We start from the raw sequence: 57,671 nt of genomic DNA on the forward strand, positions 1-57,671 counted from the left end.
CATTTAAGGAAATTAGATGGTAAGCTAAACGATTAGCTTTAGAGTTTAACTCATAGTAAGTAAGTTGTTTGTTTTCAAAGACAACAGCTATTTTATTTGGAGTAGATTTAGCTTGTATTTCAAATAACTGGTGAATACAAAGATCAGGATATGCTTTTGCTGTAGCATTCCAGCTATTAAGAATTATTTCGCGTTCATCGTCTGATAGCAAAGACTCTTTTTCATAATGCCTTTGAGGGTCTGCAACCATGCTATTTAAAGCTGTTAGATAATAGCCACCTATTAAGTCAATTTGTTCTTTAGTTAATACAGCTAGGTTACAATTAAGCCTTAAAATTAAATCTGTAGAATTTGTTGTTTGTATAAAATGCGCCCACATAGCAAAATTAGTTTGCTCAAATACATTTTCAGAAAGAACTTCAATCCCAGTCATTGCAGAGAGCTTTTCATAAACATGGAAATTGATAAAGTCAAAAAATGTGTCAAATAATGCTTCACCACTATTTAAGCTTTGGATGTTAGCAAGTGGGTAAATACGGTGTGGCATAATTTCACGCTCAAGAGCAAAAACTTCTTTAATAAGTTTAAGCCAATTTCCACCAGTAAGATTTTTGCGTATTGGGACTGTGTTTAAGAATAATCCTAATACTTGTTCGCTATCTTGTTTTTCTGGTCTTCCATTGGTGACAATGCCTGTAATAACATCTGTTTGCCCGGTAAGTGTGCTAATAACTTTTAAGTGTGCTGCTAGTAATACTGATCGTAGTGCAACTGTTGCAGTTTGTGCTAACTTCCTTAAATTTTTGCTAAGGTCTTGAGAAATTGCTAAGTCTAGTGCATAAAGACGAGGTGTTTGATCTTTATTAGAAAACCAACGAGGTAATCTAACAACATTACTATCAGCCAATAAATTAGTCCAAAATTCTTTGGTTTCTTTTGATTCTAATGTTGCTTGTTCAAGAGCAATAAAGTCACGATAATCTGATTCTAGAGCTTTAAGAATTAACTCTTCACCATTTAAGAGAGAATTGTAGAGTTGAAAAAGCTCTGTTAACATGCTTGCAATGCTCCAACCATCAAGGATTGCATGATGAAAGCTTAAGCTAAGATAAAAAGTATCATCTGTTAAACAGTGTATTTGAAAACGTAGTAATGGGGCTTGTTTCCAATCAAACCCACGAGTTTTTTCTGTTTCTAACCACTCATTTATTTGTTTATCTTGTTCATCCTTGGAAAGTGTGCGGATATTCACAATTGTTAGCGGAGCAAATGCTGTCTTTTGTACTAGTTGTAATGGTCTGCTGTAATCGCTAAAAGAAAACGTTGTTCGTAAAATTGTATGACGTTTTATAAGAGAGGCTATAGCTTGGTTTAATTTGTCTACATCAAGATATGTTTTTAGTACAAAACTAAAAATATCATGGTAGATTGCAGAGTCTACATTATACTCACTATGGAAAAGCATTCCTGCTTGTAAAATACTAACAGGGTAAGCATCATCTAGGTTATTTGGTAATAAAGCTTTGTCATGTTCAGAAATAAGGCTAAATGCTGTTGTAATAGGAATGTCAGATAAATTTGTACTAGATATTTTAGCTTCTTTTGCTAACTCTCTTATGGTTTGTGCTTGAAAAAGTTGTTTTAATGTAAGATTCAATCCATAATTCCTTGCTTGTGACAATACTTGCACACTGCGTATAGAATCACCTCCTAAAGCAAAGAAATTATCATCTATACCAACTTGTTTTATTCCTAAAACTTCTATCCAAATGGCAGTTAAGATTTCTTCTTCAGATGTAGTTGCAGCAACAAAAACATTTTCTAATATGGGTCTATCTTCACTAGGAGCAGGTAAAGCCTTACGGTCAATTTTTCCATTAGGACTAAGCGGCATAGATTGCAGATAGACAACCGCAGATGGAACCATATATTCAGGCAGAAATTCTTTAACAAAAGTTTGAAGCTGATTAATAGAAGGAACTTCAACAAGTTGAGCTACAACATAGGCTACTAAGCGTTTGTCTTTGTTATGATCTTGATGTGCTACTACTACAACTTCTTTTACTGATGGATGTTGAGCTAAGACAGTTTCTATTTCTCCTAACTCAATACGAAAACCACGAATCTTAACTTGATGATCAATTCGGCCTAAATACTCAATAGAACCATCTTCTAACCAACGAGCTAAATCACCGGTTCTATACATTCTTTCTCCTAAAAAGAAAGGATTAGGAATAAATTTTTCATCTGTTAAATCAGGGCGGTTCCAATAATGACTTGCAAGCCCTATCCCTGCTATGTAAAGCTCTGCCGCCACTCCTATTGGCACTGGCTGAAGATGGTTATCTAATATATGTATTTGAGTATTTGCTATAGGATAACCTATAGGGACTATTTTTCTTTGACTTTGTTTTTGACAATGCCAATAAGTGACATCAATTGCGGCTTCTGTCGGGCCATAGAGGTTATGAAGTGTCGTTGTATTTAATTTTTGATAAAAACGTTCTTGTAGGTCAAACGGTAAAGCTTCACCGCTACACATTACTTGTCTTATGCTTATGCAATCTTCTACACCTGGCTCTTCTAAAAACACCTGTAACATAGAAGGCACAAAATGCAATGTTGTTACTTGTTGTTGTTTAATTAGTTGGACAAGATAACGACTATCTTTGTGACCTTCAGCTTTAGCAATAACTAAACTTGCTCCTGTCATTAACGGCCAGAAAAATTCCCATACACTTACATCAAAGCTAAAAGGTGTTTTTTGTAATACTTTGTCATAAGAAGTAAGTTGATATTGTTCTTGCATCCATAACAAACGGTTACAAATACCTTTATGAGTATTTACAGCCCCTTTTGGCTTACCTGTAGAGCCTGAAGTATAAATCATATAGGCTGGGCTATTTTCTGCTACATTGCTTGTTGGGTTATCAGTGCTAAAGCCAGATATACTTTCCCAGTCAGAATCTAAACAAATGATCTTACTGGATTTACTAGGCAGCTTGCTTAGTAAATGTTCTTGGGTAAGAAGAATAGCTGCTCCAGCATCTTCTAGCATAAAAGAGATTCTATCTTTGGGGTAGCTAGGATCAATTGGAACATAAGCTGCTCCTGCTTTAATAATTCCTAAAAGCCCTATTACTAGCTCAAATGAGCGTTCTACACTTATTGATACTAAAGTTTCTTCTTTTACAAAGTTTGCTTGTAAAAAGTGAGCAAGCTGATTAGCTTTTTTATTAAGTTGATTATAGGTAAGTGTGTCTTCTTCATATTCTAAATCTATAGCATCAGGATCAATTGCTACTTGGTTTTCTATTAATTTTTGTATGATAAGTATAGTTTTGTAATCTCTACTTGTGTTATTAAAATTAAGAATGGAAGATTTTTCTTTCTTAGAAAGTATCTCTAAGTTTGAAATAGCTGTTTTAGGCTCTTTTACTATTGACTCAAGCAATGTATAAAAGTTATCGGCCAGCCGTTCAATAGTGGATGTTTCAAAAAGATCTGTATTATATTCAAAAATGGCTAATAAACCTGATTCTGTTTCTATTGTTTCAAGCAGTAAATCAAATTTGGCTGTTTTATTATCAACCACTTCTGTAGAAAGACTTATATCTTGAAGTTCAATTAAACTAATAGGTGTATTTTGCATTACAAACATGACTTGGAAAAAAGGTGTCCTACTTAAATCACGCTCGGGTTGAAGCTTTTCAACTAAGGCTTCAAAAGGAATATCTTGATTGGAATAAGCACCTAATGTTACTTCTTTTACTCTTGATAAAAGTTCTTCAAAACTTGGATTTCCTGATAAATCTGTTCTTAATACTAGGGTATTTACAAATACCCCTATCAAATTTTCTATTTGGGAATGATTACGATTAGCAATAGGAGTGCCTATTAGTATATCTTCGGTGCTAGTATAACGATAAAGCAAAGTTTGTAAGCTTGCTAACATAAGCATAAAAGGTGTTACGCTTTGTTGTCGTGAGAGTAAGTATAATTTTTCTATTAAGGATTTTGATATAACTTTTGTATGTTTACGACCTGCAAAAGTTTGAATAGGTGGACGTGCTTTATCAATAGGTAGTTGTAAAGGTGTTAAATTTCCCGCTAATTTTTCTTTCCAATAACCAAGCTGTTTTTCAAAAACTTCTCCCTGCATCCATTGTCGTTGCCAATAAGCATAATCTGCATATTGTATTGGCAGTTTTGGTAAGTCTGGAATTTTATTTTGTGTGTATGATTGATAAAGTGTTGCCATTTCTTTTACAAATACTCCAAATGACCATCCATCCCATACTATATGCGGTAAAACAATTAAAACTATATGTTCAGTTTCGCTTATGCTAATAAGGGTGACTCTTATTAACAAATCTTCTGAAAGGTTAAAAAGTTTTTGACCTTCTGATATGTACACTTCTGATAATCTAACTTCTAGTTCTGTTTCTGCAACATTACTTAAGTTTATTTGTTGTATTTTTAAATCACGATTTTCAATAATGATTTGAATAGGACGGCTATTAACTAGCCTAAAGTTAGTACGCAGTGCTTCATGGCGTTGAATAATATGATTAAAACTAAGTTCAAGAGCAGCTAAATTAAGAAAACCCTTAATTTTTATACCAAATCTATCATTATAAGCGGGGTTATTAGGTTCAAACTGGCTTAAAAACCAAAGTCTTTCTTGAGTAAAAGATAAAGGTAAATCAATTTCACGGGGTAAAGGTGTAATAAGATGCTCTTTTTCAAGATGTTTAGAATCGTTAGAAATGTCTATTAACTGAGCTAGTTGGGCAATGGTTGGAGATTCTAATAAATTACGAAGAGAAATATCATTAGTAAATGTGCTTCGTAGTTTTGTGAATAGCTGCATAGCAAGCAAAGAATGTCCACCTAATTCAAAGAAATTATCATTTATTCCTACAGATTTAACATTTAGTAACTCTTTCCATATTTCAGCTAATTCTATTTCTGTTCTAGTAGAAGGTGCTAGATATTCTGCTAGGCTACTTTGAGAATATTCAGGAGCAGGTAAAGCCTTACGGTCAACTTTAGCATTAGGTGTTAGAGGCATGGATTGTAAATAAACAACTGCTGATGGAACCATATATTCTGGCAATTGCTGTCTAATATATGTTTGTATTTCTGATGTTGAAGGTAATGTTTCATCAGAGTTTTTAGTTACAAGGTATGCTACTAGTTTCTTTTCATCTCTTTTATCTTCTCTTGCTATTACAACTGCTTGTGATACTTCTGGATGTTGGAGCAGTAAAGTTTCAATTTCACCAAGTTCAATACGAAAACCACGAATTTTAACTTGATGGTCAAGCCTACCAAGAAATTCTATAGTACCATCATCTAGCCAACGTGCTAAATCTCCTGTTCTATATAACTTGTCTGTTTGAGATTTGCTAAAAGGATTTGCAATAAACTTTTCTGATGTAAGCTCAGGACGTTGGAAATATCCTTTTACTACTCCTTCTCCTGCTATTAATAGCTCTCCTGCTACTCCTACTGGCACTAGTTCTAGTGCTTCATTTACTATGTAAATTTGTGTGTTGGCTATTGGTTTTCCTATTGTTACTGTATTTAATACTCTATCGTTAGCCTCTACTTTATGTGTGGATGACCAAATGGTTGTTTCTGTTGGCCCATACATATTATGTAACTCACCTTTTATTACATTTATTAATTCTTTTGCTAGGCTTGTTGTTAATGCTTCTCCTCCTACCATCATCATTTTTAACTCTTTTATTGCTTCTTTTGCTTCTTCTTCTGTTGTTAATACTCTTGCTAATGATGGTGTACATTGTAAATGACTTACTTTATGTCTCTTTATTTGTTCTGTTATTGAATAGTCTAAGGAAGTAGAGTTAGTTAATAACCTAACTTGGTCAAGATAGCTTAAGCCTTCCATAACATTTGATAAGAAATACCAAAATCTATTAAACAGGCTACTTCATCTACTCCTATTTCTTTTAGTTTTTCTACTATTTGAACACAAGTTTCTACATTGCCTAGAAGCCCACTTGTATCAAAATAACGCTCAAAGGCGTGTTCTAAGAGTGCATCTAAATCATCTTTAGTAAAATCTTCTGCATCAATGTTTACACCTAAGCTTTTTCCTAGATTTCTTATTAAATCTAAAGAAGTGCGTAAATAATTAATAAAGGGTTTACGAACTCGTTCTTTTACTTCTTTTGAATCTTTTCCTACATAAGTATGTATCATTAAGCTAACATAGCCATTACCGGGATAGCCTTTATTTTGCCAAGCTTGACGATAAACTTTAATTTTTTCACTAAGTTCTTCAATACTTTGGCCTAACAAGTGGGTAAGAAGATTAGCCCCAACTTCGCCAGCTAGTTGGAAAGTGGAAGGGCTACCAGCAGCAGTTACCCAAACAGGTAACTCTTTTTGTATGGGTTTAGGAAGAATTCTTATAGCAACATTATTACCAGCCCCACCCTTAAAGCTTATTGCTTCACCTCGCCATAGCTTACGAACCGTTTCTATATCACGAAACATAATATCTCTACGGTTAGAGTAATTATCAGGAGCAAAGACAAAATCATCCGCATGCCATCCAGATGCAAAAGATAGTCCTACTCTTCCTTTAGACAAGTTATCTATAACTGACCAATCTTCAGCAACTCTAATTGGACTATTTAGAGGTAAAACTACGCTCCCTGCTCTTATTTGAATATTGTTAGTTAGAGCAGCAACAGCAGAACTAGCAACAGCAGGATTAGGATAAAGTCCACCAAAAGCATGAAAGTGACGTTCAGGAGTCCAAACAGCAGAAAAATTATGCTCATCAGCAAATTTTGCTCCATCTATTAAGAGTTTATACTTATTGTTTGAATTTTCTGTTGAATCATCACTTGCAAAATAGAAGAGGCTAAAATCCATCTTCTTTGAGCTATTTTTCTAGTTTTTCTAAACTAACAACACCTCTGCTATCAGATTGAATAACAACTTTGAAGCCACGGGATAGAGTCCAAAAGAGTTCAAGGACAGAAATATCAAAGGAAATACTAGTAACAGCTAACCAAACACCGTCCGAATATTTACCAATTCTTTGCTCCATACCAACAAAGAAATTAATAACATTACGGTGGGAAATCATAACTCCTTTAGGCTTACCTGTAGAACCTGATGTATAAATAATATATGCTAAGTTTTCGCTAGTGTTTATATTTACTAGATTTGATGTGCTTTCTTTTTCTATATCCTTCCAATCATTATCAATAAAAACAGTATTTCCAATGTATAAAGAAGCGAGAGAAGACAAACTATTTTGAGTGATAAGCACGCTAAGCTGAGCATCATCAATCATATAAGAGATTCTATCTTTAGGATAAGAAGAATCCAAAGGAACATAAGCTGCGCCTGCTTTAAGAATAGCAAGAAGAGCAATCATCATTTCGCTAGAGCGTTCTATTAATAAACCTACCCTAGAATTTGATGTCACTCCTAGTTTACGTAAGAAATGAGCTAGTTGGTTAGCTTTCTCATTTAACTCTTTATAACTTAATTCATTGTTTTCAAAGATAATAGCAGTAGAAGAAGGGATTTAGTTACTTGATGTTCAAAGAGTTGATGAATAGTTATTTCTCTATCATAATCACAGTAAGTATTATTCCAAGTGTAAAGTAATTCTTCTTTTTCTGCTTGAGAGATAAGAGATAATTTAGAGATATGTTCTTTTGGATTATTAACTATTGATTCTAATAGCGTTAAGAAATTATCTGCCATTCTTACTATAGTAGAATGATAAAATAAATCTGTGTTGTATTCAAAAATAGTAAACAAACCAGAATCATTTTCATAAGCTTCAAGAGTTAAATCAAATTTGGCAGTTTTATTGTCAACAACCAATGAGGAAAGGGTTATATCCTCTAACTCTATTTTAGGAACAAAAGCATTTTGAAGAATAAGCATGACTTGGAAAAAAGGGCTACGACTTAAATCGCGCTCAGGTTGAAGCTTTTCAACTAGAGCTTCAAAAGGAATATCTTGATTAGAATAAGCACCTAGGGTGACATCTTTAACTCTAGCAAGAAGTTGCTCAAAAGTAGGATTAGAAGATAAATCAGAACGCATAACCAAAGTGTTAATAAAAACACCAATAAGGTTTTCTATGTCAGGATGATTACGGTTAGCAATAGGACTACCAACCAAAATATCTTCACTTCCACTGTATCGATAAAGAAGAGTTTGAAAGGCAGCCAACAATGTCATAAACAAAGTTGCAGAATTGTTTCTTGATAGCTGTTGTATTTCTTTTAATAACTTACTAGGCAATACTTTAAGAAATCTTCTACCAGCAAAAGTCTGGATAGGTGGACGAGGTTTATCTATAGGTAGTTGTAAGGGTGATAGTTTACTAGCTAACTTTTCTTTCCAATAAGCAAGTTGTTTTTCAAAAACTTCACCTTGCATCCATTGTCGTTGCCAATAGGCATAATCTGCGTATTGTATTGGCAGTTTTGGTAGTTCTGGAGTTTTATTTTCTGTGTATGATTGATAAAGTGTTGCTATTTCTCTTACAAATACTCCAAATGACCATCCATCCCATACTATATGTGAAAATATAAATAGCAATACGTGGTATTGCTCATTTATTTTTATCAAAGTAGTTCTAAATAATAAGTCTTCTGATAAATTAAAAAGTTTTTGACCTTCTTTAATAAATAATTCTTCAATTTCAGCTTCAAAATTAGCATTATCAATATTTTCTAAATTAATTTGAGAAAGTTCCAAAACACGGTTTTTAGCAATAATTTGGACAGGATTACCATTAACAAAAGCAAAATTTGTTCTTAAAGCTTCATGTCTTTCAATTATTTGGTTTAAGCTTTCCTCTAATGCTAAAAAGTTTAGTGAGCCTTTTATTTCTATTGCTAAACGCTCATTATAAGCAGCATTATCTGGCTCAAACTGGCTTAAAAACCATAATCTTTCTTGAGTAAATGATAAAGGTATGTCTTGGTTTCTTGATATTTTAGATATAACTACTTCTAGTTTATTACCTTTTTTGATTTCCAAATCTATTAAATTTGATAACGATTCAATTGTTGAGTTATCAAAGAGCGATCTTAAAATTAAATCTACATTAAACACATTTCTTATCTTTGTATTTAATTGCATAGCCAGTAGGGAATGACCACCTAATTCAAAGAAGTTATCTTTAATACTTACGTTTTCTATATTTAATAATTCTGACCAGATATTAACTAAAGCAACTTGAATTGGAGTAGAAGGAGCTACATAGTTTTGATTATTTTGAGAATATTCAGGAGCAGGTAAAGCCTTACGGTCAACTTTAGCATTAGGTGTTAGAGAGGTATGGATTGTAAATAAACAACTGCTGATGGAACCATATATTCTGGCAATTGCTGTCTAATGTATGTTTGTATTTCTGATGTTGAAGGTAATGTTTCATCAGAGTTTTTAGTTACAAGGTATGCTACTAGTTTCTTTTCATCTCTTTTATCTTCCCTTGCTATTACAACTGCCTGTGATACTTCTGGATGTTGGAGCAGTAAGGTTTCAATTTCACCAAGTTCAATACGAAAACCACGAATTTTAACTTGATGGTCAAGCCTACCAAGAAATTCTATAGTACCATCATCTAACCAACGTGCTAAATCTCCTGTTCTATATAACTTGCCTGTTTGAGATTTGCTAAAAGGATTTGCAATAAACTTTTCTGATGTAAGCTCAGGACGTTGGAAATATCCTCTTACTACTCCTTCTCCTGCTATTAATAGCTCTCCTGCTACTCCTACTGGCACTAATTCTAGTGCTTCATTTACTATGTAAATTTGTGTGTTGGCTATTGGTTTTCCTATTGTTACTGTATTTAATACTCTATCGTTAGCCTCTACTTTATGTGTGGATGACCAAATGGTTGTTTCTGTTGGCCCATACATATTATGTAACTCACCTTTTATTACATTTATCAATTCTTTTGCTAGGCTTGTTGTTAATGCTTCTCCTCCTACCATCATCATTTTTAGTTCTTTTATTGCTTCTTTTGCTTCTTCTTCTGTTGTTAATACTCTTGCTAATGATGGTGTACATTGTAAATGACTTACTTTATGTCTTTTTATTTGTTCTGTTATTGAATAGTCTGCTTCTGATAAAGTTGAACTAACAACACCTCTGCTATCAGATTGAATAACAACTTTAAAGCCACGGGATAGAGTCCAAAAGAGTTCAAGGACAGAGATATCAAAGGAAATACTAGTAACAGCTAACCAAACACCGTCCAAATATTTACCAATTCTTTGCTCCATACCAACAAAGAAATTAATAACATTACGGTGGGAAATCATTACTCCTTTAGGCTTACCTGTAGAACCTGATGTATAAATAATATATGCTAAGTTTTTGCTAGTGTTAATATTTACTAGATTTGATGTGCTTTCTTTTTCTATATCCTTCCAATCATTATCAATAAAAACAGTATTTCCAATGTATAAAGAAGCAAGAGAAGACAAACTATTTTGAGTGATAAGCACGCTAAGCTGAGCATCATCAATCATATAAGAGATTCTATCTTTAGGATAAGAAGAATCCAAGGAACATAAGCCGCACCTGCTTTAAGAATAGCAAGAAGAGCAATCATCATTTCGCTAGAGCGTTCTATTAATAAACCTACCCTAGAATTTGATGTCACTCCTAGCTTACGTAAGAAATGAGCTAGTTGGTTAGCTTTCTCATTTAACTCTTTGTAACTTAATTGATTGTTTTCAAAGACAATAGCAGTAGAAGAAGGGGATTTAATGACTTGATGTTCAAAGAGTTGATGAATAGTTATTTCCCTATCATAATCACAATAAGTATTATTCCAAGTGTAGAGTAATTCTTCTTTTTCTGCTTGAGAGATAAGAGATAATTTAGATATATGTTCTTTTGGATTATTAACTATTGATTCTAATAGTGTTAAGAAATTATCTGCCATTCTTACTATAGTAGAATGATAAAATAAATCTGTGTTGTATTCAAAAATAGTAAACAAACCAGAATCATTTTCATAAGCTTCAAGAGTTAAATCAAATTTGGCAGTTTTATTGTCAACAACCAATGAGGAAAGGGTTATATCCTCTAACTCTATTTTAGGAACAAAAGCATTTTGAAGAATAAGCATGACTTGGAAAAAGGGCTACGACTTAAATCGCGCTCAGGTTGAAGCTTTTCAACTAGAGCTTCAAAAGGAATATCTTGATTAGAATAAGCACCTAGGGTGACATCTTTAACTCTAGCAAGAAGTTGCTCAAAAGTAGGATTAGAAGATAAATCAGAACGCATAACCAAAGTGTTAATAAAAACACCAATAAGGTTTTCTATGTCAGGATGATTACGGTTAGCAATAGGACTACCAACCAAAATATCTTCACTTCCGCTGTATCGATAAAGAAGAGTTTGAAAGGCAGCCAACAATGTCATAAACAAAGTTGCAGAATTGTTTCTTGATAGCTGTTGTATTTCTTTTAATAACTTACTAGGTAATACTTTAAGAAATCTTCTACCAGCAAAAGTCTGGATAGGTGGATGAGGTTTATCTATAGGTAGTTGTAAGGGGGATAATTTACCAACTAACTTTTCTTTCCAATAAGCAAGTTGTTTTTCAAAAACTTCACCTTGCATCCATTGACGTTGCCAATAAGCATAATCTGCATATTGTATTGGCAGTTTTGCGAGTTCTGGAGTTTTATTTTCTGTGTATGATTGATAAAGTGTTGCTATTTCTTTTACAAATACTCCAAATGACCATCCATCCCAAACAGTGTGGGACAATACTAGTAACAAAATATGGTGATGAGGATTTATCTTTATCAGAGAGGCTCTTAGCAATAAATCTTCTGATAAATTAAAAAGTTTTTGGCCTTCTTTAATAAATAATTCTTCAAGTTCTTCTTCAAGTCTGGCTTTATTGGTATTTTCTAAATTAATTTGAGAAAGTTCTAAAACACGGTTTTTAGCAATAATTTGGACAGGATTACCATTAACAAAAGCAAAGTTTGTTCTTAAAGCTTCATGTCTTTCAATTATTTGGTTTAAGCTTTCCTCTAATGCTAAAAAGTTTAGTGAGCCTTTTATTTCTATTGCTAATCTATCATTATAAGCAGCATTATCTGGCTCAAGTTGGCTTAAAAACCATAATCTTTCTTGAGTAAATGATAAAGGTAAATCAATATCACGAGGTAAAATAGTAATTGTTTGTTCTGATGTTAGTGTTGTTTTGGAAAGTTCTATTAATTGTGCTAACTGCGCAATTGTTGGAGATTCTAGTAATTTACGTAAAGATATTTCACCTACAAAATTATTTCGTATTTTTGTAAAAAGTTGCATAGCTAATATGGAATGTCCACCTAGCTCAAAGAAACTATCGTTTATTCCAACTTTTTCTACTCCTAAAACTTCTTTCCATATCTCAGCTAATGCTAGTTCTGTTGGAGTAGAAGGAGCAACATAAGCTTGATCACTACGGGAATATTCAGGGGCAGGTAGAGCTTTACGGTCAACTTTACCATTAGGTGTTAATGGAAGTTTTTCAAGTACAACTATAGCGGACGGCAACATGTACTCTGGTAGTTTTTCTTTTAATGTTGTTTTTACTTCAGTTATTACTTGATGTGCTAAATGACGTTGAAATGGCTTATTACTATAACTAGTCAAAGGTTTTATTTCTTTTATTGAACAAGGAAAATCTATTACTAAACTATTAGTAATATTTTTAGAACTTAAAAATGCATGGTAAAAAGCTTCATTATTTGAACCAACTAAACTAAGCTCAACATCATAAGAGCAACTTTGACCTAGCTGCCAAAGTTCTTCAGGGTTTATTGCTAATTTTGATGTTGATGTTAATTTTGCTTCTAAATCAGTTATTGTTTCTAACTGATGAGGACTACTTAGTATCTGTCTCATCATTATTTCTTTATTTATTTTGGCATTAAAAATATTTTTTATTGCTAATGTTTCAGGCTTTTCTTCTTTTAATTTTCTTTCTAGCTCAAGTAAGGAAAAAGGTTCTTGTTGCCAATCTAGCCAGTTAACACCTTCTTTTATGGGCTTTAAATCTGTGTATAAAATTACATCATACCTAAATAAAGTTACTTCATTATGGCTAACACCTCGTTTAGGTAAAATTTTTATCTGTTTAATTTCAGGCAATAATTCTTTTAATGCTAAAAAGAATTCAGGACTTATAGTTAACTCTTCTTCATTTGTAATCTGTTTTTCTAAACGCTGTTTTAGCTGAGAGAGAGTTAAATTTTTAGAGGCTTGATAGTATTGAACAGATAAGTGAAAAAGATCTAATAACAAGAAATTTCTAATATCTCCTAAAAAAATCTTTCCTTGAGGTTTTAAGGTTTTTATAGCTTCTTTTATTACATTAAAAAAATATTCTATTGATGGGAAATATTGAGCTACAGAGTTAATTACTACTAAATCAAAACTATTTTTAGGAATTTCACTAAAATCATTTGCAGGTTTTTTATATAAGCTGACCTGCGGAAGTGTTGAAGAATGTTGTTTAATATAATTTATTGATGAATCGTGAATATCTGTTCCCAAATAATAGGAGCATTGAGGCGCGATTCTAAAAAGTAATAAGCCTGTGCCACAACCTATTTCTAATACGTGACTAGGGTTTAAGTCTAAAATTCTTTTTGTTGTATGTTCAACCCACTCTTTCATCTCATTTTCAGGGATAGGCTGACTAGTATAGCTACTATTCCAACCAGCAATGTTAAAAGTGGGATCTGTAGGTGTAGCTTGGCGGTAAATTTCGTCCCAAATGGTTTGCCATTGTGAAACATGTGTTGACGAAAAATTATCTAAATTATCATTTTGATGATCTGAATTAATCCTTAAATAGGCAACAATCTCTTTATTATCACCCTTATCTTGACGGGCAATTACAACGCTTTCTTTTACTGCGGGGTGTTGGAGCAATAAAGTTTCAATTTCACCAAGTTCAATACGAAAACCACGAATTTTAACTTGATGGTCAAGCCTACCAAGAAATTCTATAGTACCATCATCTAACCAACGTGCTAAATCTCCTGTTCTATATAACTTGTCTGTTTGGGATTTGCTAAAAGGATTTGCAATAAACTTTTCTTCTGTAAGTTCAGGACGTTGGAAATATCCTTTTACTACTCCTTCTCCTGCTATTAATAGCTCTCCTGCTACTCCTACTGGCACTAGTTCTAGTGCTTCATTTACTATGTAAATTTGTGTGTTTGCTATTGGTTTTCCTATTGTTACTGTGTTTAGTATTCTATCGTTAGCCTCTACTTTATGTGTGGATGACCAAATAGTTGTTTCTGTTGGCCCATACATATTATGTAACTCACCTTTTATTACATTTATCAATTCTTTGGCTAGGCTTGTTGTTAATGCTTCTCCTCCTACCATCATCATTTTTAACTCTTTTATTGCTTCTTTTGCTTCTTCTTCTGTTGTTAATACTCTTGCTAATGATGGTGTACATTGTAAATGACTTACTTTATGTCTCTTTATTTGTTCTGTTATTGAATAGCCTAAGGAAGTAGAGTTAGTTAATAATCTAACTTGGTCAAGATAGCTTAAGCCTTCCATAACATGTTGGTAAGAAATACCAAAATCTATTAAACAGGCTACTTCATCTACTCCTATTTCTTTTAGTTTTTCTACTATTTGAACACAAGTTTCTACATTACCTAAAAGCCCACTTGTATCAAAATAACGCTCAAAGGCGTGTTCTAAGAGTGCATCTAAATCATCTTTAGTAAAATTTTCTGCATCAATGTTTACACCTAAGCTTTTTCCTAGATTTCTTATTAAATCTAAAGAAGTGCGTAAATAATTAATAAAGGGTTTACGAACTCGTTCTTTTGCTTCTTTTGAATCTTTTCCTACATAAGTATGTACCATTAAGCTAACATAGCCATCACCGGGATAGCCTTTATTTTGCCAAGCTTGACGATAGATTTTGATTTTTTCACTAAGTTCTTCAATACTTTGGCCTAACAAGTTGGTGAGTAAATTAGCCCCAACTTCGCCAGCTAGTTGAAAAGTGGAAGGGCTACCAGCAGCAGTTACCCAAACAGGTAACTCTTTTTGTATGGGTTTAGGAAGAATTCTTATAGCAACATTATTACCAGCCCCACCCTTAAAGCTTATTGCTTCACCTCGCCATAGCTTACGAACCGTTTCTATATCACGAAACATAATATCTCTACGGTTAGAGTAATTATCAGGAGCAAAGACAAAATCATCCGCATGCCATCCAGATGCAAAAGATAGTCCTACTCTTCCTTTAGACAAGTTATCTATAACTGACCATTCTTCAGTCACCCTTACAGGGCTATTTAGAGGTAGAACTACGCTCCCTGCTCTTATTTGAATATTGCTAGTAATGGTACTAATAGCAGATCCAACAACAGCGGGGCTTGGATAAAGTCCTCCAAAAGTATGAAAATGACGTTCAGGAGTCCAAACAGCAGAAAAATTATGCTCATCAGCAAATTTTGCTCCATCTATTAAAAGTTTATACTTATCATTTGGATTTTCTGTTGAGTCATCACTTGCAAAATAGAAGAGGCTAAAATCCATCTTCTTTGAGCTATTTTTTCTAGTTTTCTCTAAACTAACAACACCTCTGCTATCAGATTGAATAACAACTTTGAAGCCACGGGATAGAGTCCAAAAGAGTTCAAGGACAGAAATATCAAAGGAAATACTAGTAACAGCTAACCAAACACCATCCTGATATTTACCAATTCTTTGCTCCATACCAACAAAGAAATTAATAACATTACGGTGGGAAATCATAACTCCTTTAGGCTTACCTGTAGAACCTGATGTATAAATAATATATGCTAAGTTTTCGCTAGTGTTAATATTTACTAGATTTGATGTGCTTTCTTTTTCTATATCCTTCCAATCATTATCAATAAAAACAGTATTTCCAATGTATAAAGAAGCAAGAGAAGACAAACTATCTTGAGTGATAAGCACGCTAAGCTGAGCATCATCAATCATATAAGAGATTCTATCTTTAGGATAAGAAGAATCCAAAGGAACATAAGCCGCGCCTGCTTTAAGAATAGCAAGAAGAGCAATCATCATTTCGCTAGAACGATCTATTAATAAACCTACCCTAGAATCTGCTGTTACTCCTAGCTTACGTAAGAAATGAGCTAGTTGGTTAGCTTTCTCATTTAACTCTTTGTAACTTAACTCTTTATCTTCAAAGATAATAGCAGTAGAAGAAGGGGATTTAATGACTTGATGTTCAAAGAGTTGATGAATAGTTATTTCTCTATCATAATCACAATAAGTATTATTCCATGTGTAGAGTAATTCTTCTTTTTCTGCTTGTGACATTAAAGAAACTTGAGACAATAACTGATTTGGGTTTAGCGTTATTTCTCTTAAGATAGTTTTTAAGTGTTCTAAAATCTGATTAATGGCTTTAGGCTCAAAGCGAGAACTATCATAAATTATCCGAATTAAAATTTGTTCTGCTGGAAAAATTTGGACTGTAATAGGAAGGTTTGTTCTTTCAATAACTTTAGGGTTTCTTAAACTTAAAGCTCCTTTGTATTCCTGTAATGAAAAATCTATAGGGTAATTTTCATATACTAAAATAGTATCAAAAAGGCTTTGACCTCGCTCTATTTGACTCCAAGTTTGAACTTCAGATAAGGGGCTATATTCATACTCCCTTATAGCTATTAATTGCTCATGTAACTGTTTTAAGTAGTCTGTTAAATATTGTGATTTATTAATTTTTATACGTACTGGCAACGTATTAATAAATAGACCTATCATCTTATCAGTATCTTTAAGGCTGGTAGGTCGACCAGAAACAACAGAACCATAAACTATATCTGATTCATTACTATAGTGATTAAGTAGTAACCCCCAAGCTCCTTGAATTAGTACATTCATAGGGAGTTGGTATTGTTTAGCACAAGTTTGTAAGTTTGTAGTTTGGTCTTTAGATAAAAGAGATTCTTCCTGATTATAGTTAACTTCTTGTTTTGATGTTGTTGACAAGGTGTTTTCTATAGAAAGTTTTGTAGGAGTAGTAAAGCCTAACAATAAATTAGACCAAAACTGTTTTGCTTTCTCTAAATTCTGTTTATCCAACCAATCTATATAAGAGCGATAATTTGGCAGATAAGGAAGATTTATTTTTTGGCCTTTATTAAGAGATTCATATATAAGAAACAACTGTTCAAGGACTATAGGAATAGACCAACCATCTAAAATTATGTGATGGTGACTCCAAATGAACCTATATTTTTTTATACCCATTTGAATTAGTGTTAAACGCATCAAAGGAGCTTTAGAAAGGTTAAAACTCTTATTACGGTCTTCTGCTAAGTAGACTAAAAGGCGGTCTTTTTGTTCATCAGTAGAAAAAGCTTGCCAATCTTCTTGTTTTATAGATATTTTGACTTGTTTATAAACAACTTGAAGTGGTTTTTTTCGATTTTCCCAAATAAATACGGTGCGAAGAATTGGATGGATATTAACAAGTTCTTGCCAAACTTGTTCAAAAATTTCAATGTTAAGTTCACCCTCAATATCGCAACTAAATTGTTGAAAATATTCTCCAGAACCTTTTGCATAAACGCTATGAAAAAGCATTCCTTGTTGCATAGGAGAAAGTGCATAAATATCTTCTATATTAGCTTTTGTAGTTTTAGGGTTTTTAGTTGGTAGACTCATCTTCATCTTCCTCTTCTTCAATAAGTTCAAAAATAAGTTCATCAAGTTCTGTTTGACTTAAACCAGACTTTGGGAAATCTGAAGGCGTATAACTACTTTCTTCAGGTGATTGGCAATGTTGAATAATCGCTTTCAACGCGCTTAAATACTGGTTTGCTAGGTTTTCTATTGTTATTTTTTTGTGAATTTGATCACTATAAGACCAAACAATAGTTATTTTTTTATAAACTATGCTTGCATTGACTTCTAATAAATAAGCTCTTTTTGCTTTATGACTACGAGTTTTGCCAATAGGCTCTTGAGATAAGAAAAATAGTTCATTATTTTCTAAAACTTGATCAAGTTGACCTAAATAGTTAAACAAAACCTCTGCTTTTGGCAAAAGTTCTATTTTGTCCAAAAACTCTTTGTCTTTTTCTAAGTATTTGATTATTCCGTAGCCAATACCATGGTTTGGAATTGCTCTTACTTGTTCTTTAATAGCCTTTAATGAACCACCAATATTAAATTCGTTTGTTAGTTCTAAAACAAAAGGAAATATACTAGTAAACCAACCTAAAGTGCGTGATAGGTCTAATCCTTCTATAATGTTTTCACGTCCATGGCTTTCTAAATCTACCAAAGAATACTTATTGTTTGTCCATTTTGTTAGGCTAATTGCTAGAGCTAATAAAAACACATCGTTAATTTGAGTGTTATAAATTTCTGGGACTTTGCGCAAAAGAAATGTAGTTTCATCTTCATCAAGTGACACAGATATTGTGTTAAGAGAAACTTCTGTATTAGCAGTATTTATAAAATCTCTTGGAAGAGGAGATAGCGGTTTTTTTAATTGTGTCAACCAATAAGCTTTCTCTTCTTTTGAAAAACCTATTTCTAAATATTTGCTTAAGCTTTCTGACCATTGTTTGTAAGATGTAGTTTTAAGCGGTAGAGAGATAGATTTATTTCTTTCAATATCAAGGTAAATTTGTTGGAGATCATCCAACAAAATTTGCCAAGAAATATTATCTATAACCAAATGGTGTATAGTAATAAACAAAGACTGTGATTGGTCTGGAAAATTAAATAATCTTGCCTGGATTATTGGCCCAGAAGAAATATTCAAGCTTGATTGTAAATTGTTGCAAATTAGTTCTATCTCTTCATTTTGCTTTAATTTAGATAATTCTTTAATGTAAACTGTTTCAATAATCTTTGTTTCATCATTTTCAAGATTGTACTGTTGCCAAGTTGATTCAACTAAATTAAAACGTATTCTTAAAGCATCATGATGTAGTAATAATTGCTGAAACGTTGGTTCTAGTATTTTTAGATCAAGAACTCTTTTTGTTTTGAGATTTACTGACAAATTCCAATGATGTAATTCAGCAAAATTTTGTTCAAAAAACCAAGTTTGTATAGGTGTTAAAAGTATTGCCCCTACAACTAAATCTTGTTGAGCAAGGGAATTTGTTAAAAAATTAACTAAATTTGCTAGCTGTGCAATAGTAGGATTTTGGAAAAATTGAAGTGGTGTAAATTTGATACCCTTTTGATCTGCTCTAGCAATAATACGTAATGCTAAAATAGAATCTCCTCCAAGTTCAAAGAAGTTATCATTAATACTAATTTGGTCTAATTTTAGTGAATTTTTCCAAATCTCTGTTAATTGTTCTTCTATGTGGTTACGTGGTGCAACAAGTTCAGCTACTGATTTTGGCCGGTTTTGTTCTGGCTTAGGTAAGGCTTTTCTATCAACTTTTCCATTTGGAGTTAAAGGTATTTTATTTAAATATACAAACAGTGCTGGCACCATGTATTGTGGTAATCTATTTCGCAACCATTCTTGTAATTCGCCTACAGATGGGTGTTGTGTTTCATTCTCATTTAGAACAAGATAGGCTACAAGTTGTTTATCTCCTAGCTCATGTTCTTTTGCTATAACTACAACTTCTTTGACTGCCAGATGTTGTTCTAAGGTAGACTCAATTTCACCAAGTTCAATACGAAAACCACGAATTTTAACTTGATGGTCAAGCCTACCAAGAAATTCTATAGTACCATCATCTAACCAACGTGCTAAATCTCCTGTTCTATATAACTTGTCTGTTTGAGATTTGCTAAAAGGATTTGCAATAAACTTTTCTGATGTAAGCTCAGGGCGTTGGAAATATCCTTTTACTACTCCTTCTCCTGCTATTAATAGCTCTCCTGCTACTCCTACTGGCACTAATTCTAGTGCTTCATTTACTATGTAAATTTGTGTGTTGGCTATTGGTTTTCCTATTGTTACTGTATTTAATACTCTATCGTTAGCCTCTACTTTATGTGTGGATGACCAAATGGTTGTTTCTGTTGGCTATACATATTATGTAACTCACCTTTTATTACATTTATCAATTCTTTTGCTAGGCTTGTTGTTAATGCTTCTCCTCCTACCATCATCATTTTTAGTTCTTTTATTGCTTCTTTTGCTTCTTCTTCTGTTGTTAATACTCTTGCTAATGATGGTGTACATTGTAAATGACTTACTTTATGTCTTTTTATTTGTTCTGTTATTGAATAGTCTGCTTCTGATAAAGTTGAACTAACAACACCTCTGCTATCAGATTGAATAACAACTTTAAAGCCACGGGATAGAGTCCAAAAGAGTTCAAGGACAGAGATATCAAAGGAAATACTAGTAACAGCTAACCAAACACCGTCCGAATATTTACCAATTCTTTGCTCCATACCAACAAAGAAATTAATAACATTACGGTGGGAAATCATTACTCCTTTAGGCTTACCTGTAGAACCTGATGTATAAATAATATATGCTAAGTTTTTGCTAGTGTTAATATTTACTAGATTTGATGTGCTTTCTTTTCTATATCCTTCCAATCATTATCAATAAAAACAGTATTTCCAATGTATAAAGAAGCAAGAGAAGACAAACTATTTTGAGTGATAAGCACGCTAAGCTGAGCATCATCAATCATATAAGAGATTCTATCTTTAGGATAAGAAGAATCCAAAGGAACATAAGCCGCACCTGCTTTAAGAATAGCAAGAAGAGCAATCATCATTTCGCTAGAGCGTTCTATTAGTAAACCTACCCTAGAATCTGCTATCACTCCTAGCTTACGTAAGAAATGAGCTAGTTGGTTAGCTTTCTCATTTAACTCTTTATAACTTAATTCATTGTTTTCAAAGACAATAGCAGTAGAAGAAGGGGATTTAGTTACTTGATGCTCAAAGAGTTGATGAATAGTTATTTCCCTATCATAATCACAATAAGTATTATTCCAAGTGTAGAGTAATTCTTCTTTTTCTGCTTGAGAGATAAGAGATAATTTAGATATATGTTCTTTTGGATTATTAACTATTGATTCTAATAGCGTTAAGAAATTATCTGCCATTCTTACTATAGTAGAATGATAAAATAAATCTGTGTTGTATTCAAAAATAGTAAACAAACCAGAATCATTTTCATAAGCTTCAAGAGTTAAATCAAATTTGGCAGTTTTATTGTCAACAACCAATGAGGAAAGGGTTATATCCTCTAACTCTATTTTAGGAACAAAAGCATTTTGAAGAATAAGCATGACTTGGAAAAAGTGCTACGACTTAAATTGCGCTCAGGTTGAAGCTTTTCAACTAGAGCTTCAAAAGGAATATCTTGATTAGAATAAGCACCTAGAGTGACATCTTTAACTCTAGCAAGAAGTTGCTCAAAAGTAGGATTAGAAGATAAATCAGAACGCATAACCAAAGTGTTAATAAAAACACCAATAAGGTTTTCTATGTCAGGATGATTACGGTTAGCAATAGGACTACCAACCAAAATATCTTCACTTCCACTATATCGATAAAGAAGAGTTTGAAAAGCAGCCAACAATGTCATAAACAAAGTTGCAGAATTGTTTCTTGATAGCTGTTGTATTTCTTTTAATAACTTACTAGGTAATACTTTAAGAAATCTTCTACCAGCAAAAGTCTGGATAGGTGGACGAGGTTTATCTATAGGTAGTTGTAAGAAGGATAGTTTACCAGCTAGCTTTTCTTTCCAATAAGCAAGTTGTTTTTCAAAAACTTCACCTTGCATCCATTGTCGTTGCCAATAGGCATAATCTGCGTATTGTATTGGCAGTTTTGCGAGTTCTGGAGTTTTATTTTGTGTATATGATTGATAAAGTGTTGCTATTTCTCTTACAAATACTCCAAATGACCATCCATCCCATACTATATGTGAAAATATAAATAGCAATACGTGGTATTGCTCATTTATTTTTATCAAAGTAGTTCTAAATAATAAGTCTTCTGATAAATTAAAAAGTTTTTGACCTTCTTTAATAAAAAGTTTTTCAATTTCAGCTTCAAAATTAGCATTATCAATATTTTCTAAACTTATTTGGGAAAGTTCCAAAACACGCTTTTTAGCAATAATTTGGACAGGATTACCATTAACAAAAGCAAAATTTGTTCTTAAAGCTTCATGTCTTTCAATTATTTGGTTTAAGCTTTCCTCTAATGCTAAAAAGTTTAGTGAGCCTTTTATTTCTATTGCTAAACGCTCATTATAAGCAGCATTATCTGGCTCAAACTGGCTTAAAAACCATAATCTTTCTTGAGTAAATGATAAAGGTATGTCTTGGTTTCTTGATATTTTAGATATAAATATTTCTAGTTTATTACCTTTTTTGATTTCCAAATCTATTAAATTTGATAACGATTCAATTGTTGAGTTATCAAAGAGCGATCTTAAAATTAAATCTACATTAAACACATTTCTTATCTTTGTATTTAATTGCATAGCCAGTAGGGAATGACCACCTAATTCAAAGAAGTTATCTTTAATACTTACGTTTTCTATATTTAATAATTCTGACCAGATATTAACTAAAGCAACTTGGATTGGAGTAGAAGGAGCTACATAGTTTTGATTATTTTGAGAATATTCAGGAGCAGGTAAAGCCTTACGGTCAACTTTAGCATTAGGTGTTAGAGGCATGGATTGTAAATAAACAACTGCTGATGGAACCATATATTCTGGCAATTGCTGTCTAATGTATGTTTGTATTTCTGATGTTGAAGGTAATGTTTCATCAGAGTTTTTAGTTACAAGGTATGCTACTAGTTTCTTTTCATCTCTTTTATCTTCCCTTGCTATTACAACTGCTTGTGATACTTCTGGATGTTGGAGCAGTAAGGTTTCAATTTCACCAAGTTCAATACGAAAACCACGAATTTTAACTTGATGGTCAAGCCTACCAAGAAATTCTATAGTACCATCATCTAACCAACGTGCTAAATCTCCTGTTCTATATAACTTATCTGTTTGAGATTTGCTAAAAGGATTTGCAATAAACTTTTCTGATGTAAGCTCAGGCGTTGGAAATATCCTTTTACTACTCCTTCTCCTGCTATTAATAGCTCTCCTGCTACTCCTACTGGCACTAATTCTAATGCTTCATTTACTATGTAAATTTGTGTGTTTGCTATTGGTTTTCCTATTGTTACTGTATTTAATACTCTATCGTTAGCCTCTACTTTATTGTGGATGACCAAATGGTTGTTTCTGTTGGCCCATACATATTATGTAACTCACCTTTTATTACATTTATCAATTCTTTTGCTAGGCTTGTTGTTAATGCTTCTCCTCCTACCATCATCATTTTTAACTCTTTTATTGCTTCTTTTGCTTCTTCTTCTGTTGTTAATACTCTTGCTAATGATGGTGTACATTGTAAATGACTTACTTTATGTCTCTTTATTTGTTCTGTTATTGAATAGTCTGCTTCTGATAAAGTTGAACTAACAACACCTCTGCTATCAGATTGAATAACAACTTTAAAGCCACGGGATAGAGTCCAAAAGAGTTCAAGGACAGAGATATCAAAGGAAATACTAGTAACAGCTAACCAAACACCATCCGAATATTTACCAATTCTTTGTTCCATACCAACAAAGAAATTAATAACATTACGGTGGGAAATCATAACTCCTTTAGGCTTACCTGTAGAGCCTGATGTATAAATAATATATGCTAAGTTTTCGCTAGTGTTAATATTTACTAGATTTGATGTGCTTTCTTTTTCTATATCCTTCCAATCATTATCAATAAAAACAGTATTTCCAATGTATAAAGAAGCAAGAGAAGACAAACTATTTTGAGTGATAAGCACGCTAAGCTGAGCATCATCAATCATATAAGAGATTCTATCTTTAGGATAAGAAGAATCCAAAGGAACATAAGCCGCACCTGCTTTAAGAATAGCAAGAAGAGCAATCATCATTTCGCTAGAGCGTTCTATTAATAAACCTACCCTAGAATCTGCTGTCACTCCTAGTTTACGTAAGAAATGAGCTAGTTGGTTAGCTTTCTCATTTAACTCTTTGTAACTTAACTCTTTATCTTCAAAGATAATAGCAGTAGAAGAAGGGGATTTAGTTACTTGATGTTCAAAGAGTTGATGAATAGTTATTTCCCTATCATAATCACAATAAGTATTATTCCAAGTGTAGAGTAATTTTTCTTTTTCTGCTTGAGAGATAAGAGATAATTTAGAGATATGTTCTTTTGGATTATTAACTATTGATTCTAGTAGCGTTAAGAAATTATCTGCCATTCTTACTATAGTAGAATGATAAAATAAATCTGTGTTGTATTCAAAAATAGTAAACAAACCAGAATCATTTTCATAAGCTTCAAGAGTTAAATCAAATTTGGCAGTTTTATTGTCAACAACCAATGAGGAAAGGGTTATATCCTCTAACTCTATTTTAGGAACAAAAGCATTTTGAAGAATAAGCATGACTTGGAAAAAAAGGGCTATGACTTAAATCGCGCTCAGGTTGAAGCTTTTCAACTAGAGCTTCAAAAGGGAATATCTTGATTAGAATAAGCACCTAGAGTGACATCTTTAACTCTAGCAAGAAGTTGCTCAAAAGTAGGATTAGAAGATAAATCAGAACGCATAACCAAAGTGTTAATAAAAACACCAATAAGGTTTTCTATGTCAGGATGATTACGGTTAGCAATAGGACTACCAACCAAAATATCTTCACTTCCACTGTATCGATAAAGAAGAGTTTGAAAAGCAGCCAACAATGTCATAAACAAAGTTGCAGAATTGTTTCTTGATAGCTGTTGTATTTCTTTTAATAACTTACTAGGTAATACTTTAAGAAATCTTCTACCAGCAAAAGTCTGGATAGGTGGACGAGGTTTATCTATAGGTAGTTGTAAGGGGGATAGTTTACCAGCTAGCTTTTCTTTCCAATAAGCAAGTTGTTTTTCAAAAACTTCTTCTTGCATCCATTGTCGTTGCTAATAGGCATAATCTGCGTATTGTATTGGCAGTTTTGGGAGTATTTCTAATATTTGTTCTATAGATTGGGAGTAATTTTTGTAAAGAACAAGCATTTCTTTTATCAAAATGCGTACAGACCAAGCAGCACTAATGATGTGGTGCATTACAGTTAACAACACATATTCTTGATGGTTTAGTTGAACAGGTGTAATTCTTAATAATGGTAAAACGGATAGGTTAAAACAATATCGAGACTCATTTAGAAGTAATTCTGCTTGTTTTTCTTCTTGCTCTTTAATAGAAAGGCTAGTTAAGTCAACTTCATTAATAGTTAATACATTATTTTCTAAAATTAATTGATGTGGAATGCCATTTATTACATTGATAGATGTACGCAAAGCTTCATGCCTTTTTATTAGCGCATTAAGGCTAATTTCTAGGGCTTTAATATTCAAATTACCTTGTATCTTTAATGCAAGAGGGATGTTGTAATGAGGCGTTTCAAGCTCTAATTGTTCAAGAAACCAAAGGCGTTCTTGAGAAAATGAGAGGGGTAAATTTACATTTCGTGGGACAGGTGAAATAGAAGGTATTTTAATATTTTGCTTTGTTTGATTTGCTTCATCAATCCTTGCTGCTAGATTTGCGATTGTAGGAGCTTCAAATAGGCTACGCAAAGGCAATTCAACCGCAAAATTACTTCTTAACCTTGAAATCAATTGTGTTGCAAGCAGTGAATGCCCTCCTAATTCAAAAAAACTTTTGTTTATGCTTACTTGTTTTATATTAAGCAATTCTATCCATATACCTGCTACTAATTCTTCAGTAACTGTTCTTGGAGCAAGATAATCTCCTTCTAACTCAAGGTTATAAAAGTCTATCGTTGGGAGTGCGCGGTAATCTATTTTATGATTAGGCGTTAATGGTAAAGAATCCAAGTATATAAATGCTGTTGGAATCATATAATCTGGCAAGATTTCTTTAAGAAAGTTTTGTAATTCAGATGCTAGGGGTTTTTTCTCTGTAGCTGTAACAACATAAGCAATTAGACGGAGAGTTTTATCTTGTTTAGTTACAACAACAGTTTCGCGGACTGTTGGATATTTTAATATTGCTGACTCTATTTCACCTAATTCAACACGATAGCCACGAATCTTTACTTGATTATCATTACGTCCGATATACTCAATATTCCCATCTGTCAAGAAACGTGCTAAATCTCCAGTTCGATAAAGGCGCGAACCAGGTTCTAATGGGTTTTGGATAAATTTTTCAGCAGTCAACTCAGGATTTGCTAAATAACCTCTACTAAGAGAATTGCCACCTATAAATAATTCTCCTACTACACCTGTGGGTAAAGGTTGAAGGTATTTATCTAAAATATAAATTTTAGTACCTTCAATAGCATAACCTATTGGTAAATTCTGTGCTTTATAGCTTTGAGTTAAGTTAAGCTCACAACAGCTAACAGCAATAGTTGCTTCTGTAGGCCCATAGGTATTAAGCAAGCGGATTTTACAATATTGTTGCCAATCTACTAAACGTTCTGCTAATGCTTTTTCACCTCCAATAATCACTAAGCGCAAAGTTGAAGGTAATAATAAATTTTCCTCTTTAATAGCTAAAACCATTTCATGCCAAAAGGCTGTAGGCAAATCTAAAACGGAAATATTCCATTGCAAACATTTTTCTAGAAAGTTTGCAACAGACACAATCATTTCATCATTACGTAAAACTAAAGTAGCTCCAGACACTAGAGTTGGATAAATTTCTTCTGCACTTGTGTCAAAATTAATTGAAGCAAATTGTAGAACTTGATCACTTGAAGTTAGTTCAAATTGCTTTATTGCTTGTGTAATGTAATTTACTACAGAAAAATGCTCTATTAAAATCCCTTTAGGATTACCTGTAGAACCTGAAGTATAAATAACATAAGCAAGATTAGTTGGAAGAATGCTTAAATTAGGGTTTTCTTCACTTTCTTTTGATATTAATGTTAGATCTGAGTCTAAACAAATTAGTTTAACTTGCTTAGGTAATATTGATGTTAAATTTTGTTTAGTTAAGATAATTTTTATTTGTGCATCTTGCACCATAAAAGAAACACGGTCTTTAGGATAATTAGGATCTAGTGGTAAGTAAGCTCCACCTGCCTTAAGGACGGCTAATAAACTAATTATCATTTCAAATGAACGTTCAATAGATATTCCTACTAGTGTTTCAGGTGATACTTCTAATTTAATCAAATAATGTGCAAGCTGATTAGCACGAAGATTTAGCTCGTTATAAGTAAGCGGTTTATTTTCAAAAATTATTGCTATTGCTTGAGGAGTTTTAAGAACTTGTTGTTCAAAAAGAGTATGTAAACAGCCTGTAGATGCTTGTTTTTCGGCTCCGCTGTATTTTAAGAGGATTTCTTGTTTTTCTACTTCTGTTAGTAGAGAAAGAAAAGAAATATGTTCTAAAGGATTTAGGATTATGCTTTCTAGCAAAACAGAAAAATGTTTTGCCATTTTAATAATGGTTGATTTATCAAACAAATCGCTATTGTATTGCCAGGAGGTTAATAACTCTCCATTGTGTTCTACAGCCATTAAGAGAATATCAAAAGGGGTGGCTCTTTGTTCTAAGGGGTAAGACTCTACAAGTAATTCACCAATCTTCATATGCGCCCCTGCTTCACCTAAAACAAAGGGAGCAGTCTCTACTAATCTATGTGGTTGTTGAAGAATAAACATAGTTTGAAAAAGTGGTGGGCGACCAGCATTCCAATTTAGGTGAAGACGATCAGCAATTAAGGCTGTAGGAAAATCTTGGTTTTCTAAAGCACTTAAAACAACTTCTCTTGTTTGTAAGAGAAAGTCTTGATAAATAGGATTATTAGAAAAATTTGCACGTAAAGGTACAGGATTAATAAAATAGCCAATAGTACCCGTAAATTCTTCTTGAGTACGGCCAGCCATTGGAGAGCCGATAATAATATCTTCTTGTCCACTGTAGCGAAAAAGTAATATCTCAAAAATACTTAATAGCACTGTGTATAAAGTAGTTTTTCTAGTATTTGCAATAATTTTAAGTTTTTGGGTTAATTGAGCTTCAATCTTACTTGCATAAGATGAACCATTATGAGTTTGGATAAGTGGTCTAGGTCGATCGGTAGGTAGATTTAATACAGCTAGATCGCCCTGTAAGGTTTTTTGCCAATATTGCCATAACTCATTACCTCTTGGACTATCCAACAAATTGTTTTGCCACCGTACATAATCACTATATTGTGCAACAGGTTCTAGCAATGTTGAATTTGCAGAGTTTGAGTAAAGAAAACCTAACTCATCAGCAAATATATTAAGTGACCAAAAATCAATTGTGATATGGTGGAAATTAAGTAAAAGTATGTGTTTTCTTTCATTAAGACTAAATAAATAAGCCTTCATTAGTGGCCCTTGTTCCAAATTAAATGGGGTAAGGGCTTTTATTGCTATTTGTTGGTTAAGATACTCTTCTGACCAGGTTTTAGCATCGATATTATCAAAACTTACTTTATGTAAAGATACTTGCCTAATAGGTTTTTCTGATTCTAATTTATAAGCTGTTCTTAAAGAATCATGTCGGTCAACAAGTGCTTGAAGTGATTTATTTAACAAGGTTACATCTAGATTAGAATTTATTGCTACAGCAAAGTAAACATTATGTGCTGTAGTTTCTGGAGCAAGTTCTTGCAAAAACCAAAGAGCTTTTTGATTATGAGAAAGTTCTAGTAGCTGGTTTTCTGATTTTGTTGCTTTATAGAAACTTGGTTGGGTAGTTTTTGTATTTAGGTTTGGGTAGGCTAATATTTTTCTAAGCAAATCTATAGCTAAATTGTTAATATTGTTACCTTGAAGCAATTTTACTATAGGAATATTAATAGTTAGATTATGTTCTAACCGGTTTTTTAGCTCTAAAGCAACTAGCGAGTCAATACCCATATCAGTAATGGATTTTTCAACGTCTATGCGTGTTGGCGCAAGACCTACCACTTTTGCTACTTGTTCACGCAAAAAATTTACTAATATTTCTACCTGCTCATTTGAATTACTAGCTAATATCTGTTGTTTTAGATTAATAGTATTTACTTGTTGTGTAGAACTATCATTTCTACTAAAGGTAATTTCAGAGAAAAAAGGAAGGTGTTCTGTTTCAGGATAGGCTTCTCTCCATTGTAGCCAATTTATAGGCATAATACTAATTTGGGGCAAATCAAATGAAAGTAATTGTTTAAGTATAGTCATTGCTTGAGTTGGATTGATGCTATTCATTCCACGCAAAGTTAATCTAGCACCTCGGCCAGGTCTAGCAGCAAGACCAACTTCTGACCAATGCCCCCAATTAATACTTAATGCAGGCAGGTTTTCTGATTGTCGATAATGTGAAAGTGAATCTAGAAATGAATTAGCCGCAGCATAGTTAGCTTGTCCAGCAGAACCTAAAAGGGAAGAAACCGAAGAAAATAGAACAAAAAAGTCTAAATTATTATTTTTTAGCAAACAATGTAGTAACCAACTGCCCCAAATTTTTGGTAGAGCAACGGCTTTTAGCTCATCTACTTGCATACTTGATAAAGTTTTATCTTTTAATATACCTGCTGCGTGTATGACTCCCTTTATGGGCGGCCATTCTTCTGCTTGGTAGTCTTCAAAAAAAGTTTTAAGAGCAACTTCATCAGAAATATCTAAGCTAACAATGTCAACTTTAGCACCTTCTGCTTCCATTTCTTTTATAGCAGCAATTTGTTTCTTTAATTGATTAGATCCTTGAATATTTTTCCATTCTTTACGCTCTGGTAATTTAGTACGACCTAATAAGATCAGGCGAGATGCACCTTGAGAAACCATCCAACGAGCAACTACTAACCCAATATCACCTAAACCCCCAGTAATTAAGTAAGTTGAATCTTTTCTTAACAACAATGATTGTTTACTAGTTACTTGCTTACGTACAAGTCTTGCTACGTAGCGTTTATTTGAATATAAGGCAATCTGAGTCTCTTTATTAGGTTGATAGATTTCCTCTAAAAACATATCTAGGGAATTTTTTGTGTCTATAGGGTCTAAATCTACTAATCCTCCCCAGTAAGCTGGAAATTCCTGTGCAATAGTTTTACCTAATCCCCATATGGGCGATTGAGAAATATTAATTGGGTAGTTTTTTAGAATTGGTTGTGTACCAGAAGTAACTAACCATAAACGAGGTGATAAAAGCCACTTTTCTTTGGCTATTGCTTGAATTAAGTATAAGACAACTTCACAATTAATTTGTTGAATCTGTTGAAGATCTGAAGTATTTAGTGGTAATGAGCTTAGATCAAGACACCACAAATAAATGATAGCTTGTATTGTAGTTGATGAATTATTTGAAGAACTTAAAATATAATTAATTGTTTCGCTATCAGTTGGAGACAATTCCCATTCATTGGAACTTTTTTGACAAGATTTTTGTGCTTTTGAAATTAAAATTACTTCTTGGTCTTGAGACTTTAATAACTCTGATAGATTGTCACCTAAACCAGCTTTATCAACAAAAATTAACCACTTTCCTTTAATGTTTTCTATATTATTTTCTAATATTTTAGGAACATTTTTCCATTCTATTTCATATGCTGAATTAGCTAATGATAATTCGCTAAGATCTTCTTTTTGCAAAGCTTGTAGGGATAAACCAGATATTTGTGCAACCAAAGAACCATCATCATTGTATAAATCAATATTACCTTTTATGGACAGTGACTCTAAAGATAGATCACTATCTAAGTAAGATGCGCCCATAATTTTCTTCCAATTTCTCCTAGAAGCTTTATTTCTTTAACTGAAATAGGTACAAAAGCTTTTGTATTATTATTGATTTCTTGGTCAATAATTGTAGCTCCAAGACTTTGGAAACAAGCATCTAGCAGTGATGGATGGAAAATATATGAAGTGCTATCTAAATTAGAAGGTAGGTCTATTTCAACAAAAGCTTGGGATTTTCCCTTCCAAATTTGATTTATTGCTTGAAATGAAAGACCGTAGTCTAGCCCATAGTTTTGTAATTTTTCATAATATTCTTTACCACTTATGTTAAGTTGGCACTGTTCTAAAATTTCTTCTTTCTTGATTTGGGCTAAACTTTTCTTTGTTGTTAAGTTCTTAGAGCTTACCTTACAACTTAAGTGCAAAATCCACTCTTCTTTTTCATCGTTTTCTTTAGTATTACAGCTAAAAATCTGAAAAGTTTTTTCACCATTTGCATTAGAAGAGCAAATGGTTTCTAGCAAAATATTTGCTTCTAAAGACAAAAGTAAAGTTTTATGTAAAGTAATTTCAGTAAGCTTAAAGTCGCTAGCTATTTGAGAAGCGGCTTTTAAGCACATTTCTATGTAAGCTGCCGCAGGTAAAACAACTTCTCCTTCAATACAATGGTCAGATAAATAAGATATATTATTTAGTGTATTTTCCCAGAAAGGTTGAGAGGATTTTAATCTTTGGCCTAATAATGGGTGATAACTAGATGTTTGTTGAAAAAATTGTCTTTCTAAATATTTTGTTTTTTTAGTTTCTAACCAACATCTTTCATTTTGCCAAGGGTATAGAGGTAATTTTACTAGTTTTCCAGTAGGGTAAAGTTTCTTCCAATCAATTGGATAACCAATAGTATAAAACTTTGCTAAAGTTGATAACATTGTAATGGACTCATTTTCTTCACGTCGCATAGAAGAAAAGAGATAAACTTCTTTTGACAAATGTTGGAAATTCTGTTGGATACTACTTAGTAAAATTGCATGAGGACTTATTTCTATAAATATATTATAATTATCTTGTGCTAGACAATTAATTGCATCAGAAAAAAGTACAGGTTCTCGAAGATTACGTCCCCAATATTCAGCATTAAATTTAGTAGTGTAAGAAAGTTTGCCAGTGACAGAGGAATATATAGGTATTGTAGCGGGACGTGGGCGGATAGTTTTTAACTCTTCTACTAGGTGTGTGCGTAAAGGATCCATTTGTGGAGTATGAGAAGCAACATCTACTTTGATAAAACGACAGTAAATATCTTGGTTTTGTAAGCTTTCAATTAGCTCTTTTAAGGCATCAGTATCCCCACCAATAACAGTAGATTTAATACTGTTACTAGAACTAATGTAAAGTTTACCTTTGTAACTTTCTATAGCTTTAGTTGCTTGCGTATGTGAAAGCTCTACAGAAGCCATTGACCCTTTACCACTTGCTTGCTTCAATAATTTACTACGCAAACAAATTACTTTTACAGCATCAGCAAAACTTAAAGCTCCTGCAACATATGCTGCTGCAACTTCACCCATGCTATGACCAACAATTGCGCTAGGAGTAATACCCCAGGAATGCCATAATCCAGCTAATGCTATTTGGATAGAAAAAATAGTTGGTTGAATAATTTCTATATCTTCAAGTTTGGCTTGTGGTTCATTTAATTGTGTTAATAATGACCAAGCAAAATATTTGCTAATTTCTTTATCACATCGCTCAATTAGCGAACGAAAAACAGCTTCTTGTTTTAAGAGTTGTTTTCCCATTCCTATCCATTGTGAACCTTGTCCAGAAAAAACAAACACAAGTTTATATTTTAGATTTAGATTTTCAACACCACTAAAAACAAAATCAGAATTTTCACCTTTAAGGAAAATTTCTAGCTCTGCTCTTATTGCTTCTATGGAAGTGCCAACTACAACAACACGATGACTACGATGGCTACGTCTTACAGCACTACTATAACAAATATCATATATACTATCGCTTGTATGCGTAAGCATATTTTTGTATTGTCTAGCTAAATCTTTAACTGCTTTTGGGTTATGGGCAGATATTGTTAATATTTGTGTTTGGTTACTAGTAAAGCTTTCATTTCTAGGCAATATAGGTGACTCTTGCAAAACAACATGGCAATTTGTTCCTCCAAAACCAAATGAGCTAATTCCAGCAATAGCAAGGTTTTCTTCTTTAGGCCAATCAATCAACTCTGTTTGTACTTTTAATAAAAGGTCATGAAAAGGAATATGAGGGTTTGGAGTTTCAAAATTAAGGCTAGGGGGGATTTTTTTGTGTTTAAGTGAAAGAGATGTTTTGATAAGCCCTGCTATACCAGCCGCTGATTCTAAATGTCCAATATTGGTTTTAACCGAACCAATTAAACATAGTTGGTTTGGTGGACGATTGTTTGCTAACACACTACCAAGGGCTTTTGCTTCTATTTGATCACCAAGAAATGTGCCTGTTCCATGAGTTTCAATGTATTGAACTTGTCCAGGTAATATATTTGCGGACTGGTAAGCTTGTTTTAGTACCAATTCTTGTGCTTGTCGATTTGGAGCCATTAAGCCATTACTACGACCATCTTGATTAATGCTAGCTCCAAGAATAACTGCATATATTAAATCATTATCTAAAATAGCTTTAGAGAGAGGCTTAAGAATTATTACTCCAACTCCTTCACCACGAACAAAACCATTTGCTTTTGAGTCAAAAGCTTTGCATTGTCCATCAGGTGACATCACGCCAGCTTTAGAAAAATTTATGGTGATATCTGGAGATAAAATTAAATTAACACCCCCAGCAATTGCTAAAGGGGTTTTACCTTCCCAAATATTTTGGCAAGCCAAACTTACTGCAACTAGCGAAGAGGAACAAGCTGTATCAATTGAAATACTTGGGCCATGAAGATCTAAGAAATAAGAAATTCTATTAGCCGCAATACTCATAGCATTGCCTGTAGCAGCATAAACATTTATAAGAGTAGGATCACTTAGTTGTGTTCTAGCATAGTCATTACTGGAAATACCAATAAAAACCCCTGTTTGTGAACCTGTTAATGATTCTAAATCTTGTCCAGCATCTTCTAACGCTTCAATAGCAACTTCTAATAAAAGCCTTTGCTGGGGATCCATATTAGCTGCTTCACGTAAGGAAATACTAAAGTAGCTATAATCAAATAAATCTATATCTTCAAGAAATCCACCCCAACGAGTATTCATTTTTCCAGGAGAGTTTGGATCTGGATCATAAAATTTATCAATTTTCCATCTATTGGAAGGAATTTCCTTGATTGCATTTATACCATTTTGTAAAAGCTCCCAATAATCCTTTATATTTTTAGCTCCAGGAAAGCGGCATCCCATTCCAACAATTGCAATAGGCTCATAGTTATTTTTTTTATTACTTAGAACTTCAAATTCTTTTACCTTTTCATTTGCAAGATTATAAGAGAGGTTTTCTATAGTAGGGTAATCCCAAAGCAAGGTGGGAGAAAGTTTACGCTTAAGCCATTGTTCTAATTCACCAGATAGACTTAGTGCCTCACGTGAGCCTAAACCATAGTTTAGAAATGGCTCACGTATATTAATTTCTTTTTGAGATGTTTTTAAGAGTATTGATAATCGTTCTATAAGCCACTGCTGAATTTCTTGAGAAGTTATAAAATGAGAATCTTTATCAACAAAAGAATCTGTTAATAAAGGGGCATTTTTATCATTATTTTGCATGTTTTTACCTTTCAAGAATGCTAATTATCAAAATCAAGAAAATTAGCAATACAAATGCTTATAAATGCTTATTGATTGCATTCTAGAAATACTATTAATAATACTTAGCATTGATTATAAAATAGAATATTTACGTAATTTAATTACTGGGTTATTAGCTAATAACTAAAATTTTATCTAAGAACTTTATTATAAATTTTATAAACTATGGATAATTTTTATTTATTTTGATCTTTAAAACAGGATTTTTAGAAATATTCGCTCCACAATATTTCTAGTTTATTGTTTAAAAAACCTTCTCGACAAGCATGACGCTGAATTTTACCACTAGAAGTTTTTAGAATAGATCCAGCTTTAAGTAATAATATTGCATAAACAGGCAGATCATGGTTTTCTGAGATTAGTTTCTGAATTTTACTAATTACATCATGTCCTGAAAAGGGTTGAGGGGATTTTGGGTCTCCAATAGGATCAGCAGCTTCTTCACGTAGTAATAAAATTTCTTTAAGTGTTTCTGATTTTTGGCTATCACGTTCAAAGCGACGTTCAATTTCTGCCATTACTATAAGTTTTTCTTCACCATTATGCTCAATAGCTATAGCAGCACAAAACCCAGGACGAATGGAAGGGTGGCTATTTTCAACTGTCCATTCAATATCTTGTGGATAATGGTTTTGGCCGCCAACAATAATTAAATCTTTAAGACGACCTGTAATGAAAAGTTCTCCATTTTTTGTAAAACCTAAATCACCTGTACGAAGAAAAGGCCCCATATTTGTGTCAGAAGTAAAAGCCTGGAAGGTTTGTATATTTTGCTCAGCTTTATTCCAATAACCTTGAGCAACACTGTCACCTTTTACCCAAATTTCACCAATCTGTAAGTCTTGAAGTTGTAGTTTTGTATCTGGGTTAACAATAATTACTTGTTGTTGAGAAGTGCATTGACCAGAACTAACTAAATATTGGTGATTTTTATCTTGGCTATCAACTTCTACTACGTAACCTTGCCTTAGTTTTACTCTATCAACACAACAAATATGATTAATATATCCACCTGTAACAAATAATGTTGCTTCTGCTAGTCCATAACATGGAAAAAAAACCTCACGGCGAAACCCGCAACTCTTAAAAGTTTGATAAAAGGCTTCTAATATTTCTAATCTGACAGGTTCAGCACCATTAAAGGCTACTTCCCAACAGGTTAAGTCAAGTTGGGATATTTGCTCTATGGATAATTTTCTACAGCAATAATCATAAGCAAAATTAGGCCCACCACTTACAGATGCACGATAATTTGAAATAGCTTTTAGCCAGCGAAAAGGCTGTTGTACAAAATCTAATGGAGAAATAAATATAAATGGGTATCCTGTATAAATAGGCTGAATAATATTACCTATTAGACCCATATCATGATAAAAGGGAAGCCATCCAACCCCTATAGACTTTTTTGTTTGCCTAAAAGCTGTTTGGATTAAGGCTTCATTATTGAGTAAATTACCATGACTAACCATTACACCTTTAGGTGTTGATGTTGAGCCAGAGGTATACTGCAAAAAAGAGAGGGTATTAATATCAATATTGGGCAATTGCCATTCTTCAGCCATTTTAGGGTTTATTTGGTTGGTAGATAACCAAAGTATTTCTGAAAGAACTTCATTTTCAGAAAGAGCAGGTTTAATAGCCTTAGCAATTTGTGAGGTAGTAAGAGCTATTGCAGGTTGAGCATCTTGAATAATTGATAGTAATTTTGGCAGATTCCGGCTCATTCGTGCTGGATGCGGTGGATAACATGGAACTGCTATAACGCCAGCATATAAACAGCCAAAAAAAGCAGCGATAAAGTCCAAACCAGGTTGGTATAACAATAATGCTCGTTCACCTTCTAGATGAAATTTCTGTAATTCTGCGGCAATAGCGCGAGCAACACTATCAAGCTTGCCATAAGTAAAATAGTCTTGTTCTAGATCGTTTTCTCCTAAAAATGTATAAATTTTTTTCTCTGGATTTTCTTGTGTTCGCATCCTTAAAAGGTCAACTAAAGTTGAATACATATATTTGATTAAGACCACCTTAACTGGAAATTTAAAATTAAGAGATAAGAGTTATTTTTCTTAACTCTATATAATAATTAGGCATAAAAATAAATTTGAAATGTATAAATTAATGCACACCAAGACCTTAGACACAAACAACTATTAATTTTAGAGTAGTTTAGATAGTTTATAGTGCTGATTTTATATTAAGCTAAAGTATTAAATATTTTAAATTATTGTAAAATGGTCTAAACAGGTTACTTTTAAACAATATCCATTTCCTAAATTTTTAAGGACAAAATGGACTTAAAAGCAAGATACTAAATAAATAATAAAGTATTTTTAATAAAATTATGGGAAAATTTTCTAGGTACTGGATTTTATGACATGTTGGTAATCATCTGCAACTTAAAACTTGTGAACCTAACATATTAAGATAAATAGCTGACAAAAACAAGAAAGTTTATTTAGTATTAAGTACTTTGTTTACAATGTATTAAGTTTATAAATTAAAGTTAGAGTATTTACGTAAAGCTAATATTTTTGATGTATTAAGTTTTATTTTCCATTTGTTTTTGTTAGCTTATTTATTGACTTGCAGCACTATATTTGCCAAACTTTATTTTTAATTTTTTAATATGCCATAATTAGTATAGGGTTTTACATGAAAATAGTTAATGAAAATTTAATAAATTCTATTATAAAAAAAGCATATTTTTATCTTCCCAAAATATTGTTATCATTAATTTTAGTAATAGAAATTTCACCTTATTCTTTTACACAAGTAAGATTAAAAATAGATGATTTAAAGCCCAAAAAAACAAGATTAGATTTAGACTCTATAAGTACCTCAACACGTCTTAATTTAGATTCTACTACAGGTACAAAAACCAAGGTAAACTCCTTAACACGTCTTAACTTAGATGAATATGGACAAAAATTAAATATAAAACAAATTGGAGAATCCTCTGTACAAACTACTATGTATGTAATTGATTTATCTATTGATGAGTCTGGAAAAAAGCCTATTAAAAGAACTCTTTCAGAATGGGAACTGCTTACGGAAAAAGCTAATAAGATTATAGATAAAGAGATTATAGGGGATTCTGATATAGAAGAAGCTGTAAAATTATATAACAAAGCTTTGGAACTAAATCCTAAAACAATACTTCCTTATCTTGGGTTAGGTTATGCACATTTAAGAGTTCGTAATTTTGAAAAATCAGTCTTTTATTATCAAGAAGCAACAAAACAAAACCCTAAAAATATTGAAGCTAAGACTAATTTGGCTGTAGCAATATACTACACAGGCAAAATAGATGAAGCTATAAAAGAATATACAGAAGCTTTAACGCTCAGTAAAAATTTATCTCCAGAGTTAAATTTTAATTTAGCTATAGCCTAAGCACACAAAGGCAATTTTGAAGAAGCTATTGAACATTATAAGAAAGCTTTAGCACAACAGAAAAATTATGCAGAAGTTTACAATAATTTAGGTTTAATTTATGAAGCTAAGGACGATGTTGAGTCTGCCACAAATAGTTTTAAGGAAGCTATTAAATTAAAAAAGGGAAACTATCCTTTAGCTTACTATAATTTAGCTCGATTACAAATTTCTAATAGAGATTATGGTAATGCAGTAAAATCTCTTACGGCAGCTATTGAGCAAAAAAAAACTTTTTCACAAGCATATCTAACTTTGGGTAATGCCTATCTTTTACAAGCTACAAGCGGGCAAGATCTTAAATTAGAAGATATAGATTTAGCTATTAAAAATTATCGTCAAGCAATAGAACTTAATAATAATTTTTATCCCTTAGCACATGAAAACTTAGCTATTGCTCTTTCACAAAAGGATGCTGACAAAGAAGCTTTTGCTGAATTTAGGTTAGCTGTAGAACAATATGAAGGTAAATGTCCTAAAACTTTTAGTAATTTGTTAGCTACTATTGATAAAAAAAATAAGTCTCCAATTTATCTTATAGGAGATGAATTAGCTGATAGAGATAATCCAAGTAGCCTAAAACGTAGGTATAGGGATTTGCAGATATTAAAGAAAAATGCAAGTAATTTAGACCAAGAGTATAAAACACAATTACTTGAAAATTTAGAAGAGTTTTTGCAAAACTATCAAAACCTAGAGGATGAAGACAAGAATTTAGCCGATATTCGCTTTTGTGCAGGGCGTATTTATTTGGTTACAGGTGAATGGCAAGAAGCTATTAATGAATTTGATACAGGATTAAAGCTATCTGGAAATAACGATAAAGAACTGTTAGTTTGGTTAAAATCAACTTTAGAGTTATTATTTTATTTATAAATAATATTGTGTAAGTTAAAAATAGTAAAATAAGTTTGAGAGTCTATTTTCTGGATTATTCTCAAACTAAAGGGGGTGGTGCTTTTGCCCTAAAAGCGGTTTTTTGCACCTAATAAAAAACGATGAATCCTTCTGAAACAAAAGTAGGCGTTGGAACAGTTATAGACAACAAATATAAGGTTGTTTCTTCAATGGGTCAGGGTGGAATGGGGGAGGTTTTTAAAGTTGCCCATATTCATTTAGGAAAGATTTTTGCCTTAAAAGTTGTAAAATTCCAAGATGTAGATGCTGACATCCATAAAATAGTGAGGTTTAATCGTGAAGCTAAAGTCTTAGCCAAACTTCAACACCCAAATATTGTTATGATAACAGATTTTGGGGTTATCAATAATAAAGTACCTTATCTTGTAATGGATTATATTGAAGGTATAACTTTAAGAGAATTAATAAATAATAAAAAAGTTATTGGTTATGTAGAAGCTCTTGATATCACTAAACAAATTGCAGCAGGTTTATACCAAGCACATATCCAAGGAATTATACATAGAGACTTAAAACCTGAAAATATAATGATTCAGCAACTGCTTGACGGCCAAATAATAGTTAGAATACTAGACTTTGGCATCGCTAAAATTGTTTCTAAGGAAGAAGGAGAAGTTAATATTTCTAAAGATGGATCTTTAGGCACGCTTAAGTATATGTCCTATGAGCAAGCTATGGGAGAAGAGGTAGACTTACGGACAGATATTTACTCGTTAAGTTTAATACTTTTTGAGATGATAACAGGTAATACCACTTCTTTTATGCTAGATGATGCTAAAATGGCTCATGAACTAGTAAATAACTTGCCTTATGAAGTAAGTCAAATTATTCATAAAGGACTTTCTAAGTTTGCTGATAAAAGGCAACAAACCGCTTTGGAATTAAGACGTGAAATAGAAGCTTTTGAAATGGGTGTAAGTTTCGATGATTTACTTCAGAAAAATTCCAATATGAGTAATTTGATGGATAAACCTAGTAGTAAGCAAACTAAAGAGTTAAAACAAAATCGTACAAATTCTTATAAACTTATTTCAAATACTCATGAAGGAAAGAAAACAAACAAGGCTGGAGAAAATTCTAAAAATTCCAGTAGTGGTGAAATTAATAAAAGTGTAGAAATTACAGCAGATACTAACAAAAAATCTTTTGGTAAATATAAAATACTATTAATAGCCCTATTTTTTGCTCTTGGAATATCATTGAGCATTTATCATTTTGTGTTTAATCAAAAAACTGGCAAAGAGGAAGTTAAGAATACAGTAAAGGTTGATCCCCCTATGTTAGTTTCTATTAGCAGTAATACTTTTAATATGGGATCAAATAAAGGTAAAGATATTTATGCTAAACCAGAGCATTTAGCCTCAATATCTGTTTTTTATGTAGCTAAAAAAATGGTGACTAATCAAGAGTATGCTGAGTTTATTAAAGATACCGGACATACTCCCCCTGTGTATTGGCAAGAAAAAAAACCTCCAGCTTATGTAATAAACCAACCTGTAACACAAGTAAATTGGAAAGACGCTACTGCTTATTGTGAATGGCTTTCTGAAAAAACAGGTCATAGCTTTAGGTTACTTTTAGAAAAAGAATGGGAATACTTAGCACGAAATAAATCTAAATATGATATAGATATACTAAATGGTTTTTCGGAGTGGACAGGTAGTTCTTTGCAAGCCTACCCAGATGCTACTAAAGATTTAGCTCAAAAGATAGAGGCCGCAAATAAAGAGAAAGATAATAAAATTAAGATTTTTCGAGGCATTAATGAAGAATCAGAAAGTGATCCTACAACATTTCGTTTGTTTCAAATAGACACTTTTACTAATGAAAAATTAGGCTTTCGAGTTGCTCGTAATTGAAATTCTGGATTTGAAATTTTTTATTTAATAGGCTTCAATATGATGCAAAATGAAAAACTATCACGGTATTAAGATTTCTTTATATTAATTGTTGCTATACTAAATTTCGTAATTTTTGCCAAACTCCAAAATAATTATTTATATTTAACAAGAAGGGAGTACAGAAACTTAATGTTCTATATCTAAGTTTCTAAGTTAAAAACTCTATGGTAAAATCGGTACGTTTTTTCTTTTTGTCTGTAACTATTATATTAGCGATTTTAATTTTTGGTAGCCATCAAGATATTTTTGCTCAAGCTGGTACAAGTTCCGCAGATTTTATTGGCACTATAACAGATGAACAAAAAAATATTATTAGTAATGCTGAAGTTACAATTAAAGACCTAAAAACTAATTTAAGTAGAGTGGTTGCCACAGATGAAAAAGGTAGTTATTCCATTAGGCAATTAACTCCCGGTAAATATGAAATAAGAATTCAAGCTGATGGTTTTCAAAGCTATGTACAAGAAGTTTTACTGCAAGTAGGGACAATCGGAGTAGGTAATATTTCTCTTAAAGTTGGGCAATTAGAAGATGTAGTAGAAGTAAGTGCTAATGCTGGTGTAATAGAAAGCAATAAAACAGAAAGTAGCTCAAATGTTGATGCTAAAGCTATTACATCACTTCCTATAAACAAACGTAATTTTTTAGATCTAACACTTACAGCACCTAGGGTTAGAATTGATCGTACCCCACCACAAGGTGTTGCTACTAACTCTGGTTTTTCTGTAAACGGCCAATCTGCTCGCTCTAATAACATAACAATTGATGGCTTAGATAATAATGATCTTGGTTCTGGTATTCCCCGTTCAGCATTTAGCCAGGATGCTATACAAGAGTTTCAAATAGTTACAGATAATTATTCAGCGGAATTTGGACGGGCTGTTGGTGGAGTAGTTAATATTATTACTAAAGGCGGTGGTAATAGTTTTAATGGAAGTAGTTTTTTCTTCTTTCGGGATGAGAGCATTGCAGCACGCGATTCTCTTGCGCCATTTAAAACTCCATTTGAACAATATCAAGCTGGTATTATCCTAAGTGGCCCGATTAAAAAGATAAAGCTTTTTCTTTACTTCTTTTGAACGTCTTTCACTTAAACAAGGTGTTGTTGTAACTGTAAGTGACCAAGTAATAAATGCTTTTCGTCGTCAAGGCTTCCAAGAAAGTAATGGATCTGTACCTAGTGGAGTTGGTAATACTTCTTTTTTAGGACGCATTGATTACCTATTAACACCTAATAATATTTTTAATGTACGATATAATTATGGTGGTTCTTTTGACGGGGCATTTTTGCCATTTTTTGGGGCCCGCACACAAAGCGCAGGAGGTACACAATTATTAAATGATAATTCTGTGGCTATAAGAAACACATATATAAATACAAAACTAAATCTTGTTAATGAAAGTCGCTTTCTCTATAGCCGTAGAGATCAAGATATTTTTGCTAATGGTGATTTTGTAGGTATAACTTTAATTACTCCTGAGGGTAGCATACAAGCCGGTTCTGGAACTATTCTACCTAACCCAAGCATAGAAAACATATATCATTTTGTAAATAATGATTCACTAAAAAAAAGCCGTAATCAAATAAAATTTGGAGTCGATTACATACGTATTACTGGAGAAGGTCGCGTACCAATAGTAGAAAAAGGTGCGGCTCAGTTTGAGCCAATAGATTTTGCAGCTTTAGCTGGAATGCCTGGACTTCCTTTTTTTACTGCTTTAGAAGCCTTTGATCCTGCTTCACGTACACCTATTCAACGTAGTTTTTTACAATTTGCTTCTGCTGCACTGCCGGGGATGTTTCCAGGATTTCCATCCAATTTACCCTTAGTTGATTTGCCAATACCATTTGGCTATACACAGGGTTTTAATACTCAAGACCTAGTACCAATTGAGGCTAACCTTTTTTCAACATTCTTTCAAGATGATATTAAGTTAAAAGATAATTTATTAATAAAAGTAGGTTTACGTTATGATCTTAATCGGGTTAAATTAACCCCCAATAATAATGGGAATATCAGTCCGCGTATTGCTTTTTCCTACAATATTAAACCTAATTTAAATATACATGGTAGTTATGGACTTTTTTTTACTGTTCCATTAATTGGCCCAGTTGCTAGTACCCAACCTTTAGAGCGTAAACTTTTATCATTACCTTTTCCATTTTCAATAGTTCCATACTCATTACCTAATAATAGGTTTCCAATTACCTCAACATTACCTTCAGGTGTAAATTTTCAACCTCAGTTTGGAGTAGAAACAGTTTTTGAAAAAAACTTACGTAATGGATATGCACAGCAAGCTAATTTTGGTTTTGACTACTTTTTTGACCAAAACACCGTTTTTTCTGCCTCATATGTAATGGTTAGAGGAATTAAAGTTTTTGGAGTACGTAACATAAATCCTGTTGTTCGACCAGTTCCTAACGATCCTTTACAAAACGTAATTACAGGGCGAGTTGACCCTAGTCGTGGAGAAATCAATCAATTTGAATCAGCTTTTGATAGCTACTACCACTCTCTAACTTTAACAGCTAGAAAAAAATTATCTAACCGAATAGGATTTCTTGCTGCTTACACTTTTTCAAAAGCAATAGATAATAGTGTAGATTTACTCCCAGACCTACAAGAAATACAAGATCCTCTAAATATAGGAGCAGAACGCGCTTTAAGTTTGCAAGATGCTCGTAGCCGGTTTGTTCTTTCTGGTGTTTGGCAACTTAGCTATAGTAAAAATGTACTGTTACGAGATTTTGAAGCTTCTACCATTCTTAATCTAGAATCAGGGCGGCCATATAATCTACGTGCTGGTGTAGACTTAAATAATAATGGTGATGGGGGAGTTGCTGATAGACCGCCAGGCGTTCCCCGTAACGCAGGCAAAGCACCAGGTTTTGCCAATCTTGATTTTAGACTAACACGCAATGTTAAGCTCAAGGAAAGTATTAACTTGCAAGCCACAGTTGAAATTTTTAATGTATTTAATCGTCTTAATGTTCGTGGGCAAAATCGCTTTTTCCCTCCTGACTCTAACGGAAATTTTAATTTACCAGCACAAAAAGACGGATTTTTTGTTTTGCCACCTTCACGCTTTTTTAATACTTTTGCACCAAGACAGTTTCAACTTGGCTTAAGAATTATGTTTTAGGCATAGTTGCAGATATTTATGTTATTACGACAAAGAAATTACGCTTTGCTATGGAGTGGTAGATTGGTATCAATGCTTGGTGATTGGGCTATTGATATTGGTCTACCTTTCTATATCTATGATATAAGCGGTTCTGCTTTAGCAACTAGCATAGCCTTTGTTGCTCCAGGATTGCCAGGTGTTTTATTTGCTTCATTAGCAGGGGTAGTTACTGATCGTTGCTATAAATACCGTAAAGAACTAATGGTTCTTTCTGATGTACTCAGGGCTGTTTGTTTGTTACTTCTTCTTATTGTTAGTTCAACAAAATGGCTTTGGTTACTTTTTTTAGCTGTTTTTTTAGAAGCTACTGTATCTCAACTTTATATAACCTCACTTAAATCTTTAATACCAGAAATTGTTGATAAAGAAGATTTGGTTGAGGCTAATTCTTTAGACATTATCAATGAGTCAATTACTAGCTTAATTGGCCCTTTGTTGGGTGGGTTTTTAATGCTAAAAGCTGGATTAAATACAGTTGTAATATTTGATGTTTCAACTTACTTAATTTCTGCTGTAATGCTTTCCTTTATTAAACTTTCTCCACAACAAGAAATACCTCAAAATAAACTATCTTTTAATTTGTCAGCCGTAAAAGTTATTTTTGATGAATGGCTAGATGGATTAAAACTAATGAATAAAGACCGTATCACATCAGCAATATTTGTAAATACAGCAACTGGTATGATTGCGGAAGGAATAATTTATTTAATATTAGTTATTTTTGTAAAAGAAGTTTGGCAGGGTAGCACACTTGAATTAGGCTGGCTTGCTACTTCACAAGCTATAGGTAGCGTTATTGGTGGTTTAATTTTTATGAGAATAGGAAGTTCTATACCTTATAACTACTACTTAAGTTTTCCTGCTATTTTTGGAATATTTTATATAATTATAGTACAAATACCTGTTTTTAATTTTGCATTATTTCTTACTGGACTAGCTGGAATGCTGCTTATAGGTACTATTATTACAGTACATACTTTATTACAGCAAGTAGTTGCAGATAAATTTCGAGGGCGAATTTTTGGTGCTTTTAATACAACTTGTTCAGTTTTTCGGATAGTAGGATTTTTATTAGGAACTTTACTTGATAGTTTATTTGGGTTTAAGATTGCTCTACTTATAGGAGCGGGTTTTTATATTTTATCTGGTTTATCTTCTGTTGTAATGTTAGGAATAAATAAGGAAAAGGTAGGGTATTTAAGCCAAGAGGCTGCTAAATCTAGTGAAGAAATAAGTTCCTAGTTATTCATGGCGAAGAGATTCGATTGGGTCTAATGAAGCAGCACGTCTTGCAGGAATAAATCCGCTTACTAACCCAACAAGAATAAGTATTATAGTAGCAGTAATAACAACATATGGAGATATTACCATTTGAATATCAGCTTGTTTTGTTTCGTCTTCTAAAAGAGCAGCCAAAAATGGATAAGACCCAATATATTTAACTATAAAATAAGAGCATCCTATGCCAACCAAACCTCCAATAAAAGTTATTATTAGTCCTTCGGATAAAAATTGAAATAATATTTGCCAACGAGTTGCCCCTAATGCTTTGCGTATGCCTATTTCAGAGATACGATCCTCTACTGAAACTAACATAATATTCATTACTCCTACACCACCAACAATTAATGTAAGTGTGCCAATAAAAATAAGTACCACTTTTAACCCAATACTAACAGCATTAAGCGCGTCTGTGGATTCTTTTGAATCAATTCTAGAAATAGCTCGATCATCATCTGGCTCAAAACGATGTCTATTAGCTAGAACACCTATTGCTTGCTGGAAAGTTTGTTGATGTTGTTCAGTGTCTTTTGTTTGAATAATTAAGTTTTCTATATATTCTCTATGCCATAATTGTTTGACAGTTGTATAAGGAATAAAAGCAGAGTAATTATCCGGGCCACGATAAGTAACGATTTGAGGTTTTACTTTTAGGACACCAATCACTGTAAAGGGAAGCCCTTTAATTTTGACTTCTTGCCCTACAGCAGGGCCATTACGAAAAAGTTTACGTGCAAGAAAAGCACCTAAAAAAACAACACGCTTATGTTGTTTTACATCTTCATCATTAATAAAACGCCCTTGAGCAGGTATTTCTTGGCGCATAATACCATATTCTGGAGAAACGCCACGAACAGTCATAAAAATTGATTTATTGCCGAACGCTATTGGCAAAGTTTCAATATATTCAGGACTAGCATATTTAATAGAAGGTAACTCTTTTATAGCAAAAGCGTCTTTTTCTTTTAATTTTACTCGTCGACCAGCACGTTCTCCACCAGCTTGTTTGCTGGTTTGACCATCCCACATTATTACTGTGCCATCAGTATAAGCTCCATGCATAGAATAATCTAATGCTTTATTTAACCCATCACCATAAGTCATTAGTATGATTACGGTGATAATACCCCATGCTATACCTAGTATACTTATTAGAGCATGTGTTCCATGACTTATTAATGAATAGATTGCTTGCAAAAATAGATCTTTAAATATCATATGCTTTTTAAGTATTTGTGCGCAATGCTTCTATAGGTTGCATAGTTGCAGCCCGATAAGAAGGGTAAAGGGCAGCAATACATCCAATGAATACTAAAAATAATAATGAGAAGATAGAGGTTTGCCAAGTGATTATTAATCCAGCAAAACGATCTGGAAGTGGTAAGGTGTTAACTATTTCAGACAAAGTAAAAGCACAAAGAAAACCAAAAAAACCACTAGGAATTGTTAGAAATAAACTTTCTATAAAAAATTGCCAAAGAATATTATTAGAAGTTGCTCCTAATGCCCGACGAATGCCTATTTCTTTGGTGCGTTCTTTTACAGAAATAAGCATTATATTCATTACACCAATACCCCCTAATAACAAAGTTATTATATTTACAGATAAAAAAAACTCTGCCATTTTATCAATAGTACGAGTAAACATAAGTGATACAACAGCCATATTCCAAACGGCTAGTGCTTCAGTGTCATGTGGGTCAAAATTATGTTGTGGGGCCATAATTTGCCTTATTTCATTTTCTAATGGGCCTCTTTCAGAACCTATACTTGAGTCTCCATTATTAAAAGATTTGCTTAATTTTTTAATTACTTCTTGGTGTGGTGAAAGAATAATATAGCTTAAAATACCAGGTTTTCAGTACTTCCTTCAATTGGCAAGTCCCTACGCATAGTTTCAAATGGAATAATTACCCGTTCATCATCATATGACGGGTAGAATACCATTGCTCTTGTTTTTTCTACGCATACTTCCAATTACTTGATAAGGTAAACCATTTAACGCAATTTCACTTCCAATAGGATCTCGATCAGCAAAAAGCTGTTTGCTAATGTTGTAACCCAGAATTGCTACCCGACGACCTTCTTTATTATCCTGTTCTGTAATCAACCGACCTTTTTGTAATTCAACAGTGCGCATTTTTTGGTATATAGGCCATACACCACTTATTTCTATTACGCTATTGTTATACTTGCTTTTTGCTTCAACATCTGTGCGTAAAAGTTCTGGACTAAACTCTTGAAAGATTTTAGAACGCTCTTTGAAAGCATTAATATCTTTTAAGTCAGGATATATATAGCGGCCAGCACGTATTCCACCTGCTTGCATACTAGTACGACCAGGCATTACCACAACTATATTAGTACCTTGTTCAGCAAAAACTGCATTATTACCAACTTGTAAACCTTCACTAACTCCTGAAAGCAATACAATAGAAAACATTCCCCAAATAATACCAAACATTGTTAGTATGCTTCTTAACTTATTAGCAGCAAGGTTAAACCAAATTTGCTCAAGGAACTCTTTCATATAAGTTGCTACCTCCTGCAAAAATTACTGATAAAATTTAAACCCCAACATATTCCAATAAAGTAGAAAAGGGATAAATGCCAAAGTTACTAAAGTAAAAAAACAGAAATATAATCTTTTGCATAGACTGTTATAATCCCAAACTATTTTTGACCATATAGGCAAAGTGATAGTAAGTCCAACAGAAAACAAAGGTATACATAAGATTAAGGTAAAAATTCTGGGTATACTAAAAAGAGCTTCTTCATAATAAACTTGATAGATAAGTAGCCAAGTAATTATAAAGATAAAATTTAGTAAACTAATTAAAAACATTATTATTTGTGCAAAAAACAATTTTTTTACAATATGGGTTTTTCTCAAATACTTTATTAATATTACTAAAAAAATTATAGAAGAAATAAAAAATATAGAAATAAAAAAATAGATTAAACTCATTTGAAATTTAGCTGTTTCATAAAAAGGTAACTTTTCAAGAAACCAATAGCTATAAAATAATGTAGTAATTTGCCCTGATTTATTTTCACGAAAAGCTAAATAATTATCTTCATCAGTTTTTTTAAATACAAAGGGTTCAATTTCAATCCACTTACCTAAAGGCTTTTCTTCAGGTGAATAAAGAGTAATTGTCCCATCCTCATTAGCAGATATTTGATATTGAGATACTAAAGTATCAAGTTTTTGTATTGTAGTATGTGAGTAGCGCAAATTTCGATAACTACCAACAAATTTCTCTACTCTTTTTTGATAATTAATAAGCGGTACTGGATCAGAGGTTTTTATTGGAAAGAAATAATTAAGAAATTCTTGAGTAAAGTTAAGATAAAAGTTATTTTCTGAACAATTATAAACCAGAAAAAAACCTAAATTTTTTTCTGGTATTAAATACATCAAACTTTGAAACCCTTTTAAACGACCATCGTGACGTATAGCTCTTTTATCATTTTTGATAAGATCTCTAAAACCCATAGTATTACCAGCTATTTTTGGATGAGCAGCAAATTGCCTTGTTTGCATAAGCTCTATACTTTGTTGGGAAAGTAATTGCTTATTTTGATAAATTCCTTTTTTCTAGCTGTGCAATCATAAACGGGGCCAAGTCTGTTGCAGTAGTTATTAATCCCATTGATGGAGATTGATTAGTAAAGTAAACATCTTCTTCTTGATATTGGTTGTTTTTGTAAGAATAACCTATAGCCAAATCTTTTTGTGAATCTTTATAATTAAAGCTACTATTTTTCATTTCTAAGAGGTTAAAAATATTTTCCTCAATATAACGCTCAAAAGGCATTCCAGAAACAACTTCTACTAAATAACCCGCCAAAGCATAACCATAATTTGAATAACTAAATATTTCACCAGGAGGATAAACATTTATAGCAGGGTATTTTTGCAAGTAATCTTTTAATGGAGGAACTTCTGATTGTTTATGCGAAAACAGAGCTAAAGAATTATCTTCAAACCCTGCTGTATGAAGTAGTAAGTCTGATACAGTAATTGGTTTTTTAAAATAGCTTTTAACTTGAAAATCTTTAAGATAGTAGTTGACATTTTCTTGAAGATTAAGTTTCTTTTTTTCTACTAATTGCATTATTGCAGTAGCCGTAAATAGCTTAGAAATGGAAGCAATTCGGAAAAGAGTTTTATCAGGATTTACTCCTATATGTTTATCTATATCAGCATAGCCATAGCCCCTGGAAAAAAGAGTTTTCCCGTCTTTTACTATAACAATTGCTACTCCTGGAATATGTTGTTTTTCCATCTGCTCAAGAAAAAACTTATCCAAAAATTGGGCTACTTCTTGTTCGTTTATACTTTCTTCTGATAAAAAAAGCTTTTGGTTTTCTGTATTAGCAAAAACTAAACTGTTTATTAGAACAAGAAAAAAACTTGTCCAAAGAGTAAATATTTTTCTAATGATCATTGAAATTAAAAACTTCCCTCTTAATTTTGTAATAATAGCCATTGTCCTTTTATGATAGTATTATAGATAAAGTCTAAATATTTGTATGACAAAACTGGTAAATTGAGTACAAACCACTTTAATATAACTAAACCAAAAATAGTAAAGAAAGCCAAACTTAGAAATAAATCAAAATTAACATATGGTATAAAATGTATATAGTCTTTTTCTTATCAAGAAGATTATTAGGTATTAATATGCGGTGTTCTTAGACAGATATAGAATAAACCCAAATAAGGACAAAATCTTGGTAAATATGAAAAAAAGTTTTAGGTTTAGAACACTAATTATAGTTTTATTGTTTTTTTCTTTAATTGCATATGGAATTTATCAGTATTTTGACAAAACAAAATATATTGTTGAGATTGATCCTGGACGTTTGGCTACAGTGGAACGTAGTGATATTGCTCGTTCTGTGGTTGCTACAGGTCGTATAGAACCAATTACAAAAGTAGAAATTAAGTCAAAAGCCAATGGCATAATTAAAGAGTTAAAAGTTAAAGTAGGTGATTTAGTTGAATCCAATCAAGTGCTTGCTGAACTTGATAAAGAAAACTTAATTGCTAGAGTACGTGAAAGCCAAGCAGCTTTGATGGCTGCACAATCAGGGTTACGTGCTTCAGAAGCAGAGTATGAAAAAAATAAAGTAGAAGCTGAAAACCCAGAAATTGTTTTTGTAAAACGTGATTTTGAACGTGCCAAAAAATTATTTGCTACAGGTTTAATCCTCAACAAATTTATGATGAATCTCAAAATGCTTTAGAAAAAAGTGGAAAATAAACAAAACGTTGCACGTATGCAATTAAATGTTAGTAAAGCACGAGTTACAGAAGCAGAAGCCGCTGTTGAACAAGCTAAAGCCGCTGTTGAACGTGCAAATGAAGAGCTACAAAATGCAACAATTCGTGCGCCTATAAAAGGTGTTGTCTTATCTAGAGATGTTGAGGTTGGAAGCCCAGTCTCTTCTATTCTTAACCTTGGAGCTTCAGCAACTCTAATAATGGTATTAGGTGATACTAGTGAGGTTTATGTTCGTGGTAAAGTAGATGAGTCTGATATTGGGTTAGTACAATTAAACCAGCCAGCACAAATAAGGGTAGAGTCTTTTAAGGGCAAAGGTTTTGACGGAAAAGTAACTCAAATATCTCCAATGGGCGTAGAAAAAGATAATGTTGTAAGTTTTGAAGTTAGAGTTTCTATAAATAATGATGCAGGTATTTTGCGTACTAATATGACAGCTAATGCAGAAATTATTTTAGAAGAACGCAAATCTACTCTTGTAATACCAGAAAGTGCTATAATTTATGACTTAAGCCGTAATGCTTTTGTAGAAATACCTGACAAAGAGCAAAGTAATGGTAAGAAAAAAATACTTGTAAAACTCGGCATAAATAATGGTAATCGTACAGAAGTTCTTCAAGGGTTAGATGAGCAGCAAAAGTTGTTTTACAATAAAATAGATACAGCAATCCTAAAATAAAAATATATATAGGGATGCAAATAAAAACACTCTAACTTTATACAAATGAAATAGTTACACGCAATTTGAAATTATGTTTTTGTTTGTTTATGAGTCTATTGTTGTTACTGCCTTATTCTAACTTGCAACAAACATCAATAGCTGAATCAGAATTTTTATCAGAAGAAAAAATAAACCTAAAAGAAATACTTAATGGGTATTGGAAGGCCGAAGAAGAAGGTTTAATTATTGGGTTTCAAGATGAAAAATTATCTGTAATTAGGAATGAAAACCTTCAACAAATTGCATCTATTGAGGGATATAAAACAGATGAAGTTATTCTATGTGTAAGAGAAATATAGTTAATTTAGCAGTAAGAATAGAAGGGGAAAAGCTACAAATTAGTTGTTCACAAACAATTCCTTGTAAGGGGCTAAAATTAGGGGATAATTCTCGGTTTCAAAAAATGGATGAAATATCGCAAAGTTTTAAGACCAAAACCATAATTTTAGGAAAAGATGTAAAATTATCAAAAAAGCAAATAATAAAAATACAAAGAGAAATGAAATATCGAGGTAATTTAGAACAAAAAGTACGAAAAAGAAACAACTTGATTTCAAAGAGATAAGTCGAATAGACAGAGACAATACAAATTACTTGATTAAATTAGTAGAAAAATAGGATGGATTGACAGAAAAGGTTTGGACAGGAAACTTCTACAAGCATTTCTTATTGTGCAACATAGTGGAAATGTAGGACTAATGGTGGTAGCACTTCTAAATTAAAAGAAGATGGACAATTAAGTAGTTATGCACTTGTATATGATCGCCTTCAATTAATGATAGGTAAAAAACAGCTTTATGGTTCACAGCTTTCTATTTCTTCAGAAGGCGAAGCAGGTCTAATGCCTTTAGAAGATCCAAATGTAGATAAGTTACGAAAAGAAGTAGGACTAGAACCACTTGCTCAATATATTAAGAATTTTGGTCTTAAAAGTTAAAGTCTTTGATTGGAATTGTGGTAATTGACACTTCAACTAATAATACTACTGAGTGTCAAAAACATCATTATTATATTAAGTAATAATATGATTAAATAATACACAATATTGCCATATTACTATTTAGCTGTAATTGCTGATTTAGCAGCAGCTAAGATAACATCAGGCTTAAGCGAGTTTTGTAGTCTGGATTAACATATTTGGAATTTTATTTTACCTGTTGTATCAGCAATAAAGACAGAAGGTACAGGTAAAATATGATTTTTTCACCAAGCAAACTTTTCTAAAGCAATACCATATTGCTTATAAGATTCTACAGTTGGACTATCAACTTGGAAGAGCTATACTAAAATTTATTGCTGCATTGGCTGAACTATCAGAAAGCAGTAAATAGTTTGATTGTTTTTGCTGGAGTTTCTTGTAGTTTTTCTACTCTATCTGGACTAATAGCAACTAATTGATAACCTAATTCGACTAGTTGGGTTCAATTAAACGTAGTTGTCCTAGCTGCAAGTTACAATAAGGACACCATCCACCACGATAAAAAATAAGATTGTTGGTTTATTTTTTGCTAAATCAATAAGCTAATATCTTTATTTTCAATAATTTTAAAGTTATATCAGGAATGCTAGCACCAATTAGTAATGGGTTAACATTTTTTGGTGAAGTGACAGCAGATTTTTCTATTACTTTATTAGGATTATCAACATTTGATTGTTTAGTAGCTGCTGCACTATTGGTTTGAAAAGTAGTTGCTAAGAGCAACGAAAAGAACAAAGTAGCTAAACTTAAATACACAATGGACTTTTTCATTTTTCCTCTAGTTAAATATAAAAAGAATTTATTTGAAACTTTGCTTAAGATTAGGATTTTCAAAAAATATAAAATTGAATTTGAAATTTTTATTCCCAATTTATTCTTGGCAATTTACTGGTTTAGCAGATAAAGAAGGTAAGATTATAATAAATAAGGGCTAACTAGATATCGTTTATCTAGTTAGCCCTTTGATATTTGATAGTAAATCACAAGTTTACAAAACTTTGTAGTTTAGGTGCTTAAAGCTCAGACTATAACTTATGGTTTAGCAGAATCGGCTTCTGGAGGCATCTATAAAAGAGTCTAGGGCATTCTTAAAAATGCCTTGAGCTAATAGATTTTGGCCTTGTTGAAGTAGGTTTATAGCTTTTGAACTTTTGATTACTACTACAAGTAAAGCTTCAACATCGTTTACCGCTTTAGTAACACGCACTGCCACACCTTGAACAAGAATTTGTTGTAAACTGGTAGTGTTTACGCCTTTATTAGCTGCATTGATTAGGTCTTGATTAGCAGATCTAATTTCTCTTAAACCACGTTCTAAATTCCCAACAGCAATAGATAATTGAGCATTAGTAAGATCTCTGAGTGAATTATTTAAGTTGCTTTGTGCATTGTTAGGAGGCCGTTGCTAATAAAGCTTGAATTTGTTGTTTTGCTGTAGAGATTTGTTGTTTAGGAGATTGCAAATTATTTAATTCATCTTGTACTTGTAATAGCTGAGTTTGGCAAGTTGCAAGCATTTGATTAGCTGTATCTAGCTGATCTTGAAGTCCACTAATTTGCAACTGTTGGTCTTGAATTGTTTGATTAGCTGTATTTAACTGACTCTGAAGCTGGGTATTTGCTGTTTGAAGTTGAGCATTTTGTTGTTAGAGCATTCACTTGATCTTGTAACTGAGTAATCTGATTATTCAGATTGATATAGTTTGATTAGCTGTGTTTAGCTGAGATTGAAGTTGAGTATTTTGTTCTGAGAGTGTTTGATTTGCTTGAGTCAAACTATTTTGAGAGACTATAATTGTGAGTTTTGTTGGGTTAAAGTGCTTATTTGGCTTTGAAGGCTTTGATTTTTTGCAAAGCGGTAGCTAGTTCTTGTTGGCAAGCTTGAGATGAGTTATCAGTTATGGTAATTACGGCTGTACTTGTGTTTCCTAGTGTAGCCCCACCTGTAGGGTTACTAAGAGTAATATTAAATGTTTCATTACTCTCAGTAAGTGAATCAGGTAACAAAGTAATATTGAAAGTCTTAGTTGTTTCACCATTTGCAAAAGTAAGTGTTCCAGAAACAGCATTATAATCAGCACCAGCTATAGCACTACCATTGCTAGTAGAATAATCTATTGTTATAGTGCCGTCACTGCCATTAGTACGTATTACAGTTATGGTTACAGTGCCATCGGTTTCGTTTACTGTATAGGTTGTGTCAGATAATTGTACTGTGTCAGGTGTAGCTATTGCTGTGCATTTACCATTGCTACCTGCATTAAAGATATTAAGTATTTCTTGAGATGTGAGCGCACGATTATAGATAGATGCTTCATCAATAAGACCAGCGAGAGCGAAATACCTTGAGCCAACTATCCAACCAAAATTAATAGTTTTGGTAGTTGAGCCTATAGTAGTTAATGCTGTGTCTTTACCAACAACATTACCGTCTACATAAAGCTTTGCCCCATCAATGGTTGTATCGCCTGTCCATGTTCCAACAATATGATGGAATTGACCATCTGAGACGAAACTACCAAGAATAGTAAAATTATTTATATTGGGCGTACTTTTATAAAAACTAAGAAGTAGTTGACCATTTTCCACAAATAGCCCCATACCAGTTTCATCAGTAGTACCTGTATCAGCCATTATTAATCCATCATTGTCAGTAGTTTTTACCCAACACTCAAAAGTAATACCATTGCTATAGTTAAGTGCCACTGGAGTGCTAGCATCATCATCTACACCATCAAAACTCCAACTCTCGCCAACTTTTCCTTGGACTGTATTGAACTCCATTAAGCAATGTAGCATTTCCTCCCCCAATTATGTCCAGTGAATTATTGTTAGCAGGCCACCAATGAATGAGTCCACTAGGTTGTGTTGCACAAGTTGGGACTGCTGTTGCAATAGTAATAGTAAAAACTTTGTTAGCACTATTATTTTGAGCATCTGTTACTGTTACTGTAAAAGTATAACTACCCGGTGTTGTAGGTGTACCAGTGATTGTGCCAGTTGTAGAAGCAAGAGAAAGCCCTGGTGGTAGACTTCCATTGCTAATAGTGTAATTATATGGAGCCACACCACCTGATACAGTAATAGTTTGATTATAAAGTGTGTTAGCTATTCCTCCAGCTAATGAGTTAATAGGGAAAGTGAGAACCGGCCCGCAAATATTGAGATGAGATGAAACATAGGTTGCATCAAAGCTGGCAATCGCAACATCTAGTTTGCCATCATTATTAAAATCACCAATGGCTGCTGCATGTGGACTAGGACTTGAACCATAAGGGCCAGAATTAGTTAGATTGGCTGTACCTGTGCCAAGATATAGATTGAAATTAAAAGAGTCATTATTAGTATTAATAACGTCGGAAAGCCATCAGCATTTAGGTCAGCAATTGCTACGTAGTTTGGATTACTACCTATATTGCTAGTGTTATTAGTTTACGAAATAAAACCACCTTGACCATTCCCTAATGCTACTGTTATTCCATCATCAATTGATTTAGCCATAGCTATATCAAGCTTCCCATCAAGGTTGAAGTCGGCCATATGCCAACCGCAATAGGCGCACCACTAACACTAATATCAATAGCTGGTGAAAAATTACCTGTAGGTTGTGCTAGCAACACTGATGCAACATTATGAGCACCTTGTACTGTAACTGATCTGGACGACCATCATTATTTAAATCACCTGTGGCGATTGAAAAAGGGGTGCCTGTAACAGCATAGTTAATAGGTGAGGCAAAACTGCCAATACCATCACCATATAATATAGATACATTATTAGAACTACTATTAGCAACAGCTAGATCAAGCTTTCCGTCAAGGTTCAAATCTGTAGTAACTAATGATAAGGGCCAACTACCAGCAGCAAAGTTTGTTGGCAGACTAAATTTTCCTTGTCCATCACCAAGCAATATAGATACATTGTTAGTATTTCTATTTGCTGTAGCAATATCGATATTACCATCACTATTAAAATCCCCAAGTGCTAAAGCAGCAGGGCCTATATCTGTTGGATAGCGTGTTTCAGTACCAAAAGATCCTTGTCCATTACCTAGAAAAATACCAATACTTTGACGATTAAATAACGCAACTACAAGATCAAGGTTGCCATCCTTATTGAAATCTGCTGTTTTGATATCATTAGCACTATTACTAGAAGGAGTTATATAGCTACTACCAAAAAGTTTCTAAATTCACAATCAGGAGAACTTTGTGGCCTTGCATTTACATTTGTTAATGTTAGAAAAGAATGAACATAATCATTAATAGACTGATTGTTACATAATGGAAAAGTTTATTCATAGTTGCACCTCATAATTTGGTTATTTGATGTATTTATACTTACAGATTTATCAATTAAAGCATATTAATTAAATATTTTATGTGCAGGTTATATCAGTATTAGCAAATACTCTAATAAGCTATAATTGACTAAAGCTATATTTGTAAGTATTATTGTCACTAGGATAGGTTGTTATCCGTAGTGGTTCTTCTCTTTAGTTTTGGTTAAAAATTTTGACTTAAATTTTTGTAGTGTTTTGTGTCTCTATATATAGCGTTGGATTTTTGTAGCAGGGACATGGAGCAAAAAAATTTTCCAGTTTATAACTTCTAAAAAACTGCTATTGATATTTATGAACAAAAAAATATGAAGAAGATGTGTCTTTGCTTTTAATAGAATGGGGAAATGGTAATAAGTTGGCTTTTGATAAGTTAATCTCTATTTTATATGAAGAAATAAAAGATATTGCTAGTAGGTACTTTCAAAGTGAAAGGATTAACCATACTTTGCAAGCTACGGCTGTAGTCAATGAGTTATATTTACGGCTAGTTAAAACTCAGGTTAGCTTACATCACCGGCAAGAATTTTACGCATTATCATCTACAATCATTCGTAACATCCTAGTAGACCATGCTCGTAAATTTAGTAGGGTGGGGGGTAAATATAAAATTTCACTAAATGAGCAATTATCCATTGCGAAAGATAAGGATGTTGATTTAGTAGCTTTAGATGATGCCTTAAATGGTTTAGAACAAGTTGATCCATTACAAAAACAATTAGTGGAATTAAAGTATTTTGGTGGTTTTAGTGTAGAAGAACTAGCTGAATACTTAAAAATTTCTCCAAGAAGAGTAAAAGTGAATGGCAATTAGCCAAAGCTTGGCTTTATAGGGAGCTTTCTAAAAATGAGCAATAATTGGAAAAGTGTTAAAGAAGTATTTTTTGCTGTTTTAGAGGAAGAAAATACTAATAGAAAGAATCGTTTTAAAAGAGCTTTGTGCTAATGATGAAACTTTACGTCAAAGAAGTAGAATCTCTATTAGCTGCTCATAGTGAAGCTAATAGTTTTATTGAGAATA

General features: G+C 32.7%; 41 protein-coding genes and 3 pseudogenes (2 of these 44 cut by a window edge). 15 read left to right on the top strand and 29 right to left on the bottom strand.

The window, feature by feature from the left end; all coding sequences use genetic code 11:
• The 11 genes from IPK14_02985 to IPK14_03035 form a co-directional block, all read right to left on the bottom strand.
• Positions 1–5,917 carry the 5' portion of an amino acid adenylation domain-containing protein gene (locus IPK14_02985; protein MBK7992399.1) on the bottom strand. 3,875 nt of this gene lie to the left of the window's left edge, so only the first 5,917 of its 9,792 coding nucleotides appear in the window; it begins with the start codon at positions 5,915–5,917; its stop codon lies beyond the left edge, outside the window.
• On the bottom strand, positions 5,905–6,912 hold the full coding sequence (locus IPK14_02990; protein MBK7992400.1) for an LLM class flavin-dependent oxidoreductase: 1,008 nt from the start codon (positions 6,910–6,912) through the stop codon (positions 5,905–5,907). The genes IPK14_02985 and IPK14_02990 overlap by 13 nt, the downstream gene beginning before the upstream one ends.
• A 10-nt stretch (positions 6,913–6,922) precedes the next feature.
• Positions 6,923–7,576 (bottom strand): AMP-binding protein, encoded by a 654-nt coding sequence (locus tag IPK14_02995; GenBank protein ID MBK7992401.1) that lies wholly within the window; start codon positions 7,574–7,576, stop codon positions 6,923–6,925.
• Positions 7,534–9,153, bottom strand: a complete 1,620-nt coding sequence (locus tag IPK14_03000) for a hypothetical protein (protein ID MBK7992402.1) — start codon at positions 9,151–9,153, stop codon at positions 7,534–7,536. Before IPK14_03000 ends, IPK14_02995 begins: the two co-directional genes overlap by 43 nt.
• Positions 9,154–9,341: 188 nt before the next feature.
• Positions 9,342–10,589: an amino acid adenylation domain-containing protein gene (locus tag IPK14_03005; GenBank protein MBK7992403.1), complete on the bottom strand. Its 1,248-nt coding sequence runs from the start codon at positions 10,587–10,589 to the stop codon at positions 9,342–9,344.
• Positions 10,550–11,158, bottom strand: a complete 609-nt coding sequence (locus IPK14_03010; GenBank protein MBK7992404.1) for an AMP-binding protein — start codon at positions 11,156–11,158, stop codon at positions 10,550–10,552. The genes IPK14_03005 and IPK14_03010 overlap by 40 nt, the downstream gene beginning before the upstream one ends.
• The gene (locus tag IPK14_03015) at positions 11,122–17,745 is read right to left on the bottom strand and encodes an LLM class flavin-dependent oxidoreductase (protein ID MBK7992405.1); all 6,624 of its coding nucleotides are present in this window, start codon (positions 17,743–17,745) and stop codon (positions 11,122–11,124) included. Before IPK14_03015 ends, IPK14_03010 begins: the two co-directional genes overlap by 37 nt.
• The gene (locus IPK14_03020; GenBank protein MBK7992406.1) at positions 17,729–19,957 is read right to left on the bottom strand and encodes an AMP-binding protein; all 2,229 of its coding nucleotides are present in this window, start codon (positions 19,955–19,957) and stop codon (positions 17,729–17,731) included. The genes IPK14_03015 and IPK14_03020 overlap by 17 nt, the downstream gene beginning before the upstream one ends.
• A gap of 89 nt (positions 19,958–20,046) precedes the next feature.
• Complete coding sequence (locus IPK14_03025; protein ID MBK7992407.1) at positions 20,047–20,610, bottom strand: AMP-binding protein; 564 nt, start codon at positions 20,608–20,610, stop codon at positions 20,047–20,049.
• On the bottom strand, positions 20,574–21,314 hold the full coding sequence (locus IPK14_03030; GenBank protein MBK7992408.1) for an AMP-binding protein: 741 nt from the start codon (positions 21,312–21,314) through the stop codon (positions 20,574–20,576). The genes IPK14_03025 and IPK14_03030 overlap by 37 nt, the downstream gene beginning before the upstream one ends.
• The gene (locus tag IPK14_03035) at positions 21,278–22,765 is read right to left on the bottom strand and encodes a hypothetical protein (GenBank protein MBK7992409.1); all 1,488 of its coding nucleotides are present in this window, start codon (positions 22,763–22,765) and stop codon (positions 21,278–21,280) included. Before IPK14_03035 ends, IPK14_03030 begins: the two co-directional genes overlap by 37 nt.
• 10 nt (positions 22,766–22,775) lie before the next feature.
• Between IPK14_03035 and IPK14_03040 the strand changes: the two genes are divergently transcribed.
• The gene (locus IPK14_03040; protein ID MBK7992410.1) at positions 22,776–22,967 is read left to right on the top strand and encodes a hypothetical protein; all 192 of its coding nucleotides are present in this window, start codon (positions 22,776–22,778) and stop codon (positions 22,965–22,967) included.
• Here the strand turns inward: IPK14_03040 and IPK14_03045 are convergent.
• The 6 genes and pseudogenes from IPK14_03045 to IPK14_03070 form a co-directional block, all read right to left on the bottom strand.
• Positions 22,952–23,176: pseudogene (locus IPK14_03045) on the bottom strand (AMP-binding protein). The gene IPK14_03040 and the pseudogene IPK14_03045 overlap by 16 nt on opposite strands.
• Positions 23,177–23,255: 79 nt before the next feature.
• Complete coding sequence (locus tag IPK14_03050; protein ID MBK7992411.1) at positions 23,256–24,524, bottom strand: AMP-binding protein; 1,269 nt, start codon at positions 24,522–24,524, stop codon at positions 23,256–23,258.
• 62 nt (positions 24,525–24,586) lie between these two features.
• Positions 24,587–25,027, bottom strand: a complete 441-nt coding sequence (locus IPK14_03055) for a hypothetical protein (protein MBK7992412.1) — start codon at positions 25,025–25,027, stop codon at positions 24,587–24,589.
• A 12-nt stretch (positions 25,028–25,039) separates the two neighbouring features.
• Positions 25,040–30,826: an amino acid adenylation domain-containing protein gene (locus tag IPK14_03060; GenBank protein MBK7992413.1), complete on the bottom strand. Its 5,787-nt coding sequence runs from the start codon at positions 30,824–30,826 to the stop codon at positions 25,040–25,042.
• The gene (locus IPK14_03065; GenBank protein MBK7992414.1) at positions 30,808–34,551 is read right to left on the bottom strand and encodes an acyltransferase domain-containing protein; all 3,744 of its coding nucleotides are present in this window, start codon (positions 34,549–34,551) and stop codon (positions 30,808–30,810) included. The genes IPK14_03060 and IPK14_03065 overlap by 19 nt, the downstream gene beginning before the upstream one ends.
• A 248-nt stretch (positions 34,552–34,799) precedes the next feature.
• Complete coding sequence (locus IPK14_03070) at positions 34,800–36,602, bottom strand: fatty acyl-AMP ligase (GenBank protein ID MBK7992415.1); 1,803 nt, start codon at positions 36,600–36,602, stop codon at positions 34,800–34,802.
• Positions 36,603–37,248: 646 nt separating this feature from the next.
• Here IPK14_03070 and IPK14_03075 point away from each other — a divergent pair.
• The 7 genes and pseudogenes from IPK14_03075 to IPK14_03105 all read left to right on the top strand — a co-directional run bounded on the left by IPK14_03075 (position 37,249) and on the right by IPK14_03105 (position 45,278).
• Positions 37,249–37,989 (top strand): tetratricopeptide repeat protein, encoded by a 741-nt coding sequence (locus tag IPK14_03075; protein MBK7992416.1) that lies wholly within the window; start codon positions 37,249–37,251, stop codon positions 37,987–37,989.
• A gap of 96 nt (positions 37,990–38,085) precedes the next feature.
• A pseudogene (locus IPK14_03080) lies at positions 38,086–38,259 on the top strand (hypothetical protein).
• A gap of 24 nt (positions 38,260–38,283) precedes the next feature.
• Positions 38,284–38,904 carry a hypothetical protein gene (locus tag IPK14_03085; protein MBK7992417.1) on the top strand — a complete coding sequence of 207 codons (621 nt, stop codon included), beginning with the start codon at positions 38,284–38,286 and terminating at the stop codon, positions 38,902–38,904.
• Positions 38,905–39,026: 122 nt separating this feature from the next.
• The gene (locus IPK14_03090; GenBank protein MBK7992418.1) at positions 39,027–40,805 is read left to right on the top strand and encodes a protein kinase; all 1,779 of its coding nucleotides are present in this window, start codon (positions 39,027–39,029) and stop codon (positions 40,803–40,805) included.
• Positions 40,806–41,011: 206 nt separating this feature from the next.
• Complete coding sequence (locus tag IPK14_03095; GenBank protein ID MBK7992419.1) at positions 41,012–41,926, top strand: carboxypeptidase regulatory-like domain-containing protein; 915 nt, start codon at positions 41,012–41,014, stop codon at positions 41,924–41,926.
• A 208-nt stretch (positions 41,927–42,134) separates the two neighbouring features.
• Positions 42,135–43,994: a TonB-dependent receptor gene (locus tag IPK14_03100; protein ID MBK7992420.1), complete on the top strand. Its 1,860-nt coding sequence runs from the start codon at positions 42,135–42,137 to the stop codon at positions 43,992–43,994.
• 18 nt (positions 43,995–44,012) lie between these two features.
• Positions 44,013–45,278 carry an MFS transporter gene (locus tag IPK14_03105; GenBank protein MBK7992421.1) on the top strand — a complete coding sequence of 422 codons (1,266 nt, stop codon included), beginning with the start codon at positions 44,013–44,015 and terminating at the stop codon, positions 45,276–45,278.
• Here IPK14_03105 and IPK14_03110 read toward each other — a convergent pair whose 3' ends face one another.
• The 5 genes from IPK14_03110 to IPK14_03130 all read right to left on the bottom strand — a co-directional run bounded on the left by IPK14_03110 (position 45,279) and on the right by IPK14_03130 (position 49,771).
• Positions 45,279–46,514, bottom strand: a complete 1,236-nt coding sequence (locus IPK14_03110) for an ABC transporter permease (protein ID MBK7992422.1) — start codon at positions 46,512–46,514, stop codon at positions 45,279–45,281.
• Between the two features lie 28 nt (positions 46,515–46,542).
• Positions 46,543–47,040 carry an FtsX-like permease family protein gene (locus tag IPK14_03115; GenBank protein MBK7992423.1) on the bottom strand — a complete coding sequence of 166 codons (498 nt, stop codon included), beginning with the start codon at positions 47,038–47,040 and terminating at the stop codon, positions 46,543–46,545.
• A gap of 201 nt (positions 47,041–47,241) precedes the next feature.
• Positions 47,242–47,847 carry an ABC transporter permease gene (locus IPK14_03120; protein ID MBK7992424.1) on the bottom strand — a complete coding sequence of 202 codons (606 nt, stop codon included), beginning with the start codon at positions 47,845–47,847 and terminating at the stop codon, positions 47,242–47,244.
• Between the two features lie 24 nt (positions 47,848–47,871).
• Positions 47,872–48,864, bottom strand: a complete 993-nt coding sequence (locus tag IPK14_03125; protein MBK7992425.1) for a hypothetical protein — start codon at positions 48,862–48,864, stop codon at positions 47,872–47,874.
• Positions 48,865–48,895: 31 nt separating this feature from the next.
• Positions 48,896–49,771, bottom strand: a complete 876-nt coding sequence (locus tag IPK14_03130) for a beta-lactamase family protein (GenBank protein ID MBK7992426.1) — start codon at positions 49,769–49,771, stop codon at positions 48,896–48,898.
• 295 nt (positions 49,772–50,066) lie between these two features.
• Here IPK14_03130 and IPK14_03135 point away from each other — a divergent pair, with 295 nt between their 5' ends.
• The 5 genes from IPK14_03135 to IPK14_03155 all read left to right on the top strand — a co-directional run bounded on the left by IPK14_03135 (position 50,067) and on the right by IPK14_03155 (position 52,269).
• A complete protein-coding gene (locus IPK14_03135; protein ID MBK7992427.1) occupies positions 50,067–50,573 on the top strand; it encodes an efflux RND transporter periplasmic adaptor subunit in 507 nt (168 codons plus the stop codon).
• Between the two features lie 6 nt (positions 50,574–50,579).
• Positions 50,580–51,290, top strand: a complete 711-nt coding sequence (locus tag IPK14_03140; GenBank protein ID MBK7992428.1) for an efflux RND transporter periplasmic adaptor subunit — start codon at positions 50,580–50,582, stop codon at positions 51,288–51,290.
• 89 nt (positions 51,291–51,379) lie between these two features.
• On the top strand, positions 51,380–51,631 hold the full coding sequence (locus tag IPK14_03145; GenBank protein MBK7992429.1) for a hypothetical protein: 252 nt from the start codon (positions 51,380–51,382) through the stop codon (positions 51,629–51,631).
• Positions 51,613–51,897 carry a hypothetical protein gene (locus tag IPK14_03150; GenBank protein MBK7992430.1) on the top strand — a complete coding sequence of 95 codons (285 nt, stop codon included), beginning with the start codon at positions 51,613–51,615 and terminating at the stop codon, positions 51,895–51,897. Before IPK14_03145 ends, IPK14_03150 begins: the two co-directional genes overlap by 19 nt.
• Before the next feature lie 210 nt (positions 51,898–52,107).
• Positions 52,108–52,269 carry a hypothetical protein gene (locus tag IPK14_03155; protein ID MBK7992431.1) on the top strand — a complete coding sequence of 54 codons (162 nt, stop codon included), beginning with the start codon at positions 52,108–52,110 and terminating at the stop codon, positions 52,267–52,269.
• A 576-nt stretch (positions 52,270–52,845) separates the two neighbouring features.
• On the opposite strand, the gene IPK14_03160 is transcribed toward IPK14_03155, so the two are convergent.
• The 7 genes and pseudogenes from IPK14_03160 to IPK14_03190 form a co-directional block, all read right to left on the bottom strand.
• The gene (locus IPK14_03160) at positions 52,846–53,082 is read right to left on the bottom strand and encodes a hypothetical protein (GenBank protein ID MBK7992432.1); all 237 of its coding nucleotides are present in this window, start codon (positions 53,080–53,082) and stop codon (positions 52,846–52,848) included.
• A 268-nt stretch (positions 53,083–53,350) separates the two neighbouring features.
• Positions 53,351–53,518 (bottom strand): hypothetical protein, encoded by a 168-nt coding sequence (locus tag IPK14_03165; protein MBK7992433.1) that lies wholly within the window; start codon positions 53,516–53,518, stop codon positions 53,351–53,353.
• Positions 53,519–53,702: 184 nt separating this feature from the next.
• Complete coding sequence (locus tag IPK14_03170; protein MBK7992434.1) at positions 53,703–53,873, bottom strand: hypothetical protein; 171 nt, start codon at positions 53,871–53,873, stop codon at positions 53,703–53,705.
• A gap of 259 nt (positions 53,874–54,132) precedes the next feature.
• The gene (locus IPK14_03175; protein ID MBK7992435.1) at positions 54,133–55,095 is read right to left on the bottom strand and encodes a hypothetical protein; all 963 of its coding nucleotides are present in this window, start codon (positions 55,093–55,095) and stop codon (positions 54,133–54,135) included.
• Positions 55,046–55,378, bottom strand: a complete 333-nt coding sequence (locus IPK14_03180; protein MBK7992436.1) for a putative Ig domain-containing protein — start codon at positions 55,376–55,378, stop codon at positions 55,046–55,048. The genes IPK14_03175 and IPK14_03180 overlap by 50 nt, the downstream gene beginning before the upstream one ends.
• Before the next feature lie 135 nt (positions 55,379–55,513).
• Positions 55,514–55,663, bottom strand: a pseudogene (locus IPK14_03185) (VCBS repeat-containing protein).
• A gap of 258 nt (positions 55,664–55,921) precedes the next feature.
• Positions 55,922–56,476, bottom strand: coding sequence for a VCBS repeat-containing protein (locus tag IPK14_03190; protein ID MBK7992437.1), 555 nt, complete (start codon positions 56,474–56,476; stop codon positions 55,922–55,924).
• 493 nt (positions 56,477–56,969) lie between these two features.
• Between IPK14_03190 and IPK14_03195 the strand changes: the two genes are divergently transcribed.
• Together IPK14_03195 and IPK14_03200 are read left to right on the top strand one after the other, a co-directional pair.
• A complete protein-coding gene (locus IPK14_03195) occupies positions 56,970–57,464 on the top strand; it encodes a sigma-70 family RNA polymerase sigma factor (protein MBK7992438.1) in 495 nt (164 codons plus the stop codon).
• A gap of 131 nt (positions 57,465–57,595) precedes the next feature.
• Positions 57,596–57,671 carry the beginning of a hypothetical protein gene (locus tag IPK14_03200; protein ID MBK7992439.1) on the top strand. 158 nt of this gene lie beyond the right edge of the window, so 76 of the gene's 234 nt are visible here — the first part of the coding sequence; its start codon is at positions 57,596–57,598; the stop codon falls past the right edge of the window.

The sequence above is a fragment of the Blastocatellia bacterium genome (assembly GCA_016713405.1).
In the GTDB taxonomy this organism is placed as follows: Bacteria; Acidobacteriota; Blastocatellia; order Chloracidobacteriales; family JADJPF01; genus JADJPF01.

Bases quoted from the DNA above. Each gene is read 5' to 3' on its own strand.
- IPK14_03015 (MBK7992405.1), bottom strand. From the start codon at position 17,745: ATGAGTCTACCAACTAAAAACCCTAAAACTACAAAAGCTAATATAGAA.
- IPK14_03115 (MBK7992423.1), bottom strand. From the start codon at position 47,040: ATGGCCCCACAACATAATTTTGACCCACATGACACTGAAGCACTAGCC.
- IPK14_03090 (MBK7992418.1), top strand. From the start codon at position 39,027: ATGAATCCTTCTGAAACAAAAGTAGGCGTTGGAACAGTTATAGACAAC.
- IPK14_03120 (MBK7992424.1), bottom strand. From the start codon at position 47,847: ATGAAAGAGTTCCTTGAGCAAATTTGGTTTAACCTTGCTGCTAATAAG.
- IPK14_03070 (MBK7992415.1), bottom strand. From the start codon at position 36,602: ATGTATTCAACTTTAGTTGACCTTTTAAGGATGCGAACACAAGAAAAT.
- IPK14_03055 (MBK7992412.1), bottom strand. From the start codon at position 25,027: ATGCAAGAAGAAGTTTTTGAAAAACAACTTGCTTATTGGAAAGAAAAG.
- IPK14_03030 (MBK7992408.1), bottom strand. From the start codon at position 21,314: ATGCTTATTCTTCAAAATGCTTTTGTTCCTAAAATAGAGTTAGAGGAT.
- IPK14_03160 (MBK7992432.1), bottom strand. From the start codon at position 53,082: ATGAAAAAGTCCATTGTGTATTTAAGTTTAGCTACTTTGTTCTTTTCG.
- IPK14_03040 (MBK7992410.1), top strand. From the start codon at position 22,776: ATGTATGTTTGTATTTCTGATGTTGAAGGTAATGTTTCATCAGAGTTT.
- IPK14_03145 (MBK7992429.1), top strand. From the start codon at position 51,380: ATGAGTCTATTGTTGTTACTGCCTTATTCTAACTTGCAACAAACATCA.
- IPK14_02990 (MBK7992400.1), bottom strand. From the start codon at position 6,912: ATGGATTTTAGCCTCTTCTATTTTGCAAGTGATGATTCAACAGAAAAT.
- IPK14_03105 (MBK7992421.1), top strand. From the start codon at position 44,013: ATGTTATTACGACAAAGAAATTACGCTTTGCTATGGAGTGGTAGATTG.
- IPK14_03010 (MBK7992404.1), bottom strand. From the start codon at position 11,158: ATGCTTATTCTTCAAAATGCTTTTGTTCCTAAAATAGAGTTAGAGGAT.
- IPK14_03125 (MBK7992425.1), bottom strand. From the start codon at position 48,864: ATGCAAACAAGGCAATTTGCTGCTCATCCAAAAATAGCTGGTAATACT.
- IPK14_03095 (MBK7992419.1), top strand. From the start codon at position 41,012: ATGGTAAAATCGGTACGTTTTTTCTTTTTGTCTGTAACTATTATATTA.
- IPK14_03130 (MBK7992426.1), bottom strand. From the start codon at position 49,771: ATGATCATTAGAAAAATATTTACTCTTTGGACAAGTTTTTTTCTTGTT.
- IPK14_03050 (MBK7992411.1), bottom strand. From the start codon at position 24,524: ATGCTTATTCTTCAAAATGCTTTTGTTCCTAAAATAGAGTTAGAGGAT.
- IPK14_03000 (MBK7992402.1), bottom strand. From the start codon at position 9,153: ATGCAATTAAATACAAAGATAAGAAATGTGTTTAATGTAGATTTAATT.
- IPK14_03060 (MBK7992413.1), bottom strand. From the start codon at position 30,826: ATGGGCGCATCTTACTTAGATAGTGATCTATCTTTAGAGTCACTGTCC.
- IPK14_03155 (MBK7992431.1), top strand. From the start codon at position 52,108: ATGATAGGTAAAAAACAGCTTTATGGTTCACAGCTTTCTATTTCTTCA.
- IPK14_03150 (MBK7992430.1), top strand. From the start codon at position 51,613: ATGTGTAAGAGAAATATAGTTAATTTAGCAGTAAGAATAGAAGGGGAA.
- IPK14_03075 (MBK7992416.1), top strand. From the start codon at position 37,249: ATGAAAATAGTTAATGAAAATTTAATAAATTCTATTATAAAAAAAGCA.
- IPK14_03135 (MBK7992427.1), top strand. From the start codon at position 50,067: ATGAAAAAAAGTTTTAGGTTTAGAACACTAATTATAGTTTTATTGTTT.
- IPK14_03175 (MBK7992435.1), bottom strand. From the start codon at position 55,095: ATGGAGTTCAATACAGTCCAAGGAAAAGTTGGCGAGAGTTGGAGTTTT.
- IPK14_03065 (MBK7992414.1), bottom strand. From the start codon at position 34,551: ATGCAAAATAATGATAAAAATGCCCCTTTATTAACAGATTCTTTTGTT.